The 57,671-nt window shown below is 70.7% G+C and carries 43 protein-coding genes and 1 pseudogene (1 of these 44 running past the window's edge); 20 read left to right on the top strand and 24 right to left on the bottom strand.

Annotated elements, in window-relative coordinates; all coding sequences use genetic code 11:
- From rnr to folP, 7 genes are all read left to right on the top strand, one after another.
- A protein-coding gene (gene rnr, locus GGD89_RS14545) for a ribonuclease R (protein ID WP_184046545.1) crosses the window boundary here: on the top strand, positions 1–271 show its final stretch. Its footprint begins 2,057 nt before the window's first position; only the last 271 of its 2,328 coding nucleotides appear in the window; its start codon lies beyond the left edge, outside the window; the stop codon is at positions 269–271.
- A gap of 367 nt (positions 272–638) precedes the next feature.
- Positions 639–1,913, top strand: a complete 1,275-nt coding sequence (gene tolB, locus GGD89_RS14540; protein ID WP_221238493.1) for a Tol-Pal system beta propeller repeat protein TolB — start codon at positions 639–641, stop codon at positions 1,911–1,913.
- 509 nt (positions 1,914–2,422) lie between these two features.
- Complete coding sequence (gene pal / locus GGD89_RS14535; protein ID WP_184046543.1) at positions 2,423–2,908, top strand: peptidoglycan-associated lipoprotein Pal; 486 nt, start codon at positions 2,423–2,425, stop codon at positions 2,906–2,908.
- A gap of 389 nt (positions 2,909–3,297) precedes the next feature.
- Positions 3,298–4,203: a tol-pal system protein YbgF gene (gene ybgF / locus GGD89_RS14530; RefSeq protein ID WP_184046541.1), complete on the top strand. Its 906-nt coding sequence runs from the start codon at positions 3,298–3,300 to the stop codon at positions 4,201–4,203.
- Positions 4,204–4,218: 15 nt separating this feature from the next.
- Positions 4,219–5,658, top strand: a complete 1,440-nt coding sequence (gene tilS / locus GGD89_RS14525) for a tRNA lysidine(34) synthetase TilS (protein ID WP_184046539.1) — start codon at positions 4,219–4,221, stop codon at positions 5,656–5,658.
- A 133-nt stretch (positions 5,659–5,791) separates the two neighbouring features.
- Positions 5,792–7,699 (top strand): ATP-dependent zinc metalloprotease FtsH, encoded by a 1,908-nt coding sequence (gene ftsH, locus GGD89_RS14520; RefSeq protein ID WP_281396725.1) that lies wholly within the window; start codon positions 5,792–5,794, stop codon positions 7,697–7,699.
- 129 nt (positions 7,700–7,828) lie between these two features.
- Positions 7,829–8,965 (top strand): dihydropteroate synthase, encoded by a 1,137-nt coding sequence (gene folP, locus GGD89_RS14515; protein ID WP_246423133.1) that lies wholly within the window; start codon positions 7,829–7,831, stop codon positions 8,963–8,965.
- 84 nt (positions 8,966–9,049) lie between these two features.
- Here folP and dnaA read toward each other — a convergent pair whose 3' ends face one another.
- Both dnaA and GGD89_RS14505 read right to left on the bottom strand, forming a co-directional pair.
- Entirely contained in the window at positions 9,050–10,528 is a 1,479-nt protein-coding gene (gene dnaA, locus GGD89_RS14510; RefSeq protein ID WP_184046535.1) for a chromosomal replication initiator protein DnaA, read from the bottom strand.
- A 1,451-nt stretch (positions 10,529–11,979) separates the two neighbouring features.
- Complete coding sequence (locus GGD89_RS14505; RefSeq protein ID WP_184046533.1) at positions 11,980–12,606, bottom strand: DUF2937 family protein; 627 nt, start codon at positions 12,604–12,606, stop codon at positions 11,980–11,982.
- A gap of 285 nt (positions 12,607–12,891) precedes the next feature.
- On the opposite strand from GGD89_RS14505, the gene GGD89_RS14500 reads away from it, so the two are divergent.
- Both GGD89_RS14500 and rfaE1 read left to right on the top strand, forming a co-directional pair.
- The gene (locus tag GGD89_RS14500; RefSeq protein ID WP_184046531.1) at positions 12,892–13,104 is read left to right on the top strand and encodes a hypothetical protein; all 213 of its coding nucleotides are present in this window, start codon (positions 12,892–12,894) and stop codon (positions 13,102–13,104) included.
- Between the two features lie 188 nt (positions 13,105–13,292).
- A complete protein-coding gene (gene rfaE1 / locus GGD89_RS14495) occupies positions 13,293–14,819 on the top strand; it encodes a D-glycero-beta-D-manno-heptose-7-phosphate kinase (protein WP_184046529.1) in 1,527 nt (508 codons plus the stop codon).
- Between the two features lie 15 nt (positions 14,820–14,834).
- On the opposite strand, the gene GGD89_RS14490 is transcribed toward rfaE1, so the two are convergent.
- From GGD89_RS14490 to miaB, 6 genes are all read right to left on the bottom strand, one after another.
- Complete coding sequence (locus GGD89_RS14490) at positions 14,835–15,359, bottom strand: helix-turn-helix domain-containing protein (RefSeq protein WP_246423132.1); 525 nt, start codon at positions 15,357–15,359, stop codon at positions 14,835–14,837.
- 157 nt (positions 15,360–15,516) lie between these two features.
- On the bottom strand, positions 15,517–17,118 hold the full coding sequence (gene lnt / locus GGD89_RS14485; protein ID WP_184046527.1) for an apolipoprotein N-acyltransferase: 1,602 nt from the start codon (positions 17,116–17,118) through the stop codon (positions 15,517–15,519).
- Positions 17,115–18,122 carry a hemolysin family protein gene (locus GGD89_RS14480; protein ID WP_246423131.1) on the bottom strand — a complete coding sequence of 336 codons (1,008 nt, stop codon included), beginning with the start codon at positions 18,120–18,122 and terminating at the stop codon, positions 17,115–17,117. The genes lnt and GGD89_RS14480 overlap by 4 nt, the downstream gene beginning before the upstream one ends.
- 67 nt (positions 18,123–18,189) lie before the next feature.
- A complete protein-coding gene (gene ybeY, locus GGD89_RS14475; RefSeq protein ID WP_184046526.1) occupies positions 18,190–18,807 on the bottom strand; it encodes an rRNA maturation RNase YbeY in 618 nt (205 codons plus the stop codon).
- Positions 18,804–19,784 (bottom strand): PhoH family protein, encoded by a 981-nt coding sequence (locus GGD89_RS14470; RefSeq protein WP_184046524.1) that lies wholly within the window; start codon positions 19,782–19,784, stop codon positions 18,804–18,806. The genes ybeY and GGD89_RS14470 overlap by 4 nt, the downstream gene beginning before the upstream one ends.
- Positions 19,781–21,205 carry a tRNA (N6-isopentenyl adenosine(37)-C2)-methylthiotransferase MiaB gene (gene miaB / locus GGD89_RS14465; protein ID WP_343058615.1) on the bottom strand — a complete coding sequence of 475 codons (1,425 nt, stop codon included), beginning with the start codon at positions 21,203–21,205 and terminating at the stop codon, positions 19,781–19,783. The genes GGD89_RS14470 and miaB overlap by 4 nt, the downstream gene beginning before the upstream one ends.
- 674 nt (positions 21,206–21,879) lie before the next feature.
- Here miaB and gabD point away from each other — a divergent pair.
- Positions 21,880–23,340: an NADP-dependent succinate-semialdehyde dehydrogenase gene (gene gabD / locus GGD89_RS14460; RefSeq protein WP_184046522.1), complete on the top strand. Its 1,461-nt coding sequence runs from the start codon at positions 21,880–21,882 to the stop codon at positions 23,338–23,340.
- Positions 23,341–23,422: 82 nt separating this feature from the next.
- Here gabD and GGD89_RS14455 read toward each other — a convergent pair whose 3' ends face one another.
- The 8 genes from GGD89_RS14455 to GGD89_RS14420 all read right to left on the bottom strand — a co-directional run bounded on the left by GGD89_RS14455 (position 23,423) and on the right by GGD89_RS14420 (position 31,634).
- Entirely contained in the window at positions 23,423–24,940 is a 1,518-nt protein-coding gene (locus tag GGD89_RS14455) for a radical SAM/SPASM domain-containing protein (protein ID WP_184046520.1), read from the bottom strand.
- Between the two features lie 293 nt (positions 24,941–25,233).
- Positions 25,234–25,437: a hypothetical protein gene (locus tag GGD89_RS14450; RefSeq protein ID WP_184046518.1), complete on the bottom strand. Its 204-nt coding sequence runs from the start codon at positions 25,435–25,437 to the stop codon at positions 25,234–25,236.
- A gap of 346 nt (positions 25,438–25,783) precedes the next feature.
- The gene (gene purL / locus GGD89_RS14445; protein ID WP_343058614.1) at positions 25,784–27,976 is read right to left on the bottom strand and encodes a phosphoribosylformylglycinamidine synthase subunit PurL; all 2,193 of its coding nucleotides are present in this window, start codon (positions 27,974–27,976) and stop codon (positions 25,784–25,786) included.
- Positions 27,973–28,665: a phosphoribosylformylglycinamidine synthase subunit PurQ gene (gene purQ / locus GGD89_RS14440; RefSeq protein ID WP_184046516.1), complete on the bottom strand. Its 693-nt coding sequence runs from the start codon at positions 28,663–28,665 to the stop codon at positions 27,973–27,975. Before purQ ends, purL begins: the two co-directional genes overlap by 4 nt.
- A 92-nt stretch (positions 28,666–28,757) precedes the next feature.
- Complete coding sequence (gene purS / locus GGD89_RS14435) at positions 28,758–29,003, bottom strand: phosphoribosylformylglycinamidine synthase subunit PurS (protein WP_184046514.1); 246 nt, start codon at positions 29,001–29,003, stop codon at positions 28,758–28,760.
- Positions 29,004–29,349: 346 nt separating this feature from the next.
- Positions 29,350–30,120 carry a phosphoribosylaminoimidazolesuccinocarboxamide synthase gene (gene purC / locus GGD89_RS14430; protein WP_184046512.1) on the bottom strand — a complete coding sequence of 257 codons (771 nt, stop codon included), beginning with the start codon at positions 30,118–30,120 and terminating at the stop codon, positions 29,350–29,352.
- 213 nt (positions 30,121–30,333) lie between these two features.
- Positions 30,334–30,750, bottom strand: a complete 417-nt coding sequence (locus GGD89_RS19760) for a helix-turn-helix domain-containing protein (protein ID WP_221238490.1) — start codon at positions 30,748–30,750, stop codon at positions 30,334–30,336.
- Between the two features lie 128 nt (positions 30,751–30,878).
- A complete protein-coding gene (locus GGD89_RS14420; protein ID WP_184046510.1) occupies positions 30,879–31,634 on the bottom strand; it encodes an NRDE family protein in 756 nt (251 codons plus the stop codon).
- 134 nt (positions 31,635–31,768) lie between these two features.
- Here GGD89_RS14420 and GGD89_RS14415 point away from each other — a divergent pair, with 134 nt between their 5' ends.
- Positions 31,769–32,113, top strand: a complete 345-nt coding sequence (locus tag GGD89_RS14415) for a DUF1476 domain-containing protein (RefSeq protein WP_184046508.1) — start codon at positions 31,769–31,771, stop codon at positions 32,111–32,113.
- Positions 32,114–32,412: 299 nt separating this feature from the next.
- The gene (locus tag GGD89_RS14410; protein ID WP_184046506.1) at positions 32,413–33,438 is read left to right on the top strand and encodes a DMT family transporter; all 1,026 of its coding nucleotides are present in this window, start codon (positions 32,413–32,415) and stop codon (positions 33,436–33,438) included.
- Positions 33,439–33,480: 42 nt separating this feature from the next.
- Here the strand turns inward: GGD89_RS14410 and glmM are convergent, their stop codons facing one another.
- On the bottom strand, positions 33,481–34,845 hold the full coding sequence (glmM, locus tag GGD89_RS14405; protein ID WP_184046504.1) for a phosphoglucosamine mutase: 1,365 nt from the start codon (positions 34,843–34,845) through the stop codon (positions 33,481–33,483).
- A gap of 212 nt (positions 34,846–35,057) precedes the next feature.
- On the opposite strand from glmM, the gene carB reads away from it, so the two are divergent.
- The gene (carB, locus tag GGD89_RS14400) at positions 35,058–38,312 is read left to right on the top strand and encodes a carbamoyl-phosphate synthase large subunit (RefSeq protein WP_184046502.1); all 3,255 of its coding nucleotides are present in this window, start codon (positions 35,058–35,060) and stop codon (positions 38,310–38,312) included.
- Between the two features lie 320 nt (positions 38,313–38,632).
- Entirely contained in the window at positions 38,633–39,106 is a 474-nt protein-coding gene (gene greA, locus GGD89_RS14395) for a transcription elongation factor GreA (RefSeq protein WP_184046500.1), read from the top strand.
- 88 nt (positions 39,107–39,194) lie between these two features.
- On the opposite strand, the gene GGD89_RS14390 is transcribed toward greA, so the two are convergent.
- From GGD89_RS14390 to GGD89_RS14380, 3 genes are read right to left on the bottom strand one after another with little or no spacing between them, the layout of a single operon-like run.
- Entirely contained in the window at positions 39,195–39,851 is a 657-nt protein-coding gene (locus tag GGD89_RS14390) for a VOC family protein (protein ID WP_184046498.1), read from the bottom strand.
- A gap of 2 nt (positions 39,852–39,853) precedes the next feature.
- A complete protein-coding gene (locus GGD89_RS14385) occupies positions 39,854–40,054 on the bottom strand; it encodes a hypothetical protein (protein ID WP_184046496.1) in 201 nt (66 codons plus the stop codon).
- Positions 40,041–40,346: an ArsR/SmtB family transcription factor gene (locus tag GGD89_RS14380; protein ID WP_184046495.1), complete on the bottom strand. Its 306-nt coding sequence runs from the start codon at positions 40,344–40,346 to the stop codon at positions 40,041–40,043. The genes GGD89_RS14385 and GGD89_RS14380 overlap by 14 nt, the downstream gene beginning before the upstream one ends.
- Before the next feature lie 202 nt (positions 40,347–40,548).
- Between GGD89_RS14380 and GGD89_RS14375 the strand changes: the two genes are divergently transcribed.
- Complete coding sequence (locus GGD89_RS14375) at positions 40,549–41,751, top strand: pyridoxal phosphate-dependent aminotransferase (RefSeq protein WP_184046493.1); 1,203 nt, start codon at positions 40,549–40,551, stop codon at positions 41,749–41,751.
- Positions 41,752–41,873: 122 nt separating this feature from the next.
- On the top strand, positions 41,874–44,195 hold the full coding sequence (locus tag GGD89_RS14370) for a CHASE2 domain-containing protein (protein ID WP_184046491.1): 2,322 nt from the start codon (positions 41,874–41,876) through the stop codon (positions 44,193–44,195).
- Between the two features lie 12 nt (positions 44,196–44,207).
- Here GGD89_RS14370 and GGD89_RS14365 read toward each other — a convergent pair whose 3' ends face one another.
- On the bottom strand, positions 44,208–47,309 hold the full coding sequence (locus GGD89_RS14365; protein WP_184046489.1) for an EAL domain-containing protein: 3,102 nt from the start codon (positions 47,307–47,309) through the stop codon (positions 44,208–44,210).
- A 754-nt stretch (positions 47,310–48,063) separates the two neighbouring features.
- Here GGD89_RS14365 and GGD89_RS14360 point away from each other — a divergent pair.
- Entirely contained in the window at positions 48,064–48,933 is an 870-nt protein-coding gene (locus GGD89_RS14360) for a DMT family transporter (RefSeq protein WP_184046573.1), read from the top strand.
- A 281-nt stretch (positions 48,934–49,214) separates the two neighbouring features.
- Here GGD89_RS14360 and GGD89_RS14355 read toward each other — a convergent pair whose 3' ends face one another.
- Entirely contained in the window at positions 49,215–49,541 is a 327-nt protein-coding gene (locus tag GGD89_RS14355) for a hypothetical protein (protein WP_184046487.1), read from the bottom strand.
- A 113-nt stretch (positions 49,542–49,654) separates the two neighbouring features.
- On the opposite strand from GGD89_RS14355, the gene GGD89_RS14350 reads away from it, so the two are divergent.
- Positions 49,655–50,230 carry a helix-turn-helix domain-containing protein gene (locus tag GGD89_RS14350; protein WP_184046485.1) on the top strand — a complete coding sequence of 192 codons (576 nt, stop codon included), beginning with the start codon at positions 49,655–49,657 and terminating at the stop codon, positions 50,228–50,230.
- A gap of 248 nt (positions 50,231–50,478) precedes the next feature.
- A pseudogene (locus GGD89_RS20185) lies at positions 50,479–50,684 on the top strand (hypothetical protein); the annotation flags it as partial.
- 171 nt (positions 50,685–50,855) lie between these two features.
- Here the strand turns inward: GGD89_RS20185 and GGD89_RS14345 are convergent.
- On the bottom strand, positions 50,856–52,385 hold the full coding sequence (locus tag GGD89_RS14345) for a divergent polysaccharide deacetylase family protein (RefSeq protein WP_184046483.1): 1,530 nt from the start codon (positions 52,383–52,385) through the stop codon (positions 50,856–50,858).
- A gap of 225 nt (positions 52,386–52,610) precedes the next feature.
- A complete protein-coding gene (locus GGD89_RS14340; RefSeq protein WP_184046481.1) occupies positions 52,611–53,852 on the bottom strand; it encodes a hypothetical protein in 1,242 nt (413 codons plus the stop codon).
- Between the two features lie 152 nt (positions 53,853–54,004).
- Between GGD89_RS14340 and dnaE the strand changes: the two genes are divergently transcribed.
- Complete coding sequence (gene dnaE / locus GGD89_RS14335; protein WP_184046479.1) at positions 54,005–57,475, top strand: DNA polymerase III subunit alpha; 3,471 nt, start codon at positions 54,005–54,007, stop codon at positions 57,473–57,475.
- The last annotated feature ends 196 nt before the right edge of the window (positions 57,476–57,671 follow it).

The raw sequence follows: 57,671 nt of genomic DNA, 5'->3' as shown, positions 1-57,671 counted from the left end.
TTTCTACTGGCACGACGCGGCGGGGCACACCTTGCAGGGCCGCACCCATGGCAAGACCTATCGTCTGGGCGAGCCGCTGGTGGTGCGCCTGGAGGAGGTGGACACGGTCTCCGGCGGGATGATCCTGGCGGTCGCCGATGGTCCGGCAGGGGCCGCGCCCGACGGCCCAGAGACGGATCGCCGCGATGGGCGCCGTCCCGCCGCCCGCCCTGCCAGTCGCCCCGCCACTCGCAAGGAGCGCGCGCGCCGACGCGACAAGCGCCGATCATAGGATGTGACGAGGCCGTGTGTCCGCCGGCCGGGTCGGCCGCTTCTGAACCGCGACCGGGGGGCATCGTTCTGGAGCGGGGTCACGGGTCAACCGAAACCGAACCATGTGTCCCGATCCGCCGCAATCATGCCCCATTTGCGCGTCAAGAACGCCCCAGGATGGCCGTTTCCGAACGTTCGGAGACCGCCCGCTCCCCGACCCCTTGACCTGTCCGCCGTGAAGAGGCCTCGCCATGCAGACGACCTCCTCCCATGCTCTTGACGCCCGTGCGTCCTCGATGTCCCGGCGTTCGTCGCCACGGGGTCCGACCCCGACCCCGACCGTGATCGGACACGCCCGTGGTCTGGCGCTGCTGGCGGCCGTCTGGATGATGACGCTGGTCGCCGGCCCTGCGATGGCCCAGGTGCGGATCGACATCACCGGCGGCCGCCAGGATCCGCTGCCCATCGCCCTTCCCGACTTCGCCGGCAGCGAGACCGCCGGAGACGCCCAGCGCGGCCGCGAGATCACCACGGTCATCACCAGTGACCTGCGGGGGTCCGGGTTGTTCCGGCCGCTGGACCCGGCCGCCTTCATCGAGACGCTGGCCAGCCTGGAACAGCGGCCCCAGTTCGAGAACTGGCGCACGCTGAACGCGCAGGCGCTGGTCCAGGGCCAGGTGATCACCCAGCCCGACGGTCGCATCCAGGTGGGCTTCCGCCTGTGGGACGTGTTCGCCGCCCAGCAGCTGGTGGGCACGCAAATCGTCACCGAGCCGGACAACTGGCGCCGCGCCGCGCATATGGTCGCCGACGAGATCTACAAGGCGCTGACCGGCGAGGACGGCTACTTCGACACCCGCATCGTCTATATCGCCGAGACCGGACCGGCCACCAACCGCGTCAAGCGGCTGGCGATCATGGACCAGGATGGCGCCAACAACCGCACCCTGACGGATGGCCAGTCGCTGGTTCTGACGCCGCGCTTCTCGCCGACGGCGCAGGAAATCACCTACATGTCCTATTACCAGGGCGTGCCCCGGGTCTATCTGTTCAACATCGACAGTGGTCGCCGGGAGCTTCTGGGTGACTTCCCGGGCATGACCTTCGCGCCGCGCTTCTCGCCCGACGGCAACCGCGTGGTCATGAGCATGGCCCAGGGGGGCAACTCCGACATCTACGTGATGGACCTGCGCACCCGCCAGTCGCGGCAGTTGACCCGCAACCCCGGGATCGACACCTCGCCGTCGTTCTCGCCCGACGGCTCGCGCATCACCTTCAACAGCGACCGGGGCGGCAGCCAGCAGATCTACGTCATGAGCACCGGCGGGGGCGGCGCGGAGCGTATCAGCTTCGGGGACGGCCGCTATGCCACCCCGGTGTGGTCGCCGCGCGGCGATCTCATCGCCTTCACCAAGATGAAGGGCGGGCGCTTCTACATCGGCGTCATGAAGCCCGACGGCTCGGGGGAGCGCATCCTGTCCCAGGGCTACCTGGTCGAGGGTCCCACCTGGGCGCCCAACGGCCGCGTCATCATGTACTTCCGGCAGCAGCCGGGCGGGGGCTCGCGCCTGTACAGCGTCGACCTGACCGGCTCCAACGAGCGTCCGGTCCCGACTCCCACGGAGGCCTCCGATCCGGCGTGGTCGCCGCTGCTGCCGTAAGCTTGACCGTCACGGTGTGGCGTGGGGTCGATGGCCGTGTGACCCCAGGCCGCTCCGCCCCCCGCCCCGCCCCGGTCTCGGGGGTGGGCGGCGCGGGCACGTGTCCACCCCGGCCCCGCCTCATCCCTTCCGTCCCGCCATGCTCGCGGTCGAGAGGACCGGTCCTCCGGTCCGGACCGGGGCGCGTGGGGCATCGTCCCCATGGGCGCGCGTGCCCTAAATTCAATCCGGCTATTGTCCGACGTCTTCTTTTCGGTTAGAAACGCGCGCTCGTCTTGGGGAGGGAACGGTTACCCCCGTGATGTCGTGGGCGAAGTCCTGGGTGATGGTCCAGGGTTGGGGGGGGCGGTCACGCATGGCGCGCGGGGTTCGTGCGTCAGGCGCCGACGCCATCATGAGGTTGGCCGTGCCCGAGTCCAAACATGCGGTCGTCATCCGCGACCGTGTGTCTTTTGCCTGCCGCGCGGGATCCCGTGGGCGGTAATCCTTCGGCCTTGGAGAAGTTCCCGATGAAGTTCAAAGTCGTTTCGGCCGTGGCCGCGCTGGCGTTCCTGGCCGCCTGCTCCACGACCCCAGAGACCGGCTCCGGCCAGACCGGTGGTGGTGCCGCGCCGGTGGCGGCGCCGTCCGGTCCTGCGGCGGGCAGCCAGCAGGAGTTCATGCAGGAAGTCGGCGACCGCGTCCTGTTCGCGTTCGACTCGTACTCCCTGGACTCGCAGGCGCAGCAGACCCTGCGGCGTCAGGCGGCGTGGCTCCAGCAGTATCCGCGCTACTCGGTGACCATCGAAGGTCACGCGGACGAGCGCGGGACTCGTGAGTACAACCTCGCCCTGGGCGCGCGCCGCGCCAACGCCGTCGAGACCTATCTGGAGTCGCTGGGTGTCCCGGGGACCCGCGTCAGCTCCGTGTCCTACGGCAAGGAGCGTCCGACCTGCTCCCAGCCCAGCGAGAGCTGCTGGTCCCGCAATCGGCGTGGTATGACCGTCCTGCGCTAGTGCGCTTTCGATCCAGACAAAAGAATGCGGACTGCATCTTTTGTCTGGATCAGTGCGCTAGACTTGAAGGGGTGCGTGGCGACTGACGCCAAGGGTCATTGACCATGACCGGTGGCGTCCGTAGCCATTCCACGTGCCGAGGACCGTCGACGGGAGATGCGAACGGCGCGGTGTCCGCGTGCCCTCGATCCGGACGAGGACGGCGAGTCGCCTCATCTTCCCGGTGATGTGCCCGGACGGTCCAGAGGAAAGGGTGCCTTCGTCCCCGAAGGCACCTTTTTTCGCGTCGTCGCCATGATGACGCCCAGAACCCGGGATATCGGACCCTTGAAACAGCGGTCGGCCGTGCCGCCGGGGCGGGGGCCGATCAGGACAGGAGGCAGGCCGCCATGCACGCGATCACGCACATCCTCTCGGGCTTGCCCGGCCGCGCCGGCGCCGGATCGCGGCGGCTGCCGGTCCTGGGTTTGACCCTTGCGCTCGGTCTGGGCGCGGCGATGCTGCCGCCGCGCGCCGCCCTGGCCCAGCAGGACCTGCGGCCGTTGGTCGCCGACCTTCAGGTGCGCATCACCCAGATGGAAGAGATGGTGCGCGGCCTGACCGGTCAACTGGAGCAATCGGAGTTCCGCACGCGCCAACTGGAACAGCGCCTGGACCTGCTCAGCCGCGACATGGACCTGCGCCTGCGGGAACTGGAAGGCACGGGTGGCGACGCCTCGGCCACCCCCACCCCCACCCCCGGATCCGCCGCCGCGCCCGCCCCGACCGCGCCGCCCGCCGCGCCGGCGCTGGCGCCGGGCGCCGGTGTTCTCGGCTATCTGCCGACGCCCCAGGCGGAGGATGGCCTGGGCGGTGGCCTGGCCCGCCCGCCGTCGGGCGCCGCGCCGACGACCAGCGTGGTGCTGCCATCCGGCTCACCCGAGGAGCAGTATAGCCATGCGTTCCTGCTGCTCCGCCAGGGTGACTACGGCCGGGCCGAGCAGGCTTTCGCCGCGTTCATCCAGGTAAACCCTAGTCATTCCCTGGCCGGCAACGCTCAGTATTGGCTGGGAGAGACGCATTACGCGCGTGGTGATTACGAGAATGCCGCCGTGGCCTTCGCCAAGGGTTTCAAGGACTACTCCAGCGGCAGCAAAGCCCCCGACAACCTGTTCAAGCTGGGCATGTCCATGTCCGCCCTGGGCAAGAAGCGCGAGGCCTGCGCGGCCTTCCAGAAGCTGCGCGCCGACTATCCGGACGTGGCCGCCGCGCTGCGACGTCAGGTCGACGACCAGATGAGCCGCAACGGGTGCTGACCTGAGGCCCCACCCATGGACACCGCCGGCGGCGTGACTCTGGACGGGACCGGCTTCGCCGCCCTGATGGCGCCGCTGGGACCGTTCGAACCCGCGCCGCGCCTGGCGGTGGCCGTCTCCGGCGGCGCCGACAGCCTGGCCCTGGCGCTGCTGGCGGCCGACTGGGCGCGCGCCCGGGGCGGGTCGGTCACGGCCCTGACCGTCGATCATGGCCTGCGTCCGGAGGCCGCCGCCGAGACCGCCCGGGTGGCGGCCTGGATGGCGTCCGCCGGAATCCCCCAGCACACCCTGGTCTGGACCGGGCCGAAGCCCGCGCATGGCGTCCAGGCGGCCGCCCGCGCCGCCCGCCTGGCGCTTCTGGAGGGCTGGTGCCGCGCCCATGGGGTCCTCGACCTGCTGCTGGCCCATCATCGCGATGATCAGGCGGAAACGGTTCTGCTGCGCCTGGGGCAGGGCAGCGGCCCCGATGGCCTGGCGGCCATGGCGCCGGTCACCTACCGGCCGTCCGTGCGCGTGCTGCGGCCGCTGCTGACCCTGCCCGGCGCGGTCACGCGGGCCACCCTGCGGGCGCGCGGCCATCCCTGGATCGAGGATCCGAGCAATCGGGACCGGACTTTCCAGCGGGTGCGCCTGCGCCGGGTCGCGCCGGCGCTGGCCGAGGCGGGGGTGGGCGCCGCCGGCCTGGTGCGCGCCGCCGCGCGCGCCGCCGAGCGCCGCGCCGAGGCGACCCGGCGGCTCAATGCCCGGCTGGCCCGGGCGCTGGTGCTGGCGCCCACGGGCCATGCGCGCGTCGATCTGGCGGACCTGCTGGCGCCACCCGACAGCGAGGCCCGGGCCGCCCTGGGCCGCCTGCTGGCCTGCGTCGGCGGAGCGGCGCGGCCGCCGCGCGAGGCGCCGCTCGCGCGTGCCCTGGCGCGCCTGCGGGGGGCCTTGGGCGCGATGGGTGACGCCGGCGGCGCCGGCCTCACCCTGGGACGCTGTCGGGTGCTGCCCGATCCGCGCGGGCGGGGCTGGTTGGTGGTGCGCGAGGCCCGCCACTGGCCGCCGCCGCAGCCGCTTCGGGCCACGGAAGCCCTGTGGGACGGGCGCTTCGTCATCCTGGACGGAGGCGCGCGGCCGGCGCCGGACATCCGGGTGGTGCCGCTGGCCACCGTGGGCTGGTCCGCCGTCGCCGCCGCCCGTCGCGCGGCCGGCCTGACGGTTCCCGGTCCGGACGTCCTGCCGTCGGCCGCGCGGGCCGGGCTTCCCGTGGTCGTGTCCGATCGTGGCGAGGTGCTCGCGGATGCTTGTGCCCCGGGCTCCGTCCGCTATGCTGGTTCGTTGGCATCGCCAGGGCGGGCCGACGACGTGGACACGGAGGAGGACGCCCCCTGCTGGCACGTCCGCTTCGCGCCGCGCCTGCCGTTGACGGCGCCCCCGACGCGCCTTGCCTCGGCGCGGGACGACCCCATGTAGAAGCCACGGCGCGCGCCACCGGCCGCCGGCGGACAGGGGACCATGCCCGCGCCCGGTCACGACTCGTGCGGGACGCGTTTGGGCGCATGTGGGAAAAAGGGGTCAGGCCTTGAACTTCAGCCGAAATCTTGTGATGTGGATCATCATCGCCGTGCTGCTGGTGGCGTTGTTCAACGTCTTCCAGGGGGCGGCGCCACAGGGTGCCGAGACCTCCGTCGCCTACTCCGAGTTCGTCGAGCGGGTGGAAGGCAAGGAGGTCCAGGACGTCACCATCAAGGGCGAGAACATCACCGGCCACTTCGTGGACGGCCGCCCGTTCACCACCTTCGCGCCACCGGACTCCAACGTGGTGCCGATCCTGCGCGAGAACGGGGTGCGCATCTCCGCCCTGCCGTCCGACTCGGAGACCCCGACATTCTGGAGCGTGGTCATCTCCTGGTTCCCCATGCTGCTGCTGATCGCCGTGTGGATTTTCTTCATGCGGCAGATGCAGGGCACCGGCGGCAAGGCCATGGGCTTCGGCAAGTCGCGCGCCAAGCTGCTGACCGAGCGCACCGGCCGGGTGACCTTCGACGACGTGGCCGGCATCGACGAGGCCAAGTCGGAACTGGAGGAGGTGGTCGAGTTCCTGCGCGACCCGCAGCGCTTCCAGCGCCTGGGCGGCAAGATCCCCAAGGGCGTGCTGCTGGTCGGCCCGCCGGGCACCGGCAAGACCTTGCTGGCGCGGGCCATCGCCGGAGAGGCCAACGTGCCGTTCTTCACCATCTCCGGCTCCGACTTCGTGGAGATGTTCGTGGGCGTCGGCGCCAGCCGCGTGCGCGACATGTTCGAGCAGGGCAAGAAGAACGCGCCCTGCCTGATCTTCATCGACGAGATCGACGCCGTCGGCCGCCATCGGGGCGCCGGCCTGGGGGGCGGCAACGACGAGCGCGAGCAGACCCTCAACCAGTTGCTGGTGGAGATGGACGGCTTCGAGGCCAACGAGGGCGTCATCCTCATCGCCGCCACCAACCGGCCGGACGTGCTGGACCCGGCGCTGCTGCGCCCGGGCCGCTTCGACCGCCAGGTGGTGGTACCCAACCCCGACGTGCTGGGCCGCGAGAAGATTCTCAAGGTGCACATGCGCAAGACGCCGCTGGGTCCCGACGTGGAGGCCAAGGTGATCGCGCGGGGCACCCCCGGGTTTTCCGGCGCCGATCTGGCCAACCTGGTCAACGAGGCCGCCTTGCTGGCCGCCCGCAAGGGCAAGCGGGTGGTCGGCATGAGCGAGTTCGAGGCCGCCAAGGACAAGGTGATGATGGGCGCCGAGCGTCGCTCCATGGTCATGACCGAGGATGAAAAGAAGCTGACCGCCTATCACGAGGGCGGACACGCCATCTGCGCGTTGCACATGGTCGACTCCGATCCCATCCACAAGGCCACCATCATCCCGCGCGGGCGCGCGCTGGGCATGGTGATGCGTTTGCCCGAGGGGGACCGCATCAGCATGTCGCGCGCCAAGCTGGAGGCCGATCTGGTCGTCGCCATGGGCGGCCGGGTGGCCGAGGAACTGATCTTCGGCGAGGAGAAGGTGACCACCGGCGCCTCCAGCGACATCAAGATGGCCACCAACATGGCCCGCAAGATGGTCACCGAGTGGGGCATGTCCAACAAGCTGGGACCGCTGCTGTACGCCGAGGACCAGGAAGAGGTGTTCCTGGGGCACTCCGTGGCCCGGCACAAGAACCTGTCCGACGAGACCGCGCGCCTGGTGGACGAGGAAATCCGGCGCATCGTCGATACCGCCTATGGCAAGGCCCGGGACATCCTGAGCACCCGCCAGGACGAACTGGAGCGGCTGGCCCAGGGGCTGCTGGAGTACGAGACCCTGAGCGGCGACGAGATCCGCGCCCTGCTGCGGGGCGAGACCATCGATCGCGAGGATCCGCCCGAGCCCACCTCGACGTCGCGCGGCCGGCGTGCCTCGGTGCCGACCACCGGCGGCGGCTTCCGCTCGCGCGGCAAGCCGACCCTGGATCCGGAACCGCAGCCGGGGGCCTGACGCCGCGTACCCGGCGCCGGATCATCCGGCCGGACCCCAAAAAAGGCCCCGCCCCCTGGTGGGGCCTTTTTCCTGGGCGCCCGCCGCCGTAAACAGGGGGCCTTCTCTCCCACGGGTTCCGGAGCGGCCATGACCGACCACGACTGGCGCCACCCGCGCGACACGACCTCTTCCCTGGTGATGGCGCCCACCGGCCTCTTGAGGGGCGCCGCCGCCGAGGTGGCGCTGGGGACCGGCCGCGCCCGGCCGCTGGCCGGCGGGCCGCTGGCCTTCTCGGCCGTCACCGTCTGGTGGCGTGACCCGGCCGGCGCCCTGGCCGACGGCTGGCGGCAGGCGGCCGCTCCCCTGGACACCCTGACCGTCTGGGCGCGGGCCAGGGGGGAGGGCTGGGACGCGCGGGTGGTCGAGACCCTGGAGCGGCTGTCGGCCCCCCGGCCGCCGTTCGCCGGGCTGTCCCTGGACCGGCCCCGGGTCATGGGCATTCTCAACTGCACGCCGGACAGCTTCAGCGACGGCGGCGACCATGACACCACGGAGACCGCCGTCGCCGCCGGCCTGGCGATGATGGCCGCCGGCGCCGATATCCTGGACGTGGGGGGCGAGAGCACCCGGCCGGGGTCGGAGCCGGTCTCCGTCGCGGAGGAGATGCGCCGGGTGCTGCCGGTGGTCCGGGCGCTGGCCGACCGGGGCGCGCGCGTGTCCATCGACAGCCGGCGCGCGGCGGTGATGGAGGCGGCGCTGGCCCACGGCGCGTCCATCCTCAATGACGTCACCGCCCTGACCGGCGATTCGGACGCCCTGGCGGTGGCCGCGCGACACCGCGTTCCGGTGATCCTCATGCATATCCAGGGCGAGCCGCGCACCATGCAGGCCGATCCCCGGTATGACCGGGCCGTCGCCGACGTCACCGCCTGGCTGGGCGCCCGGGTGGCGGCCTGCCGCGCCGCCGGCCTGGCGCCGGAGCACCTGTGCGTGGACCCGGGCATCGGCTTCGGCAAGACCGTCGACCACAACCGGGACCTGCTGGGCCACATCGGTGCGCTGCACGGACTGGGCTGCGCGGTGCTGCTGGGGGCGTCGCGCAAGAGCTTCATCGCCCATCTGGCTGGCGCGGACCTGCCCCCCAAGGCGCGGCTGGCCGGGTCACTGGCGGCCGCCCTGGGGGCCGTCGACCAGGGTGTGCAGATCCTGCGTGTCCACGACGTGGCCGAGACGGTTCAGGCCCTTCGGGTGGCCACGGCCACCGCTACCGCGCCCGGCGCCTGATGCGGCCCGGCCGTGCCGCGCGCGGGACGTCGGGCGGACCCGGGGAGGCGCGCGGCGAGTCGGAGCGACGGGTTCCGCGATCCGTCAGCTCTCCAGCATGCGGCGCAGCAGGTCCACGTCCTCCGCGAAGCCGGAATCGGTGCGGCACAGCTCCTCCACCTTGCGGGCGGCGTGCATCACCGTGGTGTGATCGCGACCGCCGAACTTGCGGCCGATCTCCGGCAGCGAGCGCTGTGTCAGTTGCTTGGACAGGTACATGGCCACCTGCCGGGGGCGGGCCACGGAGCGACTGCGCCGCGCCGAGGACATGTCGGAGACGCGGATGTTGTAGTGCTCGGCCACCTTCTTCTGGATTTCCTCGATGGTCACGCGGCGATCGTGGGCGCGCAGCAGGTCGTGCAGCACCTCGCGCGCGGCGTCCAGGGTGATGGCCCGGCCCACCAACTGGGCATGGGCCACCAGGCGGGTCAACGCGCCCTCGACCTCGCGGCCGTTGGAGATGATCTTGTGGGCGATGAACTCCAGCACCTTGGGCGAGACGTCGACGCCTAGTTGCTCGGCCTTGGACGCCAGGATCCCCAGGCGCAGTTCGTAGGTGGTGGGGTGGATGTCGGCCACCAGGCCCATGGCCAGGCGCGAGCGCAGGCGGTTGCCGATCTCCTCCAGGTCGTTGGGCGACTTGTCGGCGGACAGCACGATCTGCCGGCCCTGGTCCACCAGGGCGTTGAAGGTGTGGAAGAACTCCTCCTGCGTCGATTCCTTGCCGCTGATGAACTGCACGTCGTCGATCATCAACACGTCCACCGAGCGGAACTGCTCCTTGAAGGAGATGGTGTCCTGCTGGCGGAGCGCGCGGATGAAGCTGTACATGAACTTCTCCGCCGACAGATAGGCGACCCGCCGTTCCGGCCTCCCGTCGCGGATGTGATGGGCGATCGCATGCATCAGGTGGGTCTTGCCCAGGCCGACGCCGCCGTACAGGAACAGCGGGTTGAACGGCACGTGGTCGGATTCCGCGACCCGCTTGGCCGCCGCGTGGGCGAACAGGTTGGGCTTGCCGATGACGAAGCGCTCGAAGGTATAGCGCGGATCCAGGGGGGCCGACGCCAGGGTCGGGTGGGCGCGCTCCCAGGGGCTCGCCGGCGTGGCGGGCGGGCGCGCTCGCGATCCGCCCCGGCCGTGCGCCGTGTCGTCGCGGTTCGCGTCGTCGGGCGCCGCGCCGTCGGGCGGGTCGACGGCGGCGTCCCCATCCCGCCCGGTGATCCCGGGCGCCTCGGGGCAGGCGCCGGACGCGGCGCTGTCCGCCACCACCACGAACTGGAGGCGGCGGGACATGGGATCGGCGCCGGCCCACAGATCGCGGATGCGGTCGGCGTAGTGGGTGACGACCCAGTCACGCATGAAAGCGGTGGGCAGGCCCAGCGCCACCGCCCGGGTGTTCTCCCGGGCCAGCGTCATGGGGCGGACCCAACTGTTGTAGGTTGAGGTCCCGAACTCGGTTTTCAGTTGCCGCTGCACGCGCGCCCATAGCTCGCCGGCGTCCATATCCACCCTGGTGTCCATCGTAAACTCGCCTTGCGCGGTGCCGCCGACGGCGTCCGCCCGGTGTGTGAAACCGGGTGTTTGAAACCGATCGGGTCCGGTCACCCCCCTCGTCCCAGTCATCCTTGGCCCTGAACCTGGCTCGCCAGGTCCAAGGCGCGGCACCGCGTCGCGGTGCCAGCCGCCCGACGACGGATGGCCCGTCGCTTGTCGGTCCCTCGTTCGTCGGTCACTCGTTCGTCGGTCCCTCGTTTCGTCGGCCCGTCTTTCGTCGGCCCGTCTTTCGTCGGCCCGTCTTTCGTCGGCAGGCCTCAAGACGACCCCACGGTCGTCCTGATCCGCGCTGGCTGGCCCACGCTTGACGGTTCGGGCAAGCGCCGCGCGGCCCCCGCATGGAACATCGTTATCGGTGCCGGGTCTCTGCTCGACTCCCGGCTGAACCGATCCTGCCTGGTCATTGTGGTGAAAAATCAGACGACCCTGTGTCCGGTTCGCTGACCGATGTCCGATCCTGGCCCGTCCGTCCCTGACCGCCCCCCTTGTCGTCTCCGCGTGTTGCCGCTTGGTCCTGCGCCCGGTCGCCTCTCCGATAACGGCGCACGCCTCGGAAGGTTCCGGCGCCCGGCACCAATCCAGGCACACACCTCCGGCGTGCCTCCTCCCCGCTTGCCGGAGCCGCCTGGCGAGCCCCCGACCCGCCGGGCCCGGATGCCGCCGGTCACGGCCGTCCCCCGTGCCGTCCTCCCCCTGTCCTCACAGGGTGTCGCAGGCCCTGACCCTGCATCAAGGACAAACCCGCGTCACGGGACCGGAACACCTGATGAGGCGTCGTCCGCCTTCCGACGCAGACATCACGCCGCTGGCCCGACCGGAGGGCGACTATCCTGTCGCAGTCACTCTCGCCACCGTCGCGGCATCGCCGTGTTGGGGCGCGATGTCACGATGTGACCGGATACCCCTGTCTTCTCGAACCGGAGTCGTGACGGCGCACGACATGCAATTGTCACAAACGAGTAAAAATGAAAAATACACTGAAAAAGATGTCACTAATCTGAAATAACTAAGACGCGAAAGCACAGCCTGCCAAGTCATATTGCTCGGATTTCAATCCTTCTTTGGTATCAATCATTGTTTTTCTGTGCGGCAGCCCCTGACCCGTCCCGAATACTACTCACCCCTCTGAGGTGAGGCAACGTGATCGAAACAGGAACATGGCCAAAACTTTAGGGATTGACGCGAGATGCTGTAAATGGTCGGTCGCGGCCCGCAATATCTTGACTCGTGACGGTCGCGATCCGGCGGTGTCGCGGTTCTGACAAGATGATGTAACGCGGGTCATTTTCGCGCATAACGACAGTGGCGCCGTGCCGGGGTTGTCATGCCCCCGCCCCTGGTACCAGAGCGGAGCCCGATGCGCGGGCGGATCCGGCGGCCTGCGGCGAGTCCCGGCCCCGGCGGCCGCGACACGCCGGTCACGACTCCAGACGGGGCTCGCGACGTTCCCGAGGGCCGGGGCGGCCGTCGTCCCGGTCGGCGGCTCGGCGCTTGGGGATGGCGCGCGGCCGCCGGGCGCGCCTGGCCAGCGCCACCGGTGTCCACAGCAGCCCCTTGAGCGCCTCGTAAAGCACCAGCGCGGCCACCAGCCCCACGCCGGCCCAGGCGAGCGAGGCGGCATCCAGGGGCAGGGCCGGCTGGAACGCCTCCAGCGTGGCCCGCGCCGCCACCGGGTCCAGGTGACGCACGAAGGCCCAGGGCTGCAACGCCGTGGGTGCTTCGGCCAGCGCCCGCAGGGCCTCGGCCAGGCTCTGGGTCCGGGCTTCGCTGGCGGCCATCATCTCCGCCACCACCGGGCGCTGCGCGGTGTCGGCCACCGCGTGCACGTCGGTCAGGTGCCGCAACTGGCCGCTGGCCTCGTCGAGGTGCCCGCCCAGACGCTGGCGGTACTGTTGCAGATACTCGCGCCACTGAGACGCGGCGATCGCGCCCGCCGCGCCGACCGTGGCGCCGGTCAGCGAGTCCAGCTTGCGCCCCAACCAGCCCATGGGCATCGTTCCCTCCGCTGCGCGGACCGCCACGGCCCAGGCGGCGGTGGCGGTCATGGTCCTGGGCACGGGCCCGTGGCCCACGACGACGATTGTCGAGGGCGGGGGCCGGCCTCCGCCCCACGCTTGTCGCGCGGGGGCGACGACGGCCATCATGATCGAGTCGGCCCCGATCGTCAGCCCGGGACGTCGGCATCGGTCTTCCCCGTTGTACAACCCTGGCGGTTCGGCCCCAAGCCCCGAGCAAGCCCCGAGCGCGGCACGGCCCCCGGTCCATCGGTCCGGCGCGTCCGCCGCGGCGGATGCGCCGGCCCCCAACCCGAGAGAGAGGACGACGCCGCCATGCCCCTGGAGACCACCCTTGGCCTGCTGGCCGGGCTTCTGCCGCTGCTGGGGCTGGCGGCCTGGCGGGTGCGCCGGCCGTGGCGGCCCGGGCCGGTATGGCGGATTCCCTGGGGCGCCGTCGCCGCCGTCTGCCTGGTGCTGATCCTGGGGCTGCTGGCGCATCTGATCAGCCTGTGGAGCGGTCGCCCCCTGCCGCCACGCGGCCTTTGATACGCTCGCCACGCGGCCTTTGCTGCCGAGCCGCGCGTCCCGGGACCATTTGACCAATGGCCCACCGCGCGCCGGCCGTGCTAAAGCAGCCGCCCATCGCCCCGTCTCCATGGGCCGCCCGCCGTTGCCGCCCGCCGATGCCGCCTGTCCCGCGCCCTGTCTCGAAGCTCCAGGATGGACCCCGTCCCATGACCGTCGCCGCCGACCCCCCGCATACCACCGCTTCTCCGGGTGCCGTCGACCTGGTCGACCTGGTGGATCGCCTGGGGGATGCCCGGGTGTTGTGCGTGGGCGACGTGATGCTGGATACCTTCGTGCAGGGAAGTGTGGACAGGGTGTCGCCCGAGGCCCCCATTCCCGTGCTGCGGGTCGCGCGCGAGACCACCATGCTCGGCGGTGCCGGCAACGTGGCGCGCAATCTGGTGGGCCTGGGGGCGCGCGTGGGCTTCCTGTCGGTGATCGGCGACGATGCCGACGGCGCGGCCGTCGCCGGCCTGCTGGCCGCCCTGCCCGGGGTCGAGACCAGCCTGTTGACCGAATCGGACCGGCCGACCACCCGCAAGACCCGCTTCGTCGCCGGCGGCCAGCAGTTGCTGCGCGCCGATTCCGAGTGCATCCGGCCCCTGGCCGAGGCCACCGGCGAGGCGCTGCTCGCTCAGGCGCGGGCCGTGATCGCCGATCATGGCGCCCTGGTGCTGTCGGACTATGGCAAGGGGGTGCTGACCGAACCCGTCACCCGCGCCCTGATCGCCCTGGCGCGGGGCGCCGGTCGGCCGGTGATCGTCGATCCCAAGGGCGCGGACCATGCCCGCTACGACGGCGCTGGCGTGGTGACGCCCAACCGCAAGGAACTGTCGGAGGCCACCGGCGGTCACCCGACGCACGACGACGCGAGCGTGGAGGCCGCCTGCCGTGCCCTGATCGCCCGCTGTGGCGTGGAGGCGGTGCTGGCCACCCGCAGCCAGGACGGCATGACCCTGGTGTCCGACGGGGCCCGGGCGGAGCATCTGCCCGCCGAGGCCCGCGAGGTGTTCGACGTCTCCGGGGCCGGCGACACGGTGGTGGCCACGCTGGCCGCCGCCCTGGCCGTGGGGGCCTCGCCGTCGGCCGGGGCGCGGCTGGCCAACGCCGCCGCCGGGGTGGTGGTCGGCAAGGTGGGCACCGCCGCCGTGCGCGCCGACGACCTGGTTTCGGCGCTGCATCATCAGGACCTGGCCCGCGCCGAGGACAAGGTGGTGCGCCTGGACGCGCTTGTGGAGACGGCGGAGCGCTGGCGCCGGCGCGGCCTCAGGGTAGGCTTCACCAACGGCTGTTTCGACCTGCTGCACCCGGGGCACGTGTCGCTGATCGCCCAGGCCCGGGCCGCCTGCGACCGGCTGGTGGTGGGATTGAACGCCGATGCCTCGGTGCGCCGGCTGAAGGGGCCGCGCCGTCCGGTCCAGGGCGAGATGGCCCGGGCGACGGTGCTTGCCTCGCTGGCCGACGTGGACCGGGTGGTGCTGTTCGCCGAGGACACGCCGCTGGCCCTGATCGGGGCGCTGCGCCCCGACGTGCTGGTCAAGGGGGCGGACTACACCGTGGAGACGGTGGTGGGCGCGGACGTGGTGCGGGGCTATGGCGGCCGGGTGGTGCTGGCCGATCTGGTCGCCGGTCAGTCCACCACCGCCACCCTGGCGCGCATGGCCGGCGCCGAGGAGACCGACGCACGCCGCTGACTGGCGGCAGCCCCATCACTCCGCCGGCGGCGCGTCGCGGTCGGCCTCGATCTCGACGGAGGCGGCATCGGGCGGGTCATCCGGGGTGCCCAGGGTCTTGGTCAACTCGAACACCCGCCGGCGTACCTGGGGGCTGGGAATGCGGTAGTAGGCCCGCACCAGTTCCAGGGTTTCGCGCCGGGTCAGGGGGTCGGCGTCCCGCGATTCCCGCGGTTCCTCGATGGCGCCGCGAATGTGCCGGGGGCTCAGGCTGGACACGTCGTCGTCCATGTCCTCGAAGAAGTACGACACAGCAACGTCGAGAACCCGGCTCAAGTCCCATAACCGGCTGGCCCCGACGCGATTGGCGCCGCGCTCGTACTTCTGCACCTGCTGAAAGGTCAGGCCAATGGCCTCTCCGAGGCTTTCCTGGCTCATGCCGAGCAAGGTCCGGCGCAGGCGAATGCGCGCGCCCACATGCACGTCCACGGGATTGGGCTTGCCCGACGGTGTGCGTCCGCGGGTCGACAGCCGCATGGGCTGGTCCTGGTGTTCGGCCATGATCGTCAAGTCCCCGGTGGTGCCCGAGTCTTCGGCGCGGTTGGTCGTCCGACGGTTTAGGAACTCACGCGCCGAGCAACGGTCCCGACACCTAGACAATAGGCGAGGGTAGATACGCCGGTCAACACGCAAGCCCTAGGTAAATATACAGCTATGGTCAGGCTGTGTTTTTACGCTGTGCGCTCTCTGGCGCGCGCCGGGCGCGCCCTCCCTGTCGCCATCCCCACCCCCCGACGGCGCCGGCCATCAACAGGGCCAGCGCCAGGGCCAGGGGCACCGGCATGCCCAGGCGGGCGAAGGGCGTGGGCGGCATGGCGCCGGGCAGGGCGGCATCCAGCACGCCCCGCGTGCCCAGATCCAGCCGCCCGGTCACGCGTCCCATCGCATCGACCACCGCCGAGATGCCGGTGTTGGCCACACGGACCAAGGGTACGCCTTCTTCCACGGCGCGCAACCGCGCGGTGGCCAGATGCTGATACGGTCCGGGACTCGTTCCGTACCAGCCATCGTTGGTGACGTTGACCATCCAGGTGGGCCGCGCGGCGGCGTCCACCACCTGGCCGGGGAAGATCACCTCGTAGCAGATCAGCGGCGACACCGGCGGGGTGCCGGGCAGGTCGAGGGTGGTTGGCCCGGGGCCGGGGGTGAAGTCGAGGGCGCCGGGGGTGATCTTCTCAAGGGGCAGGATATCCCGAAACGGCACGTACTCGCCAAAGGGCACCAGGTGATGCTTGTCATAGGCGCCGGCGATCGTCGCCGCCGGCGTGACCGCGAGCAGGCTGTTCCAGACCTGGAACGGGGTCGTTCCCGGCGGCGAGACGCGCGGCGCGCCGGTCAGCAGCAGGCCGCCGGGGGGCGCGGCCGCGGCCACCAGGCGCCGCCGCTCGGTGTCCGTGGCCAGCGGGAAGACCGAGGCGGTCTCCGACCAGATGACATGGGTGACGGCCTCGAACCCCGGCGCCCGGCTCATCTCCACCTGATCGAGCAGGTTCAGGTCGCGCCGCGCCGGGTCCCATTTCTCCGCCTGGGTGTAGTTGGGCTGCACCAGACGCAGGCGCACCCCCGCCACATCGGCGGGGGGCGGCCGGGTCAGCCGGACCTGACCCCAGAGCGTCGGCGCCAGCAGCGCCGCCCCGGCCAGCGCCAGCACGCCGCCGCGCCGCCAGCGGGCGGCGCCGGCGTCGGCCAGCACCGCCGGCGCGGCCAGCGCCAGCACGGTCAGCGCGCTCAGGCCCAGGGCGCCGATCAGCGCCGCCGTTTGCAGCGCGGCCGGCCAGGGCATCCACACGGTGGCCGGCTGGTTCCAGGGAAAGCCGGTGAAGGCCCAGCCCCGCAGCGCCTCGGCCAGGGTCCAGGCCCCGGCCAGCACCAGCACCCGCGACGGCCGTCCGGGGCGCCACCAGAGGCCGGCCAGCAGCGTCCCCAGACCCGTGAACAGCGCCAGCACCGCCGCCAGGCCGCCGATGGCCAGGGGGATCAGCCAGCCGAAGCGGGCGGCGTCCACCAGCAGCGCATGGGCGATCCAGTGCAGGCCGACGGCGAACCAGCCCAGACCGAACCACCAGCCGGCGGCGAAGGCGCCGCGCCGGCGGGGCGCGCCATCCAGCAGCCAGACCAGGCCCGTCAGGCCCACCAGCAGGGCCGGCACGACGTGGAAGGGTGGCAGGGCCAGCGCGGCGGCGGCGCCGAGCGCGGTGGCGGTGCCGTGGCGGCGCCAGCCTCGCAGGTCGCGCACGGCCGCCGCCACGCGGGCCATCATGCGCCGTTGGCCCCGGGACGGATGGTGTCCGGCAGGTTCCGCAACCGGAGGCGCTTCACGCGCCGGGGGTCGGCATCGAGGATCTCGAACTCCATGCCGCTCTCGTGGACGATCAACTCGCCGCGACTGGGCACCCGCCCGGCCAGGCGGAAGACCAGGCCCCCGAGGGTATCGGTCTCCTCGCGCTCCTCGTCGCTGAGGAAGGCGCCGAAGCGGTCCTCGAACGCCTCCAGGTCCAGGCGCGCGTCGGCGATCACCGACCCGTCGTCCTGGGCCACCACCTCCGGGTCGGCGACCACGTCGTGCTCGTCCTCGATTTCGCCGACGATCTGTTCCACCAGGTCCTCGATGGTCACCAGGCCGTCGATGCCGCCGTACTCGTCCACCACCAGCGCCATGTGGGTGCGCTTCAGGCGCATCTCCAGCAGCAGGTCGAGCACCCGCATGCTGGGCGAGACGAACAGCACCGGCCGCGCGAGCGCGCTCAGATCCGGTGGTTGGCCGCCATGCAGGTTGGGGATCAGGTCCTTGATATGCACCATGCCGAGTACCATGTCCAGCGTGCCCCGGAAAACGGGCATGCGCGAGTGCCCGGCCCGCACCAAAAGTTGGGCGATGTCGGCCAGGCTGGCGGTTTCCTCCAGGGCGACGATGTCGGGGCGCGGGACCATCACGTCCTCGGCGGTCATGTCGCGCTGGTGCAGGATGTTGGCGATCAGCAGGCGTTCGTGCCCGTCGATGGGATGCTCGGCGTCCTGGCGCTCCTCGATGAGTTCCTCCAGGGTGTCGCGGATCGACGCGTCGCCGTTGCCCAGGCTCCGCAACAGGCCCCGCAACCAGCCCCCCGGGCGATCGCCGGCATCGGCGCTACCGGCCGTGGGGTCCCCACCCGGCGGGGGCGGGCTGGGGGGTGCCGGGTCGTCGTCGGCTGCGGCACCGGATGCTCGCGGCGACCGTCCCGGCGGTCTCCTTGGCGTGTCGTCGTTCATTGTCTCCAGTTCCATGGCCCCCGGGGCGCCGGCCACCGGGCGCCGGGGGGCGAAGCGGCGGGCGTGCCCGGCCTCGGGGCACTCAGGGGGTGGCGTCCGCGCCGGCGTAGGGGTCGGCGATGCCCAGGGTGGCCAGGATACGGGTTTCCAGGGACTCCATGTCCGCCGCCTCGGCGTCGTCCTGGTGGTCATGGCCCAGCAGGTGCAGCACCCCATGCACCACCAGATGGGCCAGATGATCGGTCAGCGTCCGGCCGTCGCGGGCGGCCTCGTCGCGCGTGGTCTCGAAGGCGACGATCACGTCGCCCAGGTGCGCCGGGTCGTCCTCCTCGCCGTGGTCGTCCGCACTGCCGTTCTCGCCGGCACCGGGCAGGACGACGGTGCCGTCGGCATCCTCCAGCGCGGCGAAGGCCAGCACGTTGGTGGGCGTGTTCCGGCCCCGGTACGCCGTGTTGAGGGCGGTGACGGCCGCGTCGTCCTCCAGCACCACGCACAGCCCCAGTCCCGGCGCGCCGAGACAGGGCGCGTCGGCCAGCGGGGAGCCGGGCAGGGCGGTCAGCACGGCGGCCTCGGCGGCCCGCCGGCAGAGCCCCTCGACTCCCTTCACGGCGCCGCGCCAGGCCGGCGCCTCGACCATCACGTCGATCTCCAGCGTCACGGCGGCGGTGTCGGGGGCCTCGGTGGTGGGGGCGGGCGTCATGACCGGGGAGTCTCCGGGCGGGTGGCGGCCCGGTCACGGGCCTCGTAGGCCCGCACGATGCGCGCCACCATGTCGTGACGCACCACGTCCTGGTGGTCGAAGTGCACCACGGCGATGCCCTCCACCCCCTGCAACGTCTCCAGGGCGTCCCCCAGGCCGGAGCGGGCGCCCGAGGGCAAGTCGACCTGGCTCATGTCACCGGTGACGACCATGCGCGCGTTTTCTCCCATGCGGGTCAGGACCATTTTCATCTGTGTCGGCGTGGTGTTCTGGGCTTCGTCCAGGATGATGAAGGCGTTGGACAGGGTGCGTCCGCGCATGAAGGCCAGCGGCGCGACCTCGATCTCGCCCGCCTCCAGGCGGCGCATGACCTCGTCACCCGGCAGCATGGCGTGCAGGGCGTCATAGATGGGCCGCAGGTAGGGATCCACCTTCTCGCGCAGGTCGCCGGGCAGGAAGCCGAGGCGCTCGCCGGCCTCGACCGCCGGGCGCGACAGGATGATGCGCTCGACCGCGCCCTGCATCTTCAGCGCCACCGCCTGGGCCACCGCCAGGAAGGTCTTGCCGGTGCCCGCCGGCCCGAGGCCGAACACCACATCGTGGGAGGCCATGGCCGAAAGGTAGCGCGCCTGCCCCGCCGTGCGGGCGGTGAAGGTGCGCTTGCGGGTGCGCAACACCGGCGTGGGCCCGGCCACGACCGGCGCCGGCGCCTGTCCCAGGCGAATGGCGGCCTCCAGGTCGGCGGTGGCCACGTCCTCGCCGGCGCGGGCGCGGTCGTACAGGGCGTCCAGGGCGCGGGCGGCGATCTCCACCGGTTCGCCCGCGCCGCTCAGGGTCACTTCGTTGCCCCGGGTATGGCAGGCGATGCCCAGCCGGGTTTCCAGGCACGCCAGATTTTCGTGGCCGGGGCCGAACAGCACCTGAAGCACGCCATTGTCGGCGTAGACGCGGGTCACCCGGGTGGCGAGGTCGGTCACGCGGGGATCCTCGTGGGAGTCGGAGCAGCGGCCGGGGCCGCGTCCGCGTCCGCCGACGGCGGCTCGGTCGCCGGCGTCACCAGGCGGCCGGCCAGGCTGTTGGGCTGGCCGTCGACGATCAGCACCCGGCAGGACCGTCCCAGGATGGCGGCCGGCGCCGACACGTGCACCGGCTGCATCCACGGGCTGCGCCCCAGAAGCTGACCCGGCCGCCGTCCGACGCGATCCAGAAGGACGTCCATTTCCTGGCCCACGCACTGACGGTTGAACAGGCTCTGCTGGGTGTTCAGCACCTCCTGGAGCCGCGCCAGGCGCTCGCCCTTGATTGGATCGGGGACCTGTCCGGGCCGGGCGGCCGCCGGGGTGCCCGGGCGCGGGCTATACTTGAAGGAGTACGCCTGCACGAAGTGGACCGCGCGCACCAGACTCAGGGTGTCCTGAAAATCCGCCTCCGTCTCGCCCGGGAAGCCGACGATGAAGTCGGAGGACAGCGCCAGATCCGGGCGCGCCGCCCTGAGCCGGTCCACCACGCGCCGGTACGCCTCGGCGGTATGGCCCCGGTTCATGGCCTTGAGGATGCGGTCCGATCCGGACTGGACGGGCAGATGCAGGAAGGGCATCAGCGCCGGCACCTCGGCGTGGGCGGCGATCAGGTCGTCGGTCAGGTCGCGCGGGTGGCTGGTGGTGTAGCGCAGGCGCGTCAGGCCGGGGATCTCGGCCAGGGCGCGGATCAGGCGGGCCAGGCTCCAGGCGGCGCCGTCGTCCGGCCCGTCGCCGTGATAGGCGTTGACGTTCTGGCCCAGGAGCGTGATCTCGGTCGTGCCCTGATCCACCAGGGCGCGGGCCTCGTCCAGGACCGCCGCCGCCGGGCGGGAGACCTCGGCGCCCCGGGTATAGGGCACCACGCAGAAGGTGCAGAAGCGGTCGCAACCCTCCTGGATGGACAGGAACGCCGACGGGCCGCGCGGCCCGGGCGCCGGCAGGTGGTCGAACTTGGGATCGGCCGGGAAGTCGGTGTCCAACTGGGCACCGCCCTCGCGGGCCAGGCGGGCCAGCATTTCCGGCAGGCGGTGGTAGGTCTGCGGCCCCAGCACCAGGTCCACCCAGGGCGCGCGGGCCAGCAGTTCGGCGCCCTCCGCCTGGGCGACGCAGCCGGCCACGCCGATCACCATGCGCCCCAGGCCACGGTCGATCCGCACCTGGCGCAGTTGGCGCAGCCGGCCCAGCTCCGAGAACACCTTCTCGGACGCCTTCTCGCGGATGTGACAGGTGTTGAGCAGCACCATGTCGGCCTCGGCCGGCTCCGTCACCGGCCGGTACCCAAGCGGCGCCAGGACGTCCGCCATGCGGGCGGCGTCATAGACGTTCATCTGGCAGCCGTAGGTCTTGATGCAGACAGTCTTGGATGGTGTCTTGGTCACGGGTCTGGTCACGCGGGTGGCTCGATGTCGCGGACGGGCCGCGGTCCCAATGCGAGGTCATGCCAACGGGCGGTCGGACGGAGCATGTCTCCAGATCCGGGACTCCAGGTCTGGACGTCCAGGTCCGGGGATCCGCCTCCGGGGACCCGTGCCGGGCCACCCCGGGTCCGCTCCACGCGGGCGGCCGGGACGCGCCCGCCGGCCCTTGCATGAACGACCCGCGTCGTCCCCGACGCGCCGCGCGGGACCGCACGATCTGGATGTGGTCCCGACGTATGCGCGTACCGTCCGGCCGACGTCTCGTTCCCCGGCCCGTCCGTCCAAGGTGCGTGGGTGACCCGGGCTTGTCAAGCGATGCGCGCGCGGCTGACCCCGGTCCGGCGGCGCGGCAACGCCAATCGGCGCCGCGAGGGGGATCGCGGCGCCGACCGGGGGGATTGAAAGATCGTGAAGGGGACGCTTTCAACACTCGAAACACTGAGGGAGGTCCCCTTTCCGGCAGCTTTCCCGGTCATGAACTGTTCGTCATGCCGGGGCGCGCGCCCCGGGGTGGGCTCGCGGCGGGCCGGCGCCCGGTGCTAGACTCCGCCCCAGCGCGGTGCGCCCCAGCGCGGCAAGTTTGGGCGCGGCCGCCCACCCCATCCGACCGCCCACGGTCCAGAGGACATCCGACCATGAAGCTGACCGAGAACCGCCTTCTGCGCCAGCAGTGCTACGTCAACGGCCAGTGGGTCGGCGCCGACAGCGGCGCCACCTTCGCCGTCACCAACCCCGCGACCGGCGCCGAGCTGGCCCGCGTGCCCGACATGCGCGTCGACGAGACCCGCCGCGCCATTGAGGCCGCCAATGCCGCCTGGCCCGCCTGGCGGGCGCTGACCGCCAAGCAGCGCGCGACCATCCTGCGCGACTGGTTCACCCTGATCATGGCCCACCAGGACGACCTGGCGATCCTGATGACCGCCGAGCAGGGCAAGCCCCTCGCCGAGGCCCGGGGGGAGATCGCCTACGGCGCCAGCTTCATCGAGTGGTTCGCCGAGGAGGGTAAGCGCGTCTACGGCGACGTCATCCCGTCGCATGGCCCGGATAAGCGCATCCTGGTCATCAAGCAGCCCATCGGCGTGGTGGCCGCCATCACGCCCTGGAACTTCCCCAACGCCATGATCACCCGCAAATGCGCGCCGGCCCTGGCCGCCGGCTGCCCGGTGGTCATCAAGCCGGCGGCGCTGACGCCGCTGTCGGCGCTGGCGCTGGCCGACCTGGCCGAGCGGGCGGGCATCCCCCCCGGGGTGCTCAACGTGCTGACCACCGCCAAGTCCTCGCAGGTGGGCGGCGAGATGACGGCCAACCCCCTGGTGCGCAAGCTGTCCTTCACCGGCTCCACGGAGATCGGCAAGACCCTCATGGAACAGTGCGCCGGCACCGTGAAGAAGGTGTCGCTGGAACTGGGCGGCAACGCGCCCTTCATCGTGTTCGACGACGCCGACCTGGACGCCGCCGTGGCCGGGGCCATGGCCTCCAAGTACCGCAACACCGGCCAGACCTGCGTGTGCGCCAACCGTCTGCTGGTGCAGGACGGCGTGTACGACGCCTTCGCCGAGAAGCTGGCGGCGGCGGTGAAGGGCCTGACGGTGGGCGACGGCCTGGCCGGCGAGACCCAGCAAGGCCCGCTGATCGACGCCGCCGCCCTGGAGAAGGTCGAGGCGCTGGTTGGCGACGCCGTCGACAAGGGCGCCCGGGTGGCCCTGGGCGGCAAGCCCCACGCCCTGGGAGGCACCTTCTACGAGCCCACCATCCTGACCGGGGTCACCGACGGCATGCGGGTGTTCCGCGAGGAGATCTTCGGCCCCGTGGCGCCGCTCTACCGCTTTTCCACCGAGGCCGAGGCCGTGGACATGGCCAACGACACCGAATACGGCCTGGCCGCCTACTTCTACGCCCGCGACATGGGGCGGGTCTGGCGGGTGTCCGAGGGCCTGGAGTACGGCATCGTCGGCGTCAACGAGGGCATCATCTCCACCGAGGTCGCCCCCTTCGGCGGGGTGAAGGAATCCGGCCTGGGCCGCGAGGGCTCCAAGTACGGCATGGAGGACTTCCTGGAGATCAAGTACCTGTGCCTGGGCGGCGTGGACCGGTAGGGCCCGCCGGTACACAACGGTCCGTCCCGGACCTGACGCGGCAGACCCAGGAGCACCGCCGGCCGGTCGTGGTGCCGGATGCCTACTCGGCGGCCACCGGCGCCGGCAGCGTCGGCGGGCCGGAGATCCGGGTCGGCCGGCGGGGTTCGATGACGCGCCGCAGGTTGCGCAGGAACAGCGGCCGGGTCGCGTCGTCGGCGACGGCGTCGGCGAACGCCCCCAGCGCCGCCGACATGGCCGTCTTCTGGACCGCGCAGAACCAGTCCGGCGGCTTGTCGATGCGCGGGTCCGACAGGAAGCGCGCGCCCAGGCAGGTGTGGCAGAGTTCGCGCGCCCAGCACTGCTGGCACTGCGGATGATGGGCCTTGCCGTTGGCCTGGAAGCGCGCCGCGATCCGCGCGTGGCGCGCGCCGTCCCAGTCGTCGCCGACCGGGCCGTAGCGCGTCTCCTCCGACTCCAGCAGGTAGCAGGGATAGGCGGTGCCGTCGGCGTTGACCGCCATGAAGGTGCGGCCGGCGCCGCAGGCATGGGCGCGCACCTCGCGCGTCACCAGGCCGTCCAGCACGAAGTGGATGCCGCGCAGCAGGAACGGCCGGGTCGTGCGCAGGGACCGCACGCTGTCCCGGGCCAGGCGGGCGAAGTCGTCGGCGATCGCCGCCAGGTCGTCCGGGCAGTGCTGGCCGTGCCAGGTGCCCAGGGCCAGCGAGATCTGCATCTCCGTGATGCCCAGGTCCCGGTAGTGGCGGGCCATGTCCGCGACCGACAGGCCCCGGTCGGCGTGGGCCTTGGTGTAGACGCCCTCGACGGCGACATCGACGCCGGCGGCGACCATGCGGGTGACGGTGCGCGAGGCCGCGTCGTGGGATCCCTGACCGCCGGCCCGGGGCCGCAGGGTATCGTGGATGCCGGCGGGGCCGTCCAGGCTGACCAGCACATAGACGTCATGCGCGCGGAAGAAGGCGATCATGGCGTCGGTGACCCTGGTGCCGTTGGTGACCACCACGAAGGCCGGCGCCGGGCGGCCCATGGCCCGGCCGCGCCGTTCGACGTGGGCCACGGCGTGGCGGATGGTGTCGAAGGCCAGCGTGGGTTCGCCGCCCAGGAACTTGACGCTGTGCAGGCCGGCGCGGGACAGCGACAGGGCGCGGTCGATGGCCGCCTCGGCCGTCTCCGGGCTCATGCGGGTGTTGGTCTTGTTCAGGGCGTCGGCGTAGCAGTAGGCGCAGGCGAGGTTGCAGGTCTGGCTGACGTTCAGGACCAGATCGGTGATGCCGTCGGTGGTCCCGGGGTCGGCGGACGCGCCGGTGGCCGCCCCGTCCACGAGGTCCGGGGTGTCGTGGCGGCGTTCGGCGATCAGGTCGCGCATGGTCGCGCGGGCCGCCAGCTCGCCGGGCTTGAGTCCCGGGAGGTTGGCGGCGAAGCGCCCCGACTCGAACGGCGATAGGGCCTCGAACACCGCGTCCGGGGCCTGGCAGAGGGAATAGAGCTCCGGCAGGAAGAGGTATGACCGGGTTTCTCCGGTGACCACCGTGAAGCGCCCGGATCCGCAGGAGGGGAGGCACGCGGGGGCGTGCTCCGCATGCGTGGTCCAGTCCGACATGATGACCTCGCTTGGAACGGCGACCGGGCCAGCGGCACCGCGACGGCGGTGGGCGGCGGCGCGATGCGGCGATGCCCGTGACGCGATGGATGTCGTGGATCGTGATCTGATCCAAGGGTGGTCTTTCGGCGCGGAGCCGTCAAAAGGATTTTCGCCCGGGGGGCGCCGTGGCGGGAGGACGCGAGGGGCCCGGGGAGACGGTTGTCGAGACCGCCGGCGCCGCCATGCAGGGGGACGGACCGGGAGAGGGCGTGAGCCCGGGATCACGCCCTCCCGCAAGGACCGGGTCGACCTCAGCCGCAGCCGAAGCCGCCGCAGTGGGCCCGGGACGCGGCGGCCAGTTCGGCCAGCTTGTTGACGTCCTCCACGGCCAGGGCGGCGATGGCGTCCTTGTTGAGCACCAGGGCGCGGATCGGGCCGGCGCCGATGGCTTCGGCGACCTTTTCCATATCGCGACCGGACAGGTGTGACAGATCAGGCATGTCTCTGCTCGGCATGGTGATGCTCCTCGAGCGGGGCGATGGCCCAGGGGCCGATGGAAGAGGGCGGCGCCGCGACGATGGCCGGACCTCCGGTCCTCTCCGGCTCAAGGGTGGTCGAGGTTTCGGACCCCCCCCGAGTCCAATGTTATGCTAGCGGAACGAACGCGTTTTGTAAACCAGGGCACGCATAAATGAATTTTTATATAAAAAAGTTGTGTATGTGCCCGATGTCGGGGCGTATACCACCGACGGATGGCGCGGGGGCACCATCCGGTTGTGTACACCGGCGGCGGGATGAGACGCCGTCCCCTTGCGCTCGTCCGCGCGAGCCGGTGATGTTTGATGACGGTGGCGCGGTGGCTCAGGACCGTCCCGGAGTGCTGCTCATGATCCCCGGCAGCCAGCCGTCGTGAGCCGTCCGCACGGTGGCCAGGGCCACGGAATCGGCGCCGATGACGAGGGCGTCGCCGCCCGTGACACCGATGCGCCGGGCGGTCCCGCCCAGGTCGGCCAGCAGGGACGCGGCCTCGGCCTCGGGCAGGGTGACCACATAGCGGCCCTGGTCCTCGCCGAACAAGGCGGCGGGCGTGGTGTCGACCGACAGGGTCGCGCCGATGCTCCCGGCGAGCGCCATCTCGGCCACCGCCACCAGCAGGCCGCCGTCCGAGACGTCATGGCAGGCGGTCACCCGTCCGGCCTGGATCAGGCCCCGCACCAGATCGCCCGTGCGGCGCTCGACCGCCAGGTCGACGGGGGGGGGCGCGCCTTCCTCGCGGCCGGCGATCTCGCGCAGGTACAGGCTCTGGCCCAGCCAGCCGTCCGCCGGGCCACCGCCGATCACCAGGATCGCCTCGCCCTCGGCCGGGACTGCCACCGTGGCCATGCGGTCCAGGTCGTCGATCACCCCCACGCCACCGATGGTCGGCGTGGGCGGGATGGCCTGGCCCTCGGTCTCGTTGTAGAGGCTGACGTTGCCGGACACGACCGGGAAATCGAGCGCCCGGCAGGCCTCGGCGATGCCCTGGCAGGCGCCCACCACCTGGCCCATGATGCGCGGCTTCTCGGGGTTGCCGAAGTTCAGGTTGTCGGTGACGGCCAGGGGCCGGGCGCCGGTGGCGGTGAGATTGCGCCACGCCTCGGCCACCGCCTGACGGCCGCCCATGACCGGGTCGGCGCCCACGTAGCGGGGCGTGCAGTCGGTGGTCGCCGCCAGCCCCCGGTCCGTGCCGTGGATGCGCACCACGGCGGCGTCGCCGCCCGGGCGCTGCACCGTGTCGCCCATGACCATGTGGTCGTACTGCTCCCAGATCCACCGCCGGCTGGCCAGGTCGGGCGAGCCCATGAGCCGCGTCAGCGCCTCGGTCCAGGGCACCACCGGCACGGTCGCCGGATCCAGGGGCGCCGGAGCGGGCGTGGGTTCCCACGGCCGGTCGTACTCGGGGGCGGCCTCGGCCAGCGGGTCGATGGGCAGGTCGGCCACCGTCTCGCCGTGCCAGGTGAGCACCATGCGCCCGGTGTCGGTCAGCCGGCCGATGACGGCGAAGTCCAGGTGCCACTTCTCGAAGATGGCGCGGGCCACGTGCTCCTTGCCCGGCTGAAGCACCATGAGCATGCGCTCCTGGCTTTCCGACAGCATCAGCTCGTAGGGCGTCATGCCCGCCTCGCGCATGGGCACGGTGTCCAGCGCCAGATCCACGCCCAGGCCGCCCTTGGAGGCCATCTCGAAGCTGGACGACGTCAGGCCGGCCGCGCCCATGTCCTGGATGGCGACGATGGCGTCGGTGTCCATCAGCTCCAGGCAGGCCTCGATCAGCAGCTTTTCGGTGAACGGGTCGCCCACCTGGACGGTGGGGCGCTTTTCCTCGGAGTCGGCGGAGAACTCGGCGGAGGCCATGGTGGCGCCGTGGATGCCGTCGCGGCCCGTTTTCGAGCCCACATAGACCACCGGGTTGCCCACGCCGCGCGCCTGCGAGGTGAAGATGCGGTCGGCGGGCGCGATGCCCACGGTCATGGCGTTGACCAGGATGTTGCCGTTGTAGCCGGGGTGGAAGTTGACCTCGCCGCCCACGGTGGGCACGCCCACGCAATTGCCGTAGCCGCCGATGCCGGAGACGACGCCGGAGATCAGGTGGCGGGTCTTGGGGTGGTCCGGGGCGCCGAAGCGCAACGCGTTGAGGTTGGCGACCGGGCGCGCGCCCATGGTGAACACGTCGCGCAGAATCCCGCCCACGCCGGTCGCGGCGCCCTGGTAGGGTTCGATGAAGCTGGGGTGGTTGTGGCTTTCCATCTTGAAGACGGCGGTCAGGCCGTCGCCGATGTCCACCACGCCGGCGTTCTCGCCGGGACCATGGATGACCCAGGGGGCGGTGGTCGGCAGGGTCTTCAGCCACTTCTTCGACGACTTGTAGGAGCAGTGCTCCGACCACATCACCGAGAAGATGCCCAGTTCGGTGATGTTGGGCTCGCGGCCCATGATCTCCAGGACGCGGGCGTATTCCTCGGCGTTCAGGCCGTGCTCGGCGACGATCTCGGGGGTGATCTTGGCGTCGCTCACGACAGCGCCTCCAGCAGCGAGGTAAACAGGGCGCGGCCGTCGGTGCCGCCCAGGCGCGGATCGGCCAGCCGCTCCGGATGCGGCATCAGACCCAGGATGCGGTGGTTCTCCGACAGGACGCCGGCGATGTTGGCGGTGGAGCCGTTGGGATTGGCCTCGTCCACCACCCGGCCGGCGGCGTCGCAGTAGCGGACGGCGACGCGATCCTCGTCCTCCAGCATGCATTGCGTGGGCAGGTCGGCGACATAGTTGCCGTCGTGGTGGGCGATGGGGATGCGGACGACCCGGGCGGGATCGTAGCGGCTGGTGAAGATGGTGTCGGTCGTGACCACCTTCAGGTGCACGTCCTTGCAGATGTACGTCAGGTCCCGGTTGCGCATCAGCGCGCCGGGCAGGAGGCCCGTCTCGCACAGCACCTGGAAGCCGTTGCAGATGCCCAGCATGGCCACGCCGCGCTGGGCCTGGCGCCGCACGGCGGCGATCACCGGCGCCTGGGCGGCCATGGCGCCGCAGCGCAGGTAGTCGCCGTGGGAAAACCCGCCCGGCAGGACGATCAGGTCCAGGTCCTCGGGCAGGTCGGGGTCGGCATGCCAGTGCATGCGCGGGTCCTGGCCGGTGACGTCACGCAGCGTGACGGCCACGTCGCGGTCGCAGTTGGACCCGGGGAAGACGATGACGGCGGCTTTCACGGGGGGGGATCCCTTGAGACGGAGGATCAGAGGAGATGACGCGGACGGAGCGGCCACGCCACCGTCGCGCGTCCCGACGGGATGGCGGGGACTCACCCCTCCAGGTCGATGGTGTACTTTTCGATCACCGTGTTGGCGAGAAGCCGCCGGCACATGTCGTCCACGCGGGCGCGGGCGGTGTCGGCATCGGTGTCGTCGTCCAGGTCCAGTTCGATCAACTTGCCCTGGCGGGCGTCCTGGACGCCGTCGAAGCCCATGGACTCCAGGGCGCCGAGGATGGCCTTGCCCTGGGGGTCAAGCACCCCGGGCTTGAGGGAAACGTGGATGCGGGCCTTCACGGGCGGGATCCTCCAGAGCGTTACAGCGCCCGGTCGCATGGCGCGGCGGGCTAGTGCGGCGACGCAGTCAAGGGAGCCCCCCTTGAATGCAAACGTTGCTGCACAAAACATTGTTTCTGGTGCCCTTTCGATTCAGACAAAAGAATGCGGACGGCATCTTTCGTCTGGAGCAGGGCACTCGGGTCGTCAAACCCCCTCCCAGCCTCCCCATTCATGAGGGAGGAGTCCGGGCGTTCAGACCCTTGACGTTCACCGCTCCGGACCGATGCCCGAATGGGCCGGCGCCGCGACGCGGCGATCAAGACAACCAAACCCGGGCGGCCGCCGGGTTGCGGCGACCAGAACACTACTGCATCGTCGCCGGGCCGGGCATGTCGCGGGGACCGCCTTCCGGCAGGATTCCCAGGCGGCGGGCCACCTCCTGGTAGGCTTCCTCGACGCCGCCCATGTCGCGGCGGAAGCGGTCCTTGTCCAGCCGCTCGTTGGTCCGGACGTCCCACAGGCGACAGTTGTCGGGGCTGATCTCGTCGGCCAGGACGATGTGCATCTCGTCGGTCTGGTCGTCGTAGAGGCGGCCAAATTCCAGCTTGAAGTCGACCAGCTTCAGGCCGATGCCCAGGAACAGGCCGGACAGGTAGTCATTGACCCGCAGCGACAGGCTCATGATCTCGTCCAGGTCCTGGATCGCGGCCCAGCCGAAGGCGGTGATGTGCTCCTCGGTGATCATCGGATCGCCCAGGTCGTCGCTCTTGTAATAATACTCGACGATGGAGCGCGGCAGCACCGTGCCGTCCTGGATGCCGAAGCGCTTGGACAGCGAGCCGGCGGCGACGTTGCGCACCACCACCTCGATGGGGATGATCTCCACCTCGCGCACCAATTGCTCGCGCATATTGAGTCGGCGCACGAAATGGGTGGGGATGCCGATCTCCTGCAGGCGCTGCATCAGGTACTCGCTGATGCGGTTGTTGAGCACCCCCTTGCCGGTGATCGTACCCTTCTTCTGGTTGTTGAAGGCGGTTGCGTCGTCCTTGAAGTACTGTACCAGGGTGCCGGGCTCCGGCCCCTCGAACAGGATCTTCGCCTTGCCTTCGTAGAGTTGTCTGCGTCGGGCCATCTTTGGTCGTCATGAGGGGTTGCGAGAGCACGCGTCGGCGCGAGAGGGGGCACCTGACGGGCGAGCCGGCGGGAGGCGCCGGCGGATTGGGAAAACACCGTTGATCGCCGTCGGGACAGCCGACGGACGAGCCCGCGCACATTACCGTGCCACGGCACGGGGGGGAAGGCGTTTGTAGATGGTGGCGTCCCGGGGGCCTGGAGGTGCGGCCGGTCAGGCGCCGACCTTCTCGATCTGTCCCACGGCGTCCTGGTCGCCGTCCTCGGCGTCGGCCGTCGCGACGGCGCCCGGGGTCGCGTGCTTGCGGTTTCGCGGCGCGCGGCGCTTCTTGGACTTGGCCTTGCCGCCGGATCCCGCCGGGGGCGTGGTCTCGGTCGCCGGGTCCGGCGTCGTGGTCTTGGCGCCGATGGCCGGGTCCTGGACGTCCAGACCCTGGTAGTCGGTGACCCCCTGGGTGAGGGCGAAGCAGGCCAGGCGGACCGCCTTTGGAATCTCCAGGGGCTCGCCGTCACGCTCCCCCTTTTCGTAGTACTGCACCACCCGCCGCTTCAGGCCCAGGGCCTCGGCGGCTTCCTTCTGCGACATGCGCATGACGCCCTTGCGCCACTGCTTGAAGGCTTTCGGTGTCACGGGCGGCGGTGTCCTCGCGGCGTGGCCGGCTGAACCGGGACGGCCTGTTCCCATCCCAACGGGACATCGCCATGACAGCGCGCGTCCGCCGGGATCGCAAGGGAAAATCGCGCCATGCGCGCGGTTGCTCAGTCGAGGGGCAGGGGGGCGAACGGGGTGCGGTCGGGCGGTCCCGGGGCGAAGCGGAACACCGGGGCCGGGCCGTCCAGCGCGGGCGCCGGCAGGGCGATCTGCGCCGCCGACACGGTGGCGAAGCCGCTGTCCAGCGCGAAGCACAGGCCGGCGGCGGCCGAGGGTGCCGCCGGATCCGCCGCGCGGCCCTGCGCCGCCGTCCAGGCGTCCCAGCCGTCCGGCCGGGTCGGGTCGGGGGCGGGGAGCGCCCGAACGCGCGCCAGATTGGCGGCGATGCGCGGGTCGGCGGTGTCGTTCAGGTCGCGCGCGGTCAGCATCCAAAGGCCCTCGTCGACGGGCCGGACCTCGATCGGCCCCCGGCCCGCGTGGCGCAGCCACAGGGCGTCGCGGCTGTCGGCGACGACCATGTTGAACGGCCGATAGGCATCCGGGTTCAGGTCGGCCAGGGCGCGAGCCGCCTCGATGGCGTCGGCGTGGTCCAGGGCCTCCAGCACCAGTTCGCCCCGGCTGCGCTTGCCGTCGGCCGGTCCCAGGGTGCCGTGGCGGTTGAGGATCGCGGCCACCACGCCGTGGTCGTTCAGGCCCAGCCACGAGCCGCCGGCCAGGTCGTCGCGCCCGGCCACCACCTCCGGCCGGTCGGGCCACAGCCGCCCGGGGCCGGTCCATGGCCGGTCGCGCATCTCGTCGCGGTTCGCGGCCAGCACCAGGGGCCAGGCATGATCGGGCCGGCGCAACAGGATGACGGTGCACATGGGACGCGGGGCTCCTCGGTCGGTGGAACGGGGTGTTACAGTCCCGGGAAAAATGGGGGTACCGCCCGTCACCCGCCAGAGTGTATAACGTCGGCCGTCGTGGTGACACAAAACCGACTAATGAGGGGAGGACCATGACCGATCCGTTTCGCGAGCGCGGAAAGGGCTTCGAGGCGAAGTACGAACAGGATGAGGCGATCCGGTTTCGTGTGGTGACGCGCCGCAACAAGCTGTTGGGTCTCTGGGTGGCGGGACAGATCGGGCTGTCCGGGAAGGCCGCCGAGGCCTACGCCCAGGAGATGGTTGATCACGATCTGGTGCACCCCGCCGAGGACAGCGTCCTCGCCAAGGCTCAGGCGGACATGACGGCCAAGGGCCTCACCATCTCCCGCCACCGCCTGGACCTGCGGCTGGCCAAGCTGCTCCAGGAGGCCGAAGAGCAGGTTCACGGCGAGATCGCCGGGACTCCGCTTCATTGATCCGGAGCGAACGGATCCGGGGGGGTGTCGTCGTCCCGGGACCGTGACTGGCCCCGGCCCGCGTGCCCCGGCCGCCGCGATCCGCAGTTGGAGCATCCTGCATGCCGACCCTTGCCCATCTGTCCCTTGCCGTGTTGCCGCCACCGGTCGTCGGGTCCCTGACCTGAGGCGACCGGCCGCGCCGCTGTCCGGCGGTTCCGCCATCCCTTGCCCTCGTTGGGCGCGGGGGCGGGGCCGTCCGTCGTGCGCATCGGTCGCCACCGATCGCGCGTACACGATGGACGGAAAGGAGCGGCGCCATGACGACCGCCGGACACACCCCGCACGGGCGGGACTCGCGACTCCCTGACCTCGACCCCCACACCCACCATTCCATCGATGATCCCAAGGCCGATGCCACGCGGCGCCCGGGCGACGGCGGCCGCCGGCCGAACGGCCTGGCGCTGGTCGCCCTGGCGGCGCTGTTGTGGGGCACGGTGGGCATCGCGTCCCGGTTTCTGTTCGATCTCTCCACCCTGGACCCGTTGACGGTGGGCGCCTGGCGCCTGGTGCTGGCCGCGCCCCTGATGGCCGTGCTGGCGGCGCGCCTGCCCGGTGGTCCGCTGGACCGGCGCGACATCGGCGCGCTGGTGCTGCTGGGTCTCTCCCAGGCCGCCTACCAGGGGCTCTACTTCGGTGCCGTGGCGCGGGTGGGGGTGACGCTGGCCACCCTGCTGGCGCTGTGCGCGGCGCCGGTGCTGGTCGCGCTGCTGGCCCGTCTGGTGCTGCGCGAACCGCTGGGCGCGCGCACCCTGGTGGCGGTGGCCCTGTCGGTGGTGGGCGTGGCGCTGCTGGTGGGCGTGCCGGGGCCGATGTCCGCCGGGGCCGCCACCGTCGGCGTTGGCGTGGCGATGGCCGGGGCGGCGGCCGTCAGCTATGCCGTGTTCACCCTGACCAGTCGCGCCCTGGCGCGTCGCCACCATCCGTTCCGCATCATCGCGCTCGGCTTCGGGGTCGGGGCGGTGGTGCTGGCGGCCCTCGCCGGCGCGGCGCGGCTGACCGGGGGCGCGCCGCTGTGGCCCGACTCCGCCGTGGCCTGGGGGGTGGTGCTGTACATGGGCCTGGTGCCCACGGCGCTGGCCTACGGCCTGTTCCTGTGGGGCATGCGCCGGGCCACGGCCACCGGGTCGGCGGTGGTGGTGCTGCTGGAGCCCTTGACGGCGGCGGTGTTGGCCTGGGGGCTGTTCGGCGAGCGCCTGGGGCCGCTCGGCCTGATCGGCGGCGCCCTGCTGCTGGGCGCGGTCGCACTGCTGGCGGCGTGGCGTGGCGGCACGGCGCGGGGGTAGCCGCCTCGCGAGGGGACGGCCTCCGGCCGCCCCATCACGCCGTCACGGCGCCACGCTGGCCTGGATGACGGTGACGATGTCGTCGACCACGGCGGAGACCAGGGCGTCGTCCTCCCCCTCGGCCATGACGCGGATCAAGGGTTCGGTGCCGGACTTGCGGATGAGGATGCGGCCCCGATCGGTCAGCCGCGCCTCGCCCTCGGCGATGGCCGCCGTCACCGGGGTCAGGGTCAGCACCTCGGCGGGCGCGCGCGGACCGGCCACGCGCACATTGCGCAGCACCTGGGGCAGGGGCTCGAACACCGTGAGGGCGGCGCTGGCCGGCCGGCCGCCCTGGACCAGCGCCGCCAGCACCTGAAGACCGGCGGCCAGGCCGTCGCCGGTGGTCCCCACATCGGACATGACGATGTGGCCGGATTGCTCGCCGCCCAGGTTGAAACCCTGGGCGCGCATGTGCTCCACCACGTAGCGGTCGCCCACCGGGGTGCGCGCCAGGGACAGGCCCAGGTCTTTCAAGTGGTGCTCCAGGCCGAGGTTCGACATGACCGTGGCCACCACGCCGCCGCCCCGCAGGCGGCCGTCGTCGCGCCAGGCCCGCGCGATCACCGCCAGCACCTGGTCGCCGTCCACCAGGTCGCCCTTCTCGTCGGCCAGCACCACCCGGTCGGCGTCGCCGTCCAGCGCCAGGCCCAGGTCGGCGCCGTGCGCCACCACCGCATGGCGCATGGCCTCGGTGGCCAGCGAGCCCCGGTCGCGGTTGATGTTGAAGCCGTCGGGCTCGATCCCTAGCGGGATGACCTCGGCGCCCAGTTCCCAGAGCACGCGCGGCGCCACGCGGTAGGCGGCGCCATGGGCGCAGTCCAGCACGATCTTCAGGCCGTCCAGGCGCAGGCCGCGCGGGAAGGTGGCCTTGACGGCCTCGATATAGCGCCCGCCCGCGTCATCCAGGCGGCGCGCCCGTCCCAGCGCGTCCGGGGACACCCGGCGGCCCTCCAGGCCGTTGTCCAGCAGGTGCTCGATCTCCGCCTCGGCGGCATCGGACAGCTTGAAGCCGTTTGGCCCGAACAGCTTGATCCCGTTGTCCTGATACGCGTTGTGCGAGGCCGAGATCATCACCCCCAGGTCGGCGCGCAGCGAGCGGGTGAGCATCGCCACCGCCGGCGTCGGCAGCGGCCCGAGCAGCACCACGTCCATGCCCACGGCGATGAAGCCGGCGGTCAGCGCCGGTTCCAGCAGGTAGCCCGACAGCCGCGTGTCCTTGCCGATGACCACGGTGTGACGGTGGTCGCCCCGGGTGAAGTAGGCGCCGGCGGCCATGCCCAGGCGCAGCGCCAGGTCGGCGGTCATGGGTTCGGTGTTGGCGGTGCCGCGCACCCCATCGGTGCCGAACAGCGTTCGCGTGTTCATGATGGGTGTCCTGACTGGCGATGACCCCCGACGCGGGGAGAGGGACTCGGTCATAAAGGGGCCTCCGCCCGCCATCAAGGGGAATGTCCAAACCCGGTCACCTGTGGTAAGACCCCCGCGCCCGGCCGCCGACCCGGACGCGGGGTCGCCGCCGCGCGCCCGGCTCCCGCCTTTCGGCGCCGCTCCCTTCCTGCGCGATCAGAAGAGCACCCATGCCCAAACGGACCGACATCAAGAGCATCCTGGTCATCGGCGCCGGCCCCATCGTCATCGGCCAGGCCGTGGAATTCGACTACTCCGGTGCCCAGGCGTGCAAGGCGCTGCGGGCCGAGGGCTACCGGGTGATCCTGGTCAACTCCAACCCGGCCACCATCATGACCGACCCGGAGACGGCCGATGCCACCTATATCGAGCCGATCACCCCGGAGATCGTCGAGAAGATCATCGCCCGGGAGCGTCCGGACGCCCTGCTGCCCACCATGGGCGGCCAGACCGGCCTGAACACGGCGATGGAACTGGCCAACCGGGGGATCCTCGACACGTATGGCGTGGAGATGATCGCCGCGCGCCAGGACGTGATCGCCAAGGCCGAGGACCGGCTGCTGTTCCGCGAGGCCATGGACCGCATCGGCCTGGAGAGCCCGCGCAGCCAGTTGGTGCACGACATGCGCGAGGCCGCCCGCGCCATGGACGAGATCGGCCTGCCGGTGATCGTGCGCCCCTCCTTCACGCTGGGCGGCCTGGGGGGCGGCATCGCCTACAACAGGGCCGAGTACGACCGCATCGTCGCCGCTGGCCTGGCGGCCTCGCCGGTGCACTCGGTGCTGGTCGAGGAGTCGGTGCTCGGCTGGAAGGAGTACGAGATGGAGGTGGTCCGCGACAAGGCGGACAACTGCATTATCGTCTGCTCCATCGAGAACGTGGACCCCATGGGGGTGCACACCGGAGATTCCGTGACCGTCGCGCCGGCGCTGACGCTGACCGACAAGGAATACCAGATCATGCGCGACGCCTCGATCGCCTGCCTGCGGGAGATCGGGGTGGAGACCGGCGGGTCGAACGTGCAGTTCGCCGTCAACCCCAAGGATGGCCGCCTGGTGGTCATCGAGATGAACCCGCGCGTCTCGCGCTCGTCGGCGCTGGCCTCCAAGGCCACCGGCTTCCCCATCGCCAAGGTGGCCGCCAAGCTGGCGGTGGGCTACACGCTCGACGAACTGACCAATGATATTACCGGCTGTACCCCGGCCGCGTTCGAGCCGACCATCGACTACGTGGTCACCAAGCTGCCGCGCTTCACGTTCGAGAAGTTCCCCGACACCGAGCCGCTGCTGAACTCGTCGATGAAGTCGGTGGGCGAGGCCATGGCCATCGGCCGCACCTTCGCCGAAAGCCTGCAGAAGGGGTTGCGGTCGCTGGAGACGGGGCTGAACGGCCTGGACGAGGTGCCCATCGAGGGCGCCGACAGCACCGATCCCGCCGAGGCCCGGAACGCCGTGCGCGCCGCCCTGACCCGGCCCGGCCCCGACCGCATCCTGATCATCGCCCAGGCGTTCCGCCATGGCCTCGGCGTCGAGGACGTCCGCGCCGCCTGTTCCTACGACCCGTGGTTCCTGGAGCGCATCAAGGAGATCGTGGACGAGGAGACACGCCTCGCCGACGCCGGCCTGCCGACCAGCGCGTCCGAGATGATGCGCGTCAAGGCCATGGGCTTTTCCGACGAGCGGCTGTCGGCGCTGACCGGTAAGACCCTGACCGAGGTCTCTTTCCGCCGCCAGGTGCTGAACGTGCATCCGGTCTACAAGCGCATCGACACCTGCGCCGGCGAGTTCCCCTCGCGCACGCCCTACATGTACTCCTGCTACGAGGGCAATGGCATCGAGCCGGCCACCTGCGAGTCCGAGCCCACCGACCGCCGCAAGATCGTCATCCTGGGCGGCGGTCCCAACCGCATCGGCCAGGGCATCGAGTTCGACTACTGCTGTTGTCACGCCGCCTTCGACCTGTCGGCCGCGGGCTTCGAGACCATCATGATCAACTGCAACCCGGAGACCGTGTCCACGGACTACGACACGGCCGACCGGCTGTACTTCGAACCGTTGACCGCCGAGGACGTGATCGAGGCCGTGCGCCGCGAACAAAGTCACGGCCAGGTTCTGGGGGTGATCGTCCAGTTCGGCGGGCAGACGCCCCTGAAGCTGGCCCGCGCCCTGGAGGCCGCCAGGATCCCCATCCTCGGCACCACGCCCGACTCCATCGACCTGGCCGAGGACCGCAAGCGATTCCAGGCGCTGCTGGACCGGCTGGGCCTGCGCCAGCCGCGCAACGGCACCGCCACCTCGCTGGAGGAGGCCCGCGCCATCGCCGACCGCATCGGTTATCCGGCGGTGCTGCGGCCGTCCTACGTGCTGGGCGGGCGGGCCATGCAGATCGTCTATACCGAGGAGGGCCTGGAGCGCTACATGACCCACGCCGTGCGGGTCAGCGGCGCCAGCCCGGTGCTGGTCGACGCCTACCTGGAAGGCGCGATCGAGGTGGACGTGGACGCCGTCTGCGATGGCACGGATGTCTACATCGCCGGCATTATGCAGCACATCGAGGAAGCCGGTGTGCACTCCGGGGACTCCGCCTGCGCGCTGCCGCCCTTCTCGATCTCCGATGCGCTGATGGCGGAGATGAAGGCGCAGACCCGGGCGCTGGCGCGCGGCCTGGAGGTGGTCGGCCTCATGAACGTGCAGTTCGCGCTGAAGGACGACACCGTCTACCTGCTGGAGGTCAACCCGCGCGCCAGCCGCACCGTGCCCTTCGTGGCCAAGGCGACCGGCGTGCCGGTGGCCAAGGTGGCCTCGCGGGTCATGGCCGGCGCGCCGCTGGCCAGCTTTGGCCTGGAGGAGCGGCCGCTGGACCACGTGGCGGTCAAGGAAGCGGTGTTCCCCTTCGCCCGCTTCCCGGGCGTGGACATCGTGTTGGGTCCGGAGATGAAATCCACCGGCGAGGTCATGGGCCTGGACACCTCGCTGGACCGGGCCTTCGCCAAGGCGCAGATCGGCGCCGGCTCGGCCCTGCCCATGGAGGGCACGGTGTTCGTCTCGGTGCGCGACGACGACAAGCTGGCGCTGGTGGAGGAGGCGCGGGCGCTTCTTGACCTGGGCTTCCGCATCCTGGCCACGCACGGCACCGCCGCGCACCTGGACGCCATGGGCCTTCCCGTCGAGCCGATCAACAAGGTGCGCGAGGGCCGGCCGCACTGCGTCGACGAGATGATCTCCGGTCAGATTCACATGGTCATCAACACAACTCATGGCATGCAGGCGCTCAAGGACAGCTTCGAGATCCGCCGTACGGCATTGGTTCGCAACATCCCGCACTACACAACCCTTCAGGGTGCTCGCGCGGCCATCAAGGCCATCGCCGCCCTGAAACGGGAAAGCCTTGATGTTGCGCCCCTGCAATCGTATTTTAACGGATGACACCCCAAGACCCTGGCACCGCGGCGATCCAAGCAATGGATTGGAGCGCCACGGGTCCTATTGCCGTTCAGCGTACCCGTCCGTTTGGTGTCCGGACCCCGCCGATCCAGGATGCGTGTCCGTGCGACGCGGAGCAGGCCCTGGGTTGTCGCCCCACGGCTGGCGAGTTCCGATCGCTGGCCTCGCTCCGGCGCGGCCCCGTCTTCCGGTCTCCCCGGCATGCCGTCGTGGGACCCCGGAAGGAGCGGGGCGTGCCGGCCACGGATTGACCGTCGGTCCTTCATGTGGATCGATAGGATAGCAACCGAGGGTTCCCGCAGATGGAGAAAGTGCCGATGACTCCCGAAGGGCTGAGGAGCCTGGAGGATGAGTTGAAAACCCTGAAGTCCAATGACCGTCCGGCGGTGATCCGCGCGATTTCGGAAGCGCGTGAGCACGGCGACCTGTCCGAGAACGCCGAGTATCATGCCGCGCGCGAGCGGCAGAGCTTCATCGAGGGCCGCATCAAGGAACTGGAAGACATCATCAGCCGCGCCGATGTGATCGACATCTCCAAGCTGTCGGGCGACACCGTGCGCTTCGGGGCCACCGTCGGTCTGGCCGATGAGGACACCAACGACGAGGTGTCCTACAAGATCGTCGGCGTCCACGAGGCCGATCTGGAAAACGGCCGCATCTCCATCGGCTCCCCCATCGCCCGTGCCCTGATCGGCAAGAGCGTGGGCGACAGCGTCGAGGTCAAGGCCCCCGGTGGCAGCAAGTACTACGAAATCACCGGCATTTCGTTCGTGTGAGGCAAACGGCGATGAGCGCGACTCATCGCCGTTTTCTCATGTCGGTCGCCGGTCGTCATGACCGTTGAGGCCGGGCGGGCGCCCTGGTCTATGACCCGATCACGCGACGGCCGGCCGGCGTTTCGATCTCCGCGCGAAGGGCGGCGCGCCCGGCCTCGCTCACCGTGACGCGCGCGTCGGCGAACGCATCACCGAGAAAGTCGCGGATGATCCGTGCCTCTGGATGATGGACCGTCAGGGACACGAGCCGGCACCCCAGGTCGGCCATCCGCGCGGCGGGGTGCGACTCCGGGCCGCTGCGATCCCTGGGCCACTCGATCAGGGTCGGGAAGGTCCCGTCCAGCGGCAACCGGCCATCGTCGGCGACCGCGATCCGCCAGGCCAGGTCGCCGCGCGTGATGTCGGTGGGCCGGCCCGCCGTGGCCGCCGCGGGACCGAGGCTGGCGTCGAGATCCGGCGTTCTCAGGACCCAGGTCGCCAGCGCGGCGTCGTGGTCCTTTGGCGTGTCGAGGTCGAACCATCGCGGCCGGCCGGGCGGCGCGGCCGCCGGATCGATGGCGATGATCTCCAGGAATTCGGTGTCTCCCAGCCGGAGAAGATGGTTGTGCGTGCCCATCCTGGGATGCGCGCCGCCGGCGGGAGCGGTGATGCCCAGGTGCGCGCGGACATGGGCGATCCCCGCCTCCAGTGTGGTGGCGACGACCGTGATGTGATCGAGGGCAAGGGGCGGAGGGGTGCCGTGCATGGTCATCGTCCTGACGTCGTGGGGGCGGACAGGACCTGGGCGAGCCGGTGCCGGCACAGATGGGTCTGGGGATCCCCGTGCAGCATCAGAAGGGGCGGCCCCTGTCCGCCGATCACGGCCGGCACCGTCTGGCCGTCCACGGTCATGAACCGTCGTTCGAATCCGGGAAGAAGCCTGTGGTCCAGGCGCTCAAAGGGTGTCACGAAGCCACTCCGCGTAGTCGGACAGGGTGATCTCGTCGCGGGCGAAGAAGGACCAGCGCCCGATCCTGCGCACCCGCAGGAACCCGGCCCGGCGCAGCACCTCCAGGTGCCGGCTGACGGTCGGCTGGCTGATCCGCAGCGTGTCCGCCAGCAGGGTGACGCACACGCCGATCTCGGCCGGATCGCCGGTGACCTGGTGCGGGAAATGGAGCGCCGGCGTCTTCAGCCACGTCAGGATCGTGAGGCGGACATCGCTCGCCAGCGCCTTGGATTGCTCAAGTCGGTCAACCATGCGGCCGAGCATTCATCGTCAAATAGCTATATGTCAATATATGATCTGCGTGCGTCCGGTTCGCCTTGCGGCCGGCCGGGCGGGAGGCTAACGTGCGCCGCACCCGGGGTCGGTTGGTCACGGCCCGGCCACCCGATCCCGTGTCTCCGCGCAGGGTGTTTCCTCGCCCCTTCCTTTCCTCCTGACGGGAAAGCCAGTCGCCATGTCCTTCATCGCCGAGCGCCTGTCCGCCATCAAGCCGTCGCCCACCATCGCCGTCACCACCAAGGCCAACGAGATGCGCGCCGCCGGGCATGACGTGATCGGCCTGGGCGCGGGCGAGCCCGACTTCGACACGCCCCAGCACATCAAGGAGGCCGCCAAGGCGTCCATGGACCGGGGCGAGACCAAGTACACTCCGGTCGCCGGCACCGTGGCCCTGCGCAAGGCCATCGTCGAGAAGTTCCAGCGCGACAACGGCCTGACCTACACGCCCGACCAGATCACCGTCGGCTGCGGTGGCAAGCAGGTGCTCTACAACGCCATCATGGCCAGCGTGGAGGCCGGCGACGAGGTCGTCATCCCGGCGCCCTACTGGGTCAGCTATCCGGACATCGTGCTGCTGGCCGGCGGCACGCCGGTGATCGTGCCCTGTCCGGAGGACACCGGCTTCAAGCTGCGGCCCCAGGATCTGGAGGCGGCCATCACGCCCCGGACCAAGTGGGTCATCCTGAACTCGCCCAACAACCCGACCGGCGCCGCCTACACGGCCGCCGAGTTGAAGGCCCTGACCGACGTGCTGCTGCGCCATCCCCATGTCTGGGTGATGAGCGACGACATGTACGAGCATCTGGTCTACGACGGCTTCACCTTCGCCACGCCCGCGCAGGTGGAGCCGGGCCTGATGGACCGTACCCTGACCTGCAACGGGGTCTCCAAGGCGTACTCCATGACCGGCTGGCGCGTCGGCTACGCCGGGGGGCCGGTGGCCTTGATCAAGGCCATCAACAAGATCCAGTCGCAGAGCAGCACCCACACCAGTTCCATCAGCCAGGCCGCCGCCGTGGCGGCGCTCACCGGACCGCAGGATGCCATCGCCGAGCGGAACGCGGTGTTCAAGGAGCGCCGCGACATGGTCGTGGGCCTGCTGAACGACTGTCCGGGCCTGTCCTGCCGCACGCCGGAGGGGGCGTTCTACGTCTATCCGTCCTGCGCGGGCGTGATCGGCAAGACGACACCCGACGGCACGGTGATCGAGACCGATGGCGACTTCGTCACCGCGATGCTGGACCTGGAGTCCGTGGCCGCGGTTCAGGGCGAGGCGTTCGGTCTGTCGCCGTACTTCCGCATCTCCTACGCCACCTCCACGGAAAAGCTGCGGGAGGCGTGCGCGAGGATCAAGAGGTTGTGCGAGCGCCTCGCCTGATCCCATCCGGCCGGTTCGCCGTCGCCGGCCAACCCCGCTCGCGTGCCTCGCCACCTTCCACCGTTGGTCGGACCCGCGTACACTCGTGACCCGGGCTGCGCGCGACGGTGGGAGGCGGGGCGATGGGACTCCGATGGCGCCGACGCCCCACCGCGAACGGGGCGCGGACCGGCGGGACGGCGGCGGACCGGCGCCCCGGCGAAGCGGCCCCCGCGCGTCGGCGGGGCCACTGGGCGGGACCGCGCCTGCTGGCCCTGGTCGCCCTGCTGGTGCTGGTGGTGCTGCGCGCCGTCGATCCGGCGCCCCTGCGCGTGCTGCGCACCCGGACCTTCGATATCTACCAGCAGATCAAGCCGCGTGCCGTGGTCTCGCGGCCGGTGACCATCGTCGACATCGACGAACGCAGCCTGGCGACGCTGGGCCAGTGGCCCTGGCCCCGCACCCTGATCGCCGAACTGATCACCACCGTGTTCGAGCAGGGCGCGACCCTGGTGGCCTTCGACATCGTCTTTGCCGAGCCCGACCGCACCTCGCCGGGGCGGGTGGCCAAGGCGACGCCCAACCTGGACCCCTACACCCGCGCGCGGCTGCGGGCGCTGCCCTCCAACAGCGCGGTGCTGGCCGAGGCCATGGCCCTGGGGCCGGTGGTGGTCGGCCAGGGCGTGATTCCGGCGTATCACGAAGACTACCGTGGCCCGGTGGCGACCCCGTCCGTGGCCCTGATCGGCCAGGACCCGCGCCCGTGGATGCGCCACTACGGCCCCGTGCTGGCCAACGTGCCGGAGATCGACGCCGCCGCCGCCGGCCGGGGCGTGTTCGTGGTCGAGGGCGAGGACGACGGTATGGTGCGCCGCGTGCCCATGGTCATCAATGCCGCCGGCACCCTGTGGCCGTCGCTGTCCACCGAGATCCTGCGGGTGGCCACCGGCAACACCACCATCGGCATCCGGGCGCGCGCGCCCAGCGGGGACGCGGCGGCCGCTGGCCGTGGTATCGAGGGGCTGATCGTGCGCCCCCATTTCATTCCCACCGATGAACTCGGGCGGCTGTGGGTCTATTTCTCCCACCATGACCCCGACAAGTACCTGTCCGCCGTGGACGTGCTGGAGGGGCGGTTCGATCCGGACCGCATCGCCGGCCGTCTGGTGATCCTGGGCACCTCGGCCGTGGGCCTGCTGGACATCAAGACCACGCCCGTCGATACCTTCCTGCCGGGCGTGGAGGTGCACGCTCAGGTGATCGAGGCGCTGGTGGACGGCGCCACGCTGACCCGCCCCCGGCTGACCGACGCCGGCGAACTGGCGCTGGCCTTCGGGTTCGGCCTGGTGATGATCGTGCTGGTGCCGCTGCTGGGGGCCACCTGGACCCTGGGGCTGCTGGTGGTCGGCATGGGCGGGGCCTTCGCCGGGTCCTGGGTGGCCTTCGCCGACTATCGCCTGCTGACCGATCCCGTGTTCCCGTCCTTCGTGGCGCTGGTCATGTACATCGGCCTGAACTACGCCAACCATGCCCGCGAGGAGGCCGAGAAGCGGCGCGTGCGCGCGGCCTTCAGTCACTACATGGCGCCGGCCATGGTCGAGCGCCTGGTGGCCGATCCGTCGCGGTTGCGCCTGGGGGGCGAGATGCGTGAGCTGACCCTGATGTTCTGCGACATCCGGGGATTCACGACGCTGTCGGAGCAGTTCGACGCCGAGGGCCTGACGCGCCTGATCAACGGCTTCCTGACACCCATGACCGAGGTGATCCTGTCCCACCAGGGCACCATCGACAAATACATGGGCGACTGCATCATGGCCTTCTGGAACGCGCCGCTGGACGATCCCGACCATGCCCTGCACGCCACCCAGGCGGCGCTGGCCATGCTGGCGGCGCTGGAGGACCTTAACGGGCGCCTGGAGCGGGAGGCGGCCGAGGAAAACCGCCCCTTCCTGCCCATTCGCATCGGCATCGGCCTCAACACGGGCGAGGTCTGTGTCGGCAACATGGGGTCCGAGCAGCGCTTCGATTATTCGGTGCTGGGCGACGACGTCAACCTGGCCTCCCGGCTGGAGGGGCAGTGCAAGACCTACGGTGTGCCCCTGGTGGTGGGGGAACGAACCGCCGCCGCGCTGGCGGGGCGCATGCCGCTTCTGGAACTGGACCAGATCCAGGTCAAGGGCAAGACCCGCCCGGTGCGCGTGTTCACGGTCCTGGACGACGAGGCGGCGCCGGACGCGCCGGACGTCCGGGCCCTGATCGGCGCGCAGGAGACGCTGCTGAACGCCTACCGGTGTCGGGACTGGGACGCGGCCGAGGCCGCCCTGGCCGACTGCCGGCGCCTGGCCGGCCCGCGCGCGGTCGACCTGCGGTCCCTCCACGATCTGTACGCGACGCGCGTGGCCGCCTTCCGCGCGGCGCCGCCGGGTGACGACTGGGACGGCGTGTTCGTGATGCGGGAGAAGTAGGCGGGGCGCCCCTCAGGATCCTTGAACGGCATCCAGGGACGGGTGCGTGTGCGGGCGGTCGGTCAGCAGCGCGGCGACGGCGCCGGCGTCCAGCGGTCGGCTGAACAGGTAGCCCTGTCCCAGGTGGCAGCCGTTGGCCCGCAGGAAGTCCACCTGCGCTTCCGTCTCCACGCCCTCCGCCACCAGGGCCAGGCCCAGGGAACTGGCCATGCGGATGATGGCCTGGGTGATGGCCATGTCATCCTCGCTGGTGGGGATGTCCATCACGAACGACCGGTCGATCTTCAGAGCGTCGATGGGGAACCGCTTCAGATAGGACAGGGACGAGTACCCTGTGCCGAAGTCGTCGATGGACAGCGTGATCCCCAGGTTCTTGAGCGACCACAGCGCCTCGATCGCCTCGTCGGCGTTCTCGACCAGCATGCTCTCGGTCAGTTCCAGGTCCAGCAGGTCGGGCTTGACCCCGGTGTCGCGCAGGATGCCCTTGATCAGGTCGGCCAGTTGCTGGTCGCGGAACTGGCGCGCCGACAGGTTCACGCTCACCCGCATGGGCGGCAGGCCCGTGTCCAGCCACTGGCGGATCTGCTTGCACACCGCCCGCAACACCCACTCGCCGATGGGCACCACCAGGCCGGTCTCCTCGGCCACGGGGACGAACTCGACGGGCGAGACCTGCCCCAGCTCGGCCGAGGTCCAGCGCAACAGCGCTTCCGCGCCCACCACCGCGCGGGTGTTCAGGTCCACCTTGACCTGGTAGACCATGGACAGTTCATCGCGCTCCAGGGCGCGGCGCAGGCCGGTTTCGATCTGCAACCGGCGGACCATGTCGTTGGACAACCGGTCGGAATAGAACTGGAAATTGTTGCGGCCCTGCTTCTTGGCGAAGTTCACCGCCGTGTCGACGTTGCGCAGCAGGTTGGAGATGCCCCCCCGGGTGCGCGGATAAATCACCACGCCGATGGAGCCGGAGGTGTAGATCTCGCGGCCGTCCACCTCGAAGGGGCGCGACAGGTCCTCCAGCATGCGCTGGCTGATGGTGGTGACCTCGTCCTCGCCCTTGATGTTTTCCAGGATGACGGTGAACTCGTCGCCGCTTTGATGGGCGACCGTGTCGCCCGGGCGCACGTGCACCTGCAGGCGCCGGCCGGCCATCTGCAGCACGCGGTCGCCGGCCGGGTGGCCCAGCGTGTCGTTGATGTTCTTGAAGTGGTCCAGGTCGACGAACAGGATGCCCACCTGGGTGCCCTTGTCGTCGGCGCGGGAGATGGCCGCCTCCAGGCGTTCGCGGAACAGGGCGCGGTTGGGCAGTCCGGTGAGCGGGTTGCGGGTGGCCAGGAACAACAGGCGCTGTTCGGCGATCTTGCGTTCGGTGATGTCGCGCATGATGCCGATGAACAGGTGCCGGCCGCCCACCTTGAGTTCCGACAGCGACAGCTCGGCGGGGAAGGTGGTGCCGTCGCGGCGCCGTGCCTCCACCTCCCGGCCGGTGCCCATGACGCGGCTCTTGCCGGTCTGCGTGTAGGTGCGCACGAAGTCCTGGTGGCGCTCGCCCATGTCCTCGGGCATGAGGATGGTGACGGGCTGGCCGAGGACCTCCGCCGCCTCGTACTCGAACACCTTTTCGGCGGCGGCGTTGAAGGTCTCGATGACGCCCTCGGTGTCGACGATGATCAGCGGGTCCACCATGGTGTCCATGATCTTGGACAGGCGTTCCTCGCGCTGGACGATTTCCTCGGTGGCGCGCTGGCGCTCGCTGACGTCGCGGGCCACCAGCATGTAGCTGTGCCCCTCGCTGTCCGGGTCGTAGGGCAGGGCGGCCAGTTCCACGTCGATGACGCGGCCGCGCACGTCCAGCATGCGCGCCGGAAGGCGCCGCTGTTCGCCCACCAGCAGGGTGTGCGCGTCGTCCAGCAGGCCACGGCTTTCGTCGTCCACATAGTGGCGGATGTCGCGCCCGATCATGGAGTCCGCCGGCCAGACGCCGAGCATGGAGGCTCCGGCGGCGTTCATCAGTTCCACCAGATTGTCGCGCACCACGCAGATCAGGTCCGGGGCGAGATCGATCAGGTGGCGGTAGGTCTTGTCGGCGCGGGCGATTTCCTCCAGCCGTCCCAGGTCGAGCAGGTCGTTGATGATCTCCAGCATGTGGTGGCCGGAGCGGGCGATGTCGTCGACATAGGAGAGGTATCGGGTGCTCTCCAGCACGCCGAACACGCCCGACTGGATCACCTCGGCGAAGCCGATGATGCTGTTCAGCGGCGTGCGCAGTTCATGACTGATGGTTTGCAGCAACTGGGACTTGGCGGAGTCCGCGGCCTCGGCCTGATCCAGCACCTGGGCCAGTCGCTGTTGTTGGGCGCGCCGCTCGCTCATGTCGGAGAGGGTGAGCGCGACGCCGTTGCCCAGTCGACTGGCCACCATGTGGACCCACACGGTGCGGCCGTCGGGGCGCGTTACCGGATGTTCGATGCTGACCGGCGCGCGGTCCTCGACCACCTGCGCCAGCGACGACACCAGATCCGGCCAGCCGACGTCCGCCGCCAGCGCGCGCAGGCCGTTGCTGGTGATCTCGCCCCCCTTGCGGCCCAGCAAGGTGGTGAAGGCCGGGTTGACCAGCAGCCAGCGGAAGTCCCGGATGGTGCCGCCCAGGTCGCGCACCGCCTCCAGCGCCGCGATGCCGTCCCGCACGGCGCCGACCAGGCCTTCCAGGAAGGCGCCCCCGTTTTCCAGGGTGCTCAGGGTTTCCTTGCGGATCACGGCGTAGCTGACGGCCCGGCGCAGGCTTTCCGGCGACAGGCTGTCCTTGATCAGGTAGTCCTGGGCGCCGCGCCGCACGGCGCCGGCGGCGACGTCCTCGTCGTCGGTGCCGGTCAGCACCACCACCGGCACGCCGGGCTCGGCTTCCAGGATGGCGTCCAGGGTCCGCAGGCCGTCGGAATCGGGCAGCTTCAGGTCCAGGATGACGGCGTCGAAGGCATCGTCATGGAGGCGCGCTTCCGCGTCCGCCAGGCTGGCCGACCACTTCACGTCAAATCCGCCCTTCTCGCCCTCGTTCAGGAGAACCTGAACCAGGCGAGCGTAGGGTGCGTTGTCTTCGACAAGCAGAATCCTCAACCCGTGAATCCCGTGCACGTCATCGGGACACCGATTCCTGCTACCGCCCCCTCGGCGGTCCCGGTTCTGTAGGCCATGGAAGGGTGTGCCGGTCATCCGGGGAGCCCCTCCCTCAAAAGACAGTGCCCCGAGCGCGACCACCGTGTCCAGACGAACCCGAGACGGCACGCCTGAATTCTCGTCTGTCGACGCGGGAGGTGACGTGGAAGACAACGCCGGGGGAATGGCGGTCGCCCAGGCCGTCGCTCCGGTTCGCCGTCGGCGGGGCCGGGGACCAGAGAGACCATGAGGCTAGAGCCTCGTATATTGATTGTCGATGTTTCCTTGGGGTGGCTCGGACCCGCCCGAAGGTCTGGGTGTGCCGTCGCCAAGGGGCGGGTGTGCTCGGCCGGCACCCGGCTTGGTGCAGGATGGCCACACCCCGGATGATCGTGATGATGGCCCGATTGCCAATCGTGCCCTCGATTGGCATCGTGGCGGGCCTGGACCGTCCATGGGATCGAAGGCCGGGACGGGGGAGTCATGGGGTCGCTCGGGGGCCTCGTTCCGACCCGCGCCAACGTCTGGTGATCCCCCGCGTCGTGGCGCGGGCGCGTGCCCCGCGTCGTCGGTCGGAGACGGGCGGACGGGTGATCAGGCCATCCGCGCGCCGGACCCAAAATCCCGCCAAGGATCTCGTGTCGTGTCGAAGTCGCCGCAGCCACCCTCCTCTTCGCCGCCGTCCGATCCGGCGCGGGCGGCCCTGGTTGGCGCCATGCCGGCCGTCTTCGTGCTGCTGTGGAGCACGGGCTTCATCGGTGCCCGGCTGGTCCTGCCGTATTCCGAGCCGTTGACCTTCCTGGCGCTGCGCTTCGCCCTGACCACGGTCATCTTCCTGCCGCTGGTGTGGTGGTCGCGCGCGCGCTGGCCGTCCACGCCGGCCCAGGCCGGGCATGCGGCGGTGAGCGGGCTGCTGCTGCACGGCGTGTATCTGGGGGGCGTGTTCTCGGCCATCGAAGCCGGCATGCCCGCCGGAATCGCGGCCCTGATCGTGGGCTTGCAGCCGCTGGTGACGGCCCTGGCGGTCGGTCCGCTGCTGGGTGAACGGGTGAGTGCCCGGCAGTGGCTGGGACTGGTGCTCGGCTTCGGGGGCGTGGCCATGGTGCTGGGCGACAGGCTGGCGCCAAGCGCCGACCTGCTGTTCGAGGGCTTCGGCCTGGGCGCGGTGCTGGCGACCGGCGCGGCGCTGCTGGGGATCACCGCCGGCACGCTGTACCAGAAACGGTTCTGCGGGGGGCTGGATCCGCGCCCCGGCGCCGTCATCCAGTTTTCGGCCGCGACCGTGGCCATGGGCGCCCTGGCGCTGCTGACCGGCGAGGACGGAACCATCGCCTGGACGGCCGAATTCCTGTTCGGGCTGGCCTGGCTGGTGGTGGTGCTGTCGGTGGGCGCGGTCACGCTGCTGATGGTGATGATCCGCATGGGCGAGGCCGCGCGGGTGGCCAGTCTGTTCTACCTGGTGCCGCCGGTCACGGCCCTGGTGGCCTGGGCGCTGTTCAACGAGACCCTGGGCACCCTGGCGTTGACCGGCATGGGCGTCGCCGTGTTGGGCGTGCTGCTGGTGATTCGGTCGGGCCGGCGCTAGGGCCGGTCGCGCGAAACCCGAACCCCCGGCCGGAACCGGCGTCGAGCCTGAGCCGGCTTTCCCGTTCTGATTCGGCTCGCGGGGGCCGGACAAAATGCCGAGCCCCCCGGCGACCAGGCGGGGGGCTGGGTCGGCGCCGCGTGCCGCGCCGGGAGGCATGCCACGAATCCGCCGTCTCCATGGCCTTTGCTGGGGCCATGAGCGAGGTGACCACAAGAGCCGCGGGTCGGACGGCGGACGGTCCACGAACGCGGGGGGCGATTGGGGGGATGACCCCCAGGTCACGCCGCGTCCTCCGTTTTGATATGCTTGCCGTCCGGCCGGGTGCTACGCTTTCGGTCGCGTGTCTGCCCGAGGCGCCGGCCGCACTCGTCGTAGAGTTCGGGAAACAGGTCCTGTGCGCGGAGATCGAGGGCTCCGGCAATGGCTTCCTGCAGGTACTGCGACCCGCCGCCCAGCGCCGCCTGGCTGACCGCCTGGTGCGAGACACCCTCGCGCCGTGCGAGCGCGCGTTTGCTCAAGCCGCGAATGCGCAACTGAAAACCGATCCACTCCCGCCGGATGGCGGGGTTTTTTGGGATGTCCAAAGTTGCAGCTGCAATTGCCATGACAAGAAGACTAGCGAAATCCCACTCATTCGGCAAGCGAATAATCGCTGACGTTCACATTTTCCCGCGTATCTCGACCGAGGCGTTTGGTCGATCACCGGTCGACAGGAGCCATGGCGGATATGCCCGGACACAAGGCTAAGGCCATGGTAGGAGAGGGGAAGGGAGAAGGGCTGGCACACCGTATCCGGACGGCGATCGGGGAGGAGAGTGCGCGATCTTTCGCCATGCGCGCGGGTATCAGCGACAGCACACTGAGAAGCATTCTGAAGGGAACCAGCCCCACGCTCGACAGCCTGGTGCCCATCGCCAGGGCGGCGGACGTGTCGGTGGACTGGCTCGCCACCGGCGAGGGGCCGATGTATCGCGACGGCCTCGCGCGCGGGGCGGCCGCGGTCCCATCGCCGTCCATGGCGGTCAGGGGGGTGGCGTCCGTCCCCGCCCTGGATGGTCGTCTGCTGGGCCTGTGCTTCGAGGGGATCAGGGCCACATACCGTGATGCCAATGCGCGCATCGACGATCGCTCCGCTGGTGAACTGGCCGGCCGTCTGTATGCCGACGTCATCGCCGCCACCGAGGGCGACACGGATCTCAAGGCCGCGCGGGTGGCCCTGCGCATGGGGCTCTACCAGTTACGCCGTGAACTGCACGCGACGGTTGAAGAGAATCAAAGCAAACACTTGGCTTAAGACTGATCCCGCCAGTTTCGTAATCTAATAGGTACTCTTTCTGGCAGCTTAGTCAAGCGCTTCCTTTTGCCCGCCGTCTTTGGTGGCTCGGGGGGCTGCTGTCCATGATTTGGTGTTTGTTTCTTATTAGTTGCGATAAGCTGCCATTAATTTTACTCAAAGTTCATCTCTGTTTGCGTCAGGGAACGAAGGCCCGCACCATTAAGGTCCGGGCTTCGGACGGCATCCGGTGTCATCGGGATCGGGTGATGGCGAACGTCATCTCGGACGATCGCACGCAAGCGCTTCTGTTGCCGCCGGACCTGCGGGAGTGGGGGCCGGATGACGGCGTGGCGCACTTCATCATCGAGGCGGTGGAGCGGGTCGGGCCGTCGGCGTTCGGTTCGTGGCGGCGGATACGCACCCGGACCACGACACCATCGCGACCTTCCGGCGGGAGAACGGCGCGGCCATCACCGACTCTCACAACAACCAGATGACCCAAAACCAGGCAAACTGCTAGTGCAGCGACGCATTCAAGGGAGTCACCCTTGAATGCAAACGTCGCTGCACAAGATATTGTTTCTCGTGCACTTTCGATCCAGACAAAAGAATGCGGACTGCATCTTTTGTCTGGATCAGTGCCCTAGGTCAGTCGCGCGAAGCGCGGAATGGCGCTGGCCGGCACCAGGGCCAGGCCGCGCGCCTGCGCGGGTCCCAGCCAGGCGGACAGCCCGGCGATGGTGGCGTCGCGGGGGTGGCCGATGGCGATGGCGTGGCCATGTCGCGCGGCCACCCGTTCCAGTTGCGCTAACTGGCGGTCCACCGTGGCGCGGCCGGGGTCGTGGTCGAGGAAAATGGAGCGTTCGATGAACGGCACGCCGGCCCGGGCCGCCAGTCCGGGCGCCACCGAGCCCCCGGTGGTGCGGCTGTCCAGGAACAGCAGTTGCCGGCGGCGGACCTCGTCCATGACCACGCCCATGCCGGCGGGGTTGGCGGTGAACCGCGACCCCATGTGATTGTTCAGTCCCACATAGCCGGCGAAGCCCCTCAGGGCGCCGTCCAGCCGGCGGCGGATCTCGTCGGCCGATTGCCCCACCATCAGCGCCCCGGGACCCGGGTTCACGCGCGCGCTGCTGGGCTGCATGGGCATGTGCAGCATCAGTTCGTGCCCGGCGCGGCGCCCGGCGGCGGTCTGCGCCGGCAGCTCCCCCGCATAGGACATGAACGACAGCGTCAGGGGGCCCGGCAGGGCGGCCACGCGGGCGGTGCGGCGATGGTCCAGGCCCAGGTCGTCGATGACCACGGTCACCATGGGGCGGGCGCCCGGATCGGCAATGGCGAGGGCATTGGCCAGCCAGAGCGGCCCGCGCGGCGTGGCGGGGACCGGACGGCGCGCTCCGTGGGATGAGGGCACGGTGGCCACCGCCGTGGACGCGGACCCGGGCGCGCGCACGACGTGTCCCTCGGCCGGCTTGTGTCCGGGCCGGGGAGGCGCGCCCGGCGGCGCCGGCGTGGGCGGCGCCGGCCCCAGGGAGGACAGCCACGCCGGCACCCGGGGCAGGGCCGCCGCCGAGTCGGCCGCCGGGTGGCCGGCCAGCACGGTCTGGTCGGGCCGCATCACGCGCGCCGGGCGCAGCGGCGCGGCCAGAACCTCGGGCGAGGCCCCCTCGGCCATGGGAAGGTCGATGGTCACGCTGGCCGCATCCGGCATGTCGGCCATGGTGACGGTGCCGGGCGGCCGGGGCGACGGTGCGTCGATGGCATGGTCGCCGGACGCCGCCGATGAGATTAGGCCGGTCTCCCGGCCTTGCGTCTCCCAGCGCCGCAGGTGCAGTCCGAGGGCGGCGCCGACGGCGAACAACGCGGTCCCGCCCAGGATGGCGCGGCGGCTGATCGGGGGGGGCGTCCCCGCGCCCCGGCCGCCAGGCGCCCGGCGCCCGCCCTTGGGGCGCGACTTCGTCCAGGCTGGCCGGGCGCGGTCGGTCCGAGTTCCCTTGCCGGCGGTGGTGGCCGTCTTGGCGGGCGCGCGCGCGCCGGCCGCGCGAGTCTTGGACCCACCCGTCTTTGAGCCGCCGGGGCGCGCGGCGGACGACCGGGACGGTCGGGCGCCGGCCTTGCCGGTCCCGCTCGCGGGGCTGCCTCCGCGCTTGCCGGTCCTGCCTCCCGAGGCCATGGTCATCGGCTCCCACTGTTTCCCCGGTCGTGTTTTCTGATCGCGTTTCCTGATCGCGCGTCCCGGGCGCCGCCCATGGGCCGGTCGGGGCGTCCCCTCACGATCGCGCGGGCGGACGCCCCGGCCGGGGCGTCCGCGCCTTCACAGACAGTATCGAAGATCAGACCTCGTCGCAACAATGACACCCAACCCCCTGAAGCATAACCCTTCAGTCACCACGGGAACTCACCGTCCGCTCTCCAGATCGCCCAGGTCCATGATCTCCTGAAGCTCCCGGGTTTCCGTGATCCGCCGCAGGCCCTGGTCGAAGGCCCGGACCACCGGCGCGGGCACGCGATCGCGCGCGAACCCCACGTGCAGCCGCTGGACTCCGGCCGGCACCACGGACAGGGCCGGGACCGAGCCATCCACCTCCGCCATGGCGCGGGTGATCACATGGTAGTTGCCGAACAGCGCCACCCGGTCGTCGGGACGCAGCGTCCCCAGGCGGGCGATCAGCCGGGGCAGGTCGGGGCCGAACACCAGCCGGGTCTGATCGAGCCCCTCCACCGCCCGGTGCGCGTGGCGGGCCTCACTGGACGGCCCGCGCGCCAGTACGATGAAGTCGGTGAACTGGGCGGCCTCGGTCAGGTGGGTATCTAGGGTGAAGAACGCCAGGCGGCTTTCCACCAGCGACCGCGAGATCCGCATCGTCCGGTCGGTCTGATCTGGGGATGGCACGGGAAAGACCCCGTCGCAGCGCCCCGACGCCAGCAGTTCGGCGGGCCGCAACCACGGCAACAGGCTGATGCGACAGGGAAGCCCCGCTTCCCGGCAGGCGGCGACCACGGCCTCGGTCACCGGGCCGCCCGGCCGCCCGTGGGGCAGCAACGCCCGCGCCGTGGGCATGCTCAGGCGGTCCAGCAGGACCCCGGGGCGGGGTGGCGCCGCCAGGGGGGCGGCCAGGGGGATAGTCGGGGACTCGGTGGCGGGGGGCTCGGCGGCGGGAGACTCGACCTCGGGCACGCGGACCACGGACAGGCGGGTCTCGGGCGCCGCCGGATCCGGCTGATCACGCGCCGCCAGCACACGGCCCAGGCTCTTGGTCACCGGCGGCACCGGCGGCGCCACGTCGGCGCCGGTCAGGGGCGTGCTCGACGCGGGCTCGTCCACCGACTCCGCACCGGCGGCGACGATCCCGGCGTCGGGCGTCTCGGAGCGGGAGGGGGGGCCGGTGTCGTCGTCGCCGGACCCCTCCGCCGCGTCCGGCACCTCGTCGACCGTCGGGCGCGTGAAGCCCAGGGCCCTTGGGTCCGGCCGCGCCGAGGGCGGCAACGGCGGCGGAACGGTCTCCACGAAGGGCGGCCAGGGCGCCGTGCACAGGACCAGCGGCCGGGCGGCCGCCTCCGTGCCCTCGGGCGCCGCGTCCGGGGTCTCCGCCAGGGCGGACGAGACCACAAGCCCCGTCGCCAGCAGGCCGGCACCCACAAGCCTCCCCCTTGGACCCCCGGTCACGACAAGCCTGGTCACGACAAGCCTGGTCGCGGCAAGCCTGGTCACGACAAGCCCGGCGGCGTCCGCTACCCTCGTCCATCCCCCTCGACCCGACCCCGCCTGACGCATCCGGAGAGTCCCCCCTCATGGCCCATGCCGACTTTGTTCACCTGCGTGTCCACACCGCCTATTCCATGTCGGAGGGCGCCATCAAGGTCAAGGACCTGGTCGGCCTGTGCACGCGCCAGGCGATGCCGGCGGTGGCCATCACCGACACGGGCAACGTGTTCGGGGCGCTGGAGTTTTCCGTGGCCTGCGCGGACGCGGGGGTGCAGCCGATCGTCGGCGCGCAGGTGGCGGTGCGCAACACGGACGAGCCGCGCCGCCGGGGCGCCGGCCCCCGCGACCTGCGCAAGCCCGATCCGGATCCCCTGGTGCTGCTGGCCCAGTCGGCGGCGGGCCTGACCAACCTTCAGCACCTGCTGAGCCGGGCGTTCCTGGACACCCCCTCGGGCGAGAAACCCCAGGTGACGCTGGAGGACCTGGAGGCCCGCGCCGAGGGCCTGATCCTGCTGACCGGCGGCGTCGAGGGGCCGGTGGGCCGGCTGCTGAGCGAGGACCGGACCGAGGACGCGGCGGCGCTGCTGGCGCGGTTGGCGGCGGCCTTTCGGGGGCGGACCTACGTGGAGATCCAGCGCCACGGCATGGCCGCCGAGGACCGCCTGGAGCCCGCCTTTATAGACCTGGCCTATGCCCAGGACCTGCCGCTGGTGGCCACCAACGAGCCGTTCTTTCCCGGCCGGGAGATGTTCCAGGCCCATGACGTGCTCATCTGCATGGCCGAGAAGACCTTCGTGGACGAACCCGACCGCCGCCGCCTGACCCCCGAGCACCATTTCAAGAGCGCCGCCGAGATGCGCGCGCTGTTCGACGACCTGCCGGAAGCCTGCGACAACACCCTGGTGATCGCCCGGCGCTGCGCGGTGATGGCCGAGCGGCGCAAACCCATCCTGCCGCACGCGCGCCGCGCCGCCGACCGCTCCGAGGCCGACGCGCTGCGCGACCTGGCGGTCGAGGGGCTGACCAAGCGCCTGTGGAAGCATGTCTTCCAGGAGGGCATGAGCGACGAGGACCGCGCGGCCGCCGCCCGCCCCTACCACGAGCGCCTGGACTACGAACTGGGCGTCATCGACTCCATGGGCTTTCCCGGCTACTTCCTGATCGTCGCCGACTTCATCCAGTGGACCAAGCAGCAGCACATTCCGGTGGGGCCGGGGCGCGGCTCCGGCGCCGGCTCCGTGGTGGCCTGGGCGCTGACCATCACCGACCTGGATCCGATCCGCTTCAACCTGCTGTTCGAGCGCTTCCTGAACCCCGAGCGCGTGTCCATGCCGGACTTCGACATCGACTTCTGCCAGGACCGGCGCGGCGAGGTCATCCACTACGTCCAGGGTGCCTACGGCACCGACAAGGTGGCGCAGATCATCACCTTCGGGAAGTTGCAGGCCCGCGCCGTGCTGCGCTCGGTGGGGCGGGTGCTGCAAATGCCGCTCGGGTTCGTGGACAAGATCTGCAAGATGGTGCCCAACAACCCGGCCAAGCCGGTGACCCTGCCCCAGGCCATCGAGGGGGAACCCCGCCTCCAGGACCTGCGCCGCGAGAACGAGCAGGTGGCCCGCATGCTGGACATCGGCGTCAAGCTGGAGGGCCTTTTCAGCCACGCCTCGACCCACGCCGCCGGCGTGGTGATCGGCGACCGGCCGCTGGCCGACCTGGTGGCGCTGTACCGCGATCCCCACGCCGACATGCCCGTTACCCAGTACAACATGAAGTGGGTGGAACAGGCCGGACTGGTGAAGTTCGACTTCCTGGGCCTGAAGACGCTGACGGTGCTCGACCGCGCGGTGGCCCTGCTGCGCCCGCGCGGGATCACCCTGGACCTGTCGGCGTTGCCGCTGGATGACCGCCGCTCCTACCACATGCTGGGGCGGGGCGAGACCGCCGGCGTGTTCCAGCTGGAAAGCGTCGGCATGCGGGACGTGCTGCGCAACCTGAAGCCCGATACCCTGGAGGACATCATCGCCGTCGTGGCCCTCTACCGGCCCGGCCCCATGGACAACATCCCCAGCTACATCAAGCGCAAGCAGGGCCTGGAGCCGGTGCACTACATGCACGAGCAGCTGGAGCCCATCCTTCGCGAGACCTACGGCATCATGATCTACCAGGAGCAGGTGATGCAGGCCGCCCAGGCCCTGGCCGGCTACACCCTGGGCGGCGCCGACCTGCTGCGGCGGGCCATGGGCAAGAAGATCCAGGCGGAGATGGACACCCAGCGCGCGCTGTTCTGCCAGGGCGCCGAGGCCCGCGGCATCCCCGCCGCCAAGGCGTCGGAGATCTTCGACCAGATCGCCAAGTTCGCCGGCTACGGCTTCAACAAGTCGCACGCCGCCGCCTATGCCCTGGTGGCCTATCAGACCGCCTATATGAAGGCCAACTACCCCGTCGAGTTCATGGCCGCGACCATGACCTACGACATGCACAACACCGACAAGCTGGGGGCCTTCAAGACCGAGTTGTCCCGTCTGGGCGTGCCCCTGCTGGGACCGGACATCAACCGGTCCGAGGTCGCCTTCTCGGTGGAGGACGGCGCCGTGCGCTACGCCCTGGCCGCCGTCAAGACCGTGGGCGAGGCGGCCATGGCGGCCCTGGTGGCCGAGCGCGCCGAGAACGGACCGTTCCGGGACCTGGGGGACTTCGCCACCCGCCTGGACGCTCGCGTCGTCAACCGCCGGCTGCTGGAGAACCTGGCCAAGGCGGGGGCGTTCGACAGCCTGAACGACACCCGCGCCCAGGTGTTCGAGGCGGTCGAGAGCATCCTGCGGCTGGCCCAGAGCGCCGCCGAGGATCGCGCCTCCAACCAGGTCAGCCTGTTCGGCGGCACCGCCCACGAAACGCCGGCCCTGACCCTGCCGACCCGTCCCGAGTGGAGCGCCATGGAGCGCCTTCAGAAGGAACGCGAGGCGCTGGGCTTCTATCTGTCCGCCCATCCGCTGGACAGTTACGGCAAGGGCCTGGAGCGGCTGGGCACTGTGGCCCTGGGAGACCTTCCCGCCTACCTGAAACGCGGCGGCAAGACGCCGGTGAAGGTGGCCGTGATCCCCGGCGCCAAGAAGGAGCGCAACAGCAAGTCCGGCAACCGCTTCGCCTTCGTGGAGCTGTCGGACGCCAGCGCGACCCTGGAGGCGGTGTGCTTCTCCGAGGTTCTCGCCGCCGCCCGGGACAAGCTGGAGGCGACCCAGCCGCTCCTTGTCAGCGTCGATGCCCGCCTGGAGGGCGAGGACGAGGTGCGCCTGAACGTCCAGACCGTGGAGAGCCTGGACGTGGCGGTCGCCCGCACGGTGGAGCAGATCAAGATCTATGTCGGCACCGCGGACCCCTTGCCCGAGGTGCGGGCGATCCTGGACCGCGACCCGCGCGGACAGAAGTCGGTCTTCGTGGTGCCGCGCACCCCGGCGCGCGAGGTGGAGGTGGAACTGGACACCCGTCATCGCCTGTCGGCGGAGACCCTCATGGCCCTGCGCACGGTGCCGGGGGTGCTCGACGTGCGGGAGGTCTAGCAAGGAATCGTCTGTTTCGACGGATCGTCACCGGGGGCCCTTCCCTCTCGGCCGGCATGTCCTCGCCGATCGTCCCGTCGCGGTCGACGCTTGGCGTTTGTCCAGCAGTTCTCATTTTGAGCTGAAAGGCTTGGACACGGGACACGGGATGTGATTCACCCTCTGGGTGAGGTGGCTTGAAGAGCAAATCGCGGCG

The sequence above is a fragment of the Roseospira visakhapatnamensis genome (assembly GCF_014197915.1).
GTDB classification, from domain to species: Bacteria; Pseudomonadota; Alphaproteobacteria; order Rhodospirillales; family Rhodospirillaceae; genus Rhodospira; species Rhodospira visakhapatnamensis.
The sequence above is the reverse complement of the archived record's forward strand: the minus strand, read 5'-3'. Positions and strand labels throughout refer to the sequence as shown.

What these genes read in the sequence shown, in the direction of transcription:
- tolB (WP_221238493.1), top strand. Translation starts at nt 639, where the DNA reads ATGATGACGCTGGTCGCCGGCCCTGCGATGGCCCAGGTGCGGATCGAC.
- pal (WP_184046543.1), top strand. Translation starts at nt 2,423, where the DNA reads ATGAAGTTCAAAGTCGTTTCGGCCGTGGCCGCGCTGGCGTTCCTGGCC.
- ybgF (WP_184046541.1), top strand. Translation starts at nt 3,298, where the DNA reads ATGCACGCGATCACGCACATCCTCTCGGGCTTGCCCGGCCGCGCCGGC.
- tilS (WP_184046539.1), top strand. Translation starts at nt 4,219, where the DNA reads ATGGACACCGCCGGCGGCGTGACTCTGGACGGGACCGGCTTCGCCGCC.
- ftsH (WP_281396725.1), top strand. Translation starts at nt 5,792, where the DNA reads ATGTGGATCATCATCGCCGTGCTGCTGGTGGCGTTGTTCAACGTCTTC.
- folP (WP_246423133.1), top strand. Translation starts at nt 7,829, where the DNA reads ATGACCGACCACGACTGGCGCCACCCGCGCGACACGACCTCTTCCCTG.
- dnaA (WP_184046535.1), bottom strand. Translation starts at nt 10,528, where the DNA reads ATGGACACCAGGGTGGATATGGACGCCGGCGAGCTATGGGCGCGCGTG.
- GGD89_RS14505 (WP_184046533.1), bottom strand. Translation starts at nt 12,606, where the DNA reads ATGACCGCCACCGCCGCCTGGGCCGTGGCGGTCCGCGCAGCGGAGGGA.
- GGD89_RS14500 (WP_184046531.1), top strand. Translation starts at nt 12,892, where the DNA reads ATGCCCCTGGAGACCACCCTTGGCCTGCTGGCCGGGCTTCTGCCGCTG.
- rfaE1 (WP_184046529.1), top strand. Translation starts at nt 13,293, where the DNA reads ATGACCGTCGCCGCCGACCCCCCGCATACCACCGCTTCTCCGGGTGCC.
- GGD89_RS14490 (WP_246423132.1), bottom strand. Translation starts at nt 15,359, where the DNA reads ATGGCCGAACACCAGGACCAGCCCATGCGGCTGTCGACCCGCGGACGC.
- lnt (WP_184046527.1), bottom strand. Translation starts at nt 17,118, where the DNA reads ATGATGGCCCGCGTGGCGGCGGCCGTGCGCGACCTGCGAGGCTGGCGC.
- GGD89_RS14480 (WP_246423131.1), bottom strand. Translation starts at nt 18,122, where the DNA reads ATGGAACTGGAGACAATGAACGACGACACGCCAAGGAGACCGCCGGGA.
- ybeY (WP_184046526.1), bottom strand. Translation starts at nt 18,807, where the DNA reads ATGACGCCCGCCCCCACCACCGAGGCCCCCGACACCGCCGCCGTGACG.
- gabD (WP_184046522.1), top strand. Translation starts at nt 21,880, where the DNA reads ATGAAGCTGACCGAGAACCGCCTTCTGCGCCAGCAGTGCTACGTCAAC.
- GGD89_RS14455 (WP_184046520.1), bottom strand. Translation starts at nt 24,940, where the DNA reads ATGTCGGACTGGACCACGCATGCGGAGCACGCCCCCGCGTGCCTCCCC.
- GGD89_RS14450 (WP_184046518.1), bottom strand. Translation starts at nt 25,437, where the DNA reads ATGCCGAGCAGAGACATGCCTGATCTGTCACACCTGTCCGGTCGCGAT.
- purC (WP_184046512.1), bottom strand. Translation starts at nt 30,120, where the DNA reads ATGGCCCGACGCAGACAACTCTACGAAGGCAAGGCGAAGATCCTGTTC.
- GGD89_RS14420 (WP_184046510.1), bottom strand. Translation starts at nt 31,634, where the DNA reads ATGTGCACCGTCATCCTGTTGCGCCGGCCCGATCATGCCTGGCCCCTG.
- GGD89_RS14415 (WP_184046508.1), top strand. Translation starts at nt 31,769, where the DNA reads ATGACCGATCCGTTTCGCGAGCGCGGAAAGGGCTTCGAGGCGAAGTAC.
- GGD89_RS14410 (WP_184046506.1), top strand. Translation starts at nt 32,413, where the DNA reads ATGACGACCGCCGGACACACCCCGCACGGGCGGGACTCGCGACTCCCT.
- glmM (WP_184046504.1), bottom strand. Translation starts at nt 34,845, where the DNA reads ATGAACACGCGAACGCTGTTCGGCACCGATGGGGTGCGCGGCACCGCC.
- carB (WP_184046502.1), top strand. Translation starts at nt 35,058, where the DNA reads ATGCCCAAACGGACCGACATCAAGAGCATCCTGGTCATCGGCGCCGGC.
- greA (WP_184046500.1), top strand. Translation starts at nt 38,633, where the DNA reads ATGGAGAAAGTGCCGATGACTCCCGAAGGGCTGAGGAGCCTGGAGGAT.
- GGD89_RS14390 (WP_184046498.1), bottom strand. Translation starts at nt 39,851, where the DNA reads ATGCACGGCACCCCTCCGCCCCTTGCCCTCGATCACATCACGGTCGTC.
- GGD89_RS14380 (WP_184046495.1), bottom strand. Translation starts at nt 40,346, where the DNA reads ATGGTTGACCGACTTGAGCAATCCAAGGCGCTGGCGAGCGATGTCCGC.
- GGD89_RS14375 (WP_184046493.1), top strand. Translation starts at nt 40,549, where the DNA reads ATGTCCTTCATCGCCGAGCGCCTGTCCGCCATCAAGCCGTCGCCCACC.
- GGD89_RS14370 (WP_184046491.1), top strand. Translation starts at nt 41,874, where the DNA reads ATGGGACTCCGATGGCGCCGACGCCCCACCGCGAACGGGGCGCGGACC.
- GGD89_RS14360 (WP_184046573.1), top strand. Translation starts at nt 48,064, where the DNA reads ATGCCGGCCGTCTTCGTGCTGCTGTGGAGCACGGGCTTCATCGGTGCC.
- GGD89_RS14355 (WP_184046487.1), bottom strand. Translation starts at nt 49,541, where the DNA reads ATGGCAATTGCAGCTGCAACTTTGGACATCCCAAAAAACCCCGCCATC.
- GGD89_RS14350 (WP_184046485.1), top strand. Translation starts at nt 49,655, where the DNA reads ATGGCGGATATGCCCGGACACAAGGCTAAGGCCATGGTAGGAGAGGGG.
- GGD89_RS14345 (WP_184046483.1), bottom strand. Translation starts at nt 52,385, where the DNA reads ATGGCCTCGGGAGGCAGGACCGGCAAGCGCGGAGGCAGCCCCGCGAGC.
- dnaE (WP_184046479.1), top strand. Translation starts at nt 54,005, where the DNA reads ATGGCCCATGCCGACTTTGTTCACCTGCGTGTCCACACCGCCTATTCC.